This window comes from Pseudomonas sp. NBB, from assembly GCF_032701105.1.
Taxonomy (GTDB): domain Bacteria; phylum Pseudomonadota; class Gammaproteobacteria; order Pseudomonadales; family Pseudomonadaceae; genus Aquipseudomonas; species Aquipseudomonas asiatica.
This window is the reverse complement of sequence record NZ_CP103994.1, coordinates 4,375,884-4,433,554: the sequence shown is the minus strand read 5'-3', so window position 1 is coordinate 4,433,554 and position 57,671 is coordinate 4,375,884. Positions and strand designations below refer to the sequence as shown.

Annotated in this window: 35 protein-coding genes (1 of these 35 only partly in view); 19 read left to right on the top strand and 16 right to left on the bottom strand. The window is 64.3% G+C overall.

Translation table 11 applies throughout. From position 1 onward, the window contains the following. Together NY023_RS20565 and NY023_RS20560 are read left to right on the top strand one after the other, a co-directional pair. Positions 1-11,166: the 3' portion of a non-ribosomal peptide synthase/polyketide synthase gene (locus NY023_RS20565; protein WP_316927862.1), read on the top strand. It extends 1,161 nt beyond the left edge of the window; 11,166 of the gene's 12,327 nt are visible here — the last part of the coding sequence; its start codon lies beyond the left edge, outside the window; the stop codon is at positions 11,164-11,166. 28 nt (positions 11,167-11,194) lie between these two features. Next, on the top strand, positions 11,195-19,744 hold the full coding sequence (locus NY023_RS20560) for an amino acid adenylation domain-containing protein (protein ID WP_410479892.1): 8,550 nt from the start codon (positions 11,195-11,197) through the stop codon (positions 19,742-19,744). A gap of 209 nt (positions 19,745-19,953) precedes the next feature. Here NY023_RS20560 and NY023_RS20555 read toward each other — a convergent pair whose 3' ends face one another. Beyond that, positions 19,954-22,413 (bottom strand): TonB-dependent siderophore receptor, encoded by a 2,460-nt coding sequence (locus NY023_RS20555; RefSeq protein ID WP_013973735.1) that lies wholly within the window; start codon positions 22,411-22,413, stop codon positions 19,954-19,956. Positions 22,414-22,538: 125 nt separating this feature from the next. Beyond that, the gene (locus NY023_RS20550) at positions 22,539-23,399 is read right to left on the bottom strand and encodes a formylglycine-generating enzyme family protein (RefSeq protein ID WP_013973734.1); all 861 of its coding nucleotides are present in this window, start codon (positions 23,397-23,399) and stop codon (positions 22,539-22,541) included. Positions 23,400-23,708: 309 nt separating this feature from the next. Here NY023_RS20550 and NY023_RS20545 point away from each other — a divergent pair, with 309 nt between their 5' ends. After that, complete coding sequence (locus tag NY023_RS20545) at positions 23,709-23,870, top strand: hypothetical protein (RefSeq protein WP_238531253.1); 162 nt, start codon at positions 23,709-23,711, stop codon at positions 23,868-23,870. Between the two features lie 116 nt (positions 23,871-23,986). Continuing rightward, complete coding sequence (locus tag NY023_RS20540) at positions 23,987-24,868, top strand: DMT family transporter (RefSeq protein WP_024087564.1); 882 nt, start codon at positions 23,987-23,989, stop codon at positions 24,866-24,868. 3 nt (positions 24,869-24,871) lie between these two features. Here the strand turns inward: NY023_RS20540 and NY023_RS20535 are convergent, their stop codons facing one another. Then, on the bottom strand, positions 24,872-25,330 hold the full coding sequence (locus NY023_RS20535; protein ID WP_024087563.1) for a DUF4265 domain-containing protein: 459 nt from the start codon (positions 25,328-25,330) through the stop codon (positions 24,872-24,874). A 13-nt stretch (positions 25,331-25,343) separates the two neighbouring features. After that, a complete protein-coding gene (locus NY023_RS20530) occupies positions 25,344-26,219 on the bottom strand; it encodes a DMT family transporter (protein ID WP_013973731.1) in 876 nt (291 codons plus the stop codon). A gap of 248 nt (positions 26,220-26,467) precedes the next feature. Between NY023_RS20530 and aceK the strand changes: the two genes are divergently transcribed. Continuing rightward, entirely contained in the window at positions 26,468-28,183 is a 1,716-nt protein-coding gene (aceK, locus tag NY023_RS20525) for a bifunctional isocitrate dehydrogenase kinase/phosphatase (RefSeq protein ID WP_013973730.1), read from the top strand. A 129-nt stretch (positions 28,184-28,312) separates the two neighbouring features. On the opposite strand, the gene NY023_RS20520 is transcribed toward aceK, so the two are convergent. Continuing rightward, positions 28,313-29,173 (bottom strand): DUF6279 family lipoprotein, encoded by an 861-nt coding sequence (locus NY023_RS20520; RefSeq protein WP_013973729.1) that lies wholly within the window; start codon positions 29,171-29,173, stop codon positions 28,313-28,315. Between the two features lie 131 nt (positions 29,174-29,304). Here NY023_RS20520 and NY023_RS20515 point away from each other — a divergent pair, with 131 nt between their 5' ends. Then, positions 29,305-30,141, top strand: coding sequence for a S1 RNA-binding domain-containing protein (locus tag NY023_RS20515; protein ID WP_013973728.1), 837 nt, complete (start codon positions 29,305-29,307; stop codon positions 30,139-30,141). Here the strand turns inward: NY023_RS20515 and NY023_RS20510 are convergent, their stop codons facing one another. Next, complete coding sequence (locus NY023_RS20510; protein ID WP_013973727.1) at positions 30,142-30,522, bottom strand: hypothetical protein; 381 nt, start codon at positions 30,520-30,522, stop codon at positions 30,142-30,144. It lies immediately after the preceding gene. A gap of 187 nt (positions 30,523-30,709) precedes the next feature. Here NY023_RS20510 and NY023_RS20505 point away from each other — a divergent pair, with 187 nt between their 5' ends. The 3 genes from NY023_RS20505 to def all read left to right on the top strand — a co-directional run bounded on the left by NY023_RS20505 (position 30,710) and on the right by def (position 32,603). Continuing rightward, complete coding sequence (locus NY023_RS20505; RefSeq protein WP_013973726.1) at positions 30,710-30,889, top strand: CsbD family protein; 180 nt, start codon at positions 30,710-30,712, stop codon at positions 30,887-30,889. Between the two features lie 221 nt (positions 30,890-31,110). Then, on the top strand, positions 31,111-32,070 hold the full coding sequence (locus NY023_RS20500) for a YihY/virulence factor BrkB family protein (RefSeq protein ID WP_013973725.1): 960 nt from the start codon (positions 31,111-31,113) through the stop codon (positions 32,068-32,070). Further along, positions 32,067-32,603, top strand: coding sequence for a peptide deformylase (gene def, locus NY023_RS20495; protein ID WP_013973724.1), 537 nt, complete (start codon positions 32,067-32,069; stop codon positions 32,601-32,603). Before NY023_RS20500 ends, def begins: the two co-directional genes overlap by 4 nt. Here the strand turns inward: def and NY023_RS20490 are convergent. Then, the gene (locus NY023_RS20490) at positions 32,558-32,926 is read right to left on the bottom strand and encodes a GNAT family N-acetyltransferase (protein ID WP_015271317.1); all 369 of its coding nucleotides are present in this window, start codon (positions 32,924-32,926) and stop codon (positions 32,558-32,560) included. The genes def and NY023_RS20490 overlap by 46 nt on opposite strands. A gap of 354 nt (positions 32,927-33,280) precedes the next feature. On the opposite strand from NY023_RS20490, the gene NY023_RS20485 reads away from it, so the two are divergent. The 5 genes from NY023_RS20485 to NY023_RS20465 all read left to right on the top strand — a co-directional run bounded on the left by NY023_RS20485 (position 33,281) and on the right by NY023_RS20465 (position 36,358). Beyond that, entirely contained in the window at positions 33,281-33,538 is a 258-nt protein-coding gene (locus NY023_RS20485; RefSeq protein WP_004375752.1) for a DUF2790 domain-containing protein, read from the top strand. Between the two features lie 260 nt (positions 33,539-33,798). Then, a complete protein-coding gene (locus NY023_RS20480) occupies positions 33,799-34,224 on the top strand; it encodes a YybH family protein (RefSeq protein ID WP_013973722.1) in 426 nt (141 codons plus the stop codon). A 44-nt stretch (positions 34,225-34,268) separates the two neighbouring features. Continuing rightward, positions 34,269-34,613, top strand: a complete 345-nt coding sequence (locus NY023_RS20475) for a YciI family protein (RefSeq protein ID WP_013973721.1) — start codon at positions 34,269-34,271, stop codon at positions 34,611-34,613. A 21-nt stretch (positions 34,614-34,634) separates the two neighbouring features. Beyond that, positions 34,635-35,120, top strand: a complete 486-nt coding sequence (locus NY023_RS20470; protein WP_013973720.1) for an SRPBCC family protein — start codon at positions 34,635-34,637, stop codon at positions 35,118-35,120. Then, positions 35,120-36,358: an RNA polymerase sigma factor gene (locus NY023_RS20465; protein WP_013973719.1), complete on the top strand. Its 1,239-nt coding sequence runs from the start codon at positions 35,120-35,122 to the stop codon at positions 36,356-36,358. The genes NY023_RS20470 and NY023_RS20465 overlap by 1 nt, the downstream gene beginning before the upstream one ends. A 126-nt stretch (positions 36,359-36,484) precedes the next feature. On the opposite strand, the gene NY023_RS20460 is transcribed toward NY023_RS20465, so the two are convergent. Both NY023_RS20460 and NY023_RS20455 read right to left on the bottom strand, forming a co-directional pair. Continuing rightward, complete coding sequence (locus tag NY023_RS20460) at positions 36,485-36,955, bottom strand: MaoC family dehydratase (protein ID WP_012273633.1); 471 nt, start codon at positions 36,953-36,955, stop codon at positions 36,485-36,487. Positions 36,956-36,989: 34 nt separating this feature from the next. Continuing rightward, positions 36,990-37,934, bottom strand: coding sequence for an alpha/beta hydrolase (locus NY023_RS20455; protein ID WP_013973718.1), 945 nt, complete (start codon positions 37,932-37,934; stop codon positions 36,990-36,992). Positions 37,935-38,153: 219 nt separating this feature from the next. On the opposite strand from NY023_RS20455, the gene fadD2 reads away from it, so the two are divergent. Then, positions 38,154-39,842, top strand: a complete 1,689-nt coding sequence (fadD2, locus tag NY023_RS20450) for a long-chain-fatty-acid--CoA ligase FadD2 (protein ID WP_013973717.1) — start codon at positions 38,154-38,156, stop codon at positions 39,840-39,842. A 332-nt stretch (positions 39,843-40,174) separates the two neighbouring features. Then, positions 40,175-41,872, top strand: a complete 1,698-nt coding sequence (gene fadD1, locus NY023_RS20445) for a long-chain-fatty-acid--CoA ligase FadD1 (protein ID WP_023663600.1) — start codon at positions 40,175-40,177, stop codon at positions 41,870-41,872. 127 nt (positions 41,873-41,999) lie between these two features. Here fadD1 and NY023_RS20440 read toward each other — a convergent pair whose 3' ends face one another. Both NY023_RS20440 and NY023_RS20435 read right to left on the bottom strand, forming a co-directional pair. Beyond that, positions 42,000-43,307, bottom strand: a complete 1,308-nt coding sequence (locus NY023_RS20440) for an NAD(P)/FAD-dependent oxidoreductase (protein ID WP_013973715.1) — start codon at positions 43,305-43,307, stop codon at positions 42,000-42,002. A gap of 23 nt (positions 43,308-43,330) precedes the next feature. Further along, complete coding sequence (locus NY023_RS20435) at positions 43,331-44,695, bottom strand: glutamine synthetase family protein (protein WP_024087557.1); 1,365 nt, start codon at positions 44,693-44,695, stop codon at positions 43,331-43,333. A 534-nt stretch (positions 44,696-45,229) separates the two neighbouring features. Between NY023_RS20435 and hrpA the strand changes: the two genes are divergently transcribed. Further along, positions 45,230-49,135 carry an ATP-dependent RNA helicase HrpA gene (gene hrpA, locus NY023_RS20430; RefSeq protein WP_013973713.1) on the top strand — a complete coding sequence of 1,302 codons (3,906 nt, stop codon included), beginning with the start codon at positions 45,230-45,232 and terminating at the stop codon, positions 49,133-49,135. A gap of 237 nt (positions 49,136-49,372) precedes the next feature. Then, positions 49,373-50,494, top strand: a complete 1,122-nt coding sequence (locus tag NY023_RS20425; RefSeq protein ID WP_044047142.1) for a beta-ketoacyl-ACP synthase III — start codon at positions 49,373-49,375, stop codon at positions 50,492-50,494. A 194-nt stretch (positions 50,495-50,688) separates the two neighbouring features. Here NY023_RS20425 and NY023_RS20420 read toward each other — a convergent pair whose 3' ends face one another. Continuing rightward, complete coding sequence (locus tag NY023_RS20420) at positions 50,689-51,933, bottom strand: putative porin (protein WP_023660852.1); 1,245 nt, start codon at positions 51,931-51,933, stop codon at positions 50,689-50,691. Between the two features lie 262 nt (positions 51,934-52,195). Between NY023_RS20420 and NY023_RS20415 the strand changes: the two genes are divergently transcribed. Next, the gene (locus NY023_RS20415) at positions 52,196-53,323 is read left to right on the top strand and encodes a GNAT family N-acetyltransferase (protein WP_013973710.1); all 1,128 of its coding nucleotides are present in this window, start codon (positions 52,196-52,198) and stop codon (positions 53,321-53,323) included. A 125-nt stretch (positions 53,324-53,448) separates the two neighbouring features. Here NY023_RS20415 and NY023_RS20410 read toward each other — a convergent pair whose 3' ends face one another. The 4 genes from NY023_RS20410 to NY023_RS20395 form a co-directional block, all read right to left on the bottom strand. Beyond that, positions 53,449-55,281, bottom strand: coding sequence for an ABC transporter ATP-binding protein (locus tag NY023_RS20410; protein ID WP_013973709.1), 1,833 nt, complete (start codon positions 55,279-55,281; stop codon positions 53,449-53,451). 63 nt (positions 55,282-55,344) lie between these two features. Continuing rightward, positions 55,345-55,902 carry a peptidylprolyl isomerase A gene (locus NY023_RS20405; protein ID WP_013973708.1) on the bottom strand — a complete coding sequence of 186 codons (558 nt, stop codon included), beginning with the start codon at positions 55,900-55,902 and terminating at the stop codon, positions 55,345-55,347. Then, positions 55,896-56,708 carry an alpha/beta fold hydrolase gene (locus NY023_RS20400; RefSeq protein ID WP_013973707.1) on the bottom strand — a complete coding sequence of 271 codons (813 nt, stop codon included), beginning with the start codon at positions 56,706-56,708 and terminating at the stop codon, positions 55,896-55,898. Before NY023_RS20400 ends, NY023_RS20405 begins: the two co-directional genes overlap by 7 nt. A gap of 13 nt (positions 56,709-56,721) precedes the next feature. Continuing rightward, a complete protein-coding gene (locus NY023_RS20395; RefSeq protein WP_009683100.1) occupies positions 56,722-57,645 on the bottom strand; it encodes a LysR family transcriptional regulator in 924 nt (307 codons plus the stop codon). Positions 57,646-57,671 lie beyond the last annotated feature (26 nt).

The window sequence follows — 57,671 nt, the reverse complement described above, 5'->3', positions numbered from 1 at the left end:
CACAACCCGCTGTTCCAGTTCAAGATCAACCAGCACGTGGCCGCCAGCGATGCAGGGCGCAAGCGCCTGGGCGCGCTGGAGGTAGAAGGCTTTGCCCGTGACGGCAGCGATGCCCGCTTCGACCTGGCGTTCGACTTCTCCGACAAGGCCGACGGCATCGAAGGCTATTTCACCTACGCCACCGACCTGTTCGAGCAGGCCACTATCGAACGCATGGCCGCTTCGCTGCGCCAGGTGCTGGATGCGCTGATCCGTGACCCGCAGCAGGCGATCGTCGACAGCCCGCAAGTGGCGACGCTGCTGCCGGCGGCCACGCAGGCCTACCCGCACGGCAACTTCCTCGCCTTGTGGCGCCAGGCAATGGCGCAAGGCCAGGCCCACGGCGGTGTGCGTGCCGGTGACCGGTTCATGACCCAGGCCGGGCTGGAGGCGGCGTCCAACCGCTTGGCCGACTACCTGCGCCAGCACGGCGTCGGTGCCGGCAGCATCGTCGCCCTGTGCCTGCCGCGCTCCATCGAGTGGGTCGGCGCCTTGCTCGCGGTGCTCAAGACCGGCGCCGCCTACCTGCCGCTGGACACCCAGCAACCGCAGGAGCGCCTGCAACAACTGATTGCCGACAGTGGCGCCGCCATACTGCTGCATGAGCCGGGCGACCAGCGCTTCGCCGGCCTGGACGGCGTGCAGCTGATTGCCTGCGATCATACCGCCTGGGCAACCTGCAGCGACAGCCCGGTCGAGGTGGCCATCGCCGCCGAACAACCGGCCTATCTGATCTACACCTCGGGCTCGACCGGCCAGCCGAAAGGCGTGGTGGTCAGCCACGGGGCGCTGGCCAGCTACACCCAGGCGGTGCTGGAGCGCCTGCAACTGCCGGCCGCGGCGAGCATGGCGATGGTGTCCACCACCGCGGCCGACCTGGGCCACACCGTGCTGTTCGGTGCCTTGGCTTCGGGCCGCCTGCTGCACCTGCTGCCACAGGAACTGGCGTTCGACCCGGATGGCTTCGCCAGCTACATGGCGCAGCACCAGGTCGGCGTGCTCAAGCTGGTGCCGAGCCACTTGCAAGGCTTGCTGCAAGCGGCCCGCGCCGCCGATGTGCTGCCCGCCGAGGCACTGATCCTGGGGGGGGAGGCATGCAGCTGGGGTCTGTTGGAAAAAATCCGCGAACTGCGCCCGGCCTGCCGGGTCATCAACCACTACGGCCCGACCGAAACCACTGTCGGCGTGCTCACCTTCGAGCCGGGGCAGCCGCTGCCAGGTTGCCGCACGGTGCCGGTCGGGCGCCCGCTGGGCAACGCCTGCGCCCAGGTGCTGGATGGCTACCTCAACCCGTTGGCGGCGCAGGTGCCCGGTGAGCTTTACCTGGGCGGGCAAGGCGTCGCCCAGGGCTACCTGGGCCAGCCCGCATTGACCGCCGAACGCTTCGTGCCGACCGAGGGTGGTGCCCGCCTGTACCGCACCGGCGACCGCGCGCGGCTGACCGCCGATGGCCTGGTCGAGTTCATCGGCCGTGCCGACGACCAGGTGAAGATCCGCGGCTATCGCGTGGAGCCAGGTGAAGTCGGCCGGGTGCTGGCCGGCCTGCCTGGTGTCAACGAGGCCGTGGTACTGGCCTTGCCATTGGAGGGCGATGCCGAGCGCTTGCAGCTGGTGGCCTACGGGGTGGCCGACGCAGGCGTGACCGTGCAGCAACTGCAGGCGCAATTGCAGGCACGCCTGCCGGACTACATGGTGCCGGCGCAGATACTGCTGCTGGAGCGCCTGCCACTGACCGCCAATGGCAAGCTCGACAAGCGCGCCTTGCCGGCACCGGGCGCGGTCAGCCGTGGCTATGTGGCGCCACAAGGCGATATCGAGGAGAAACTGGCCGCAGTGTGGGCCGATGTGCTCAAGCTGGAGCAGGTCGGCAGCACCGACAACTTCTTCGAACTGGGCGGCGACTCGATCCTCAGCCTGCAGATCATCGCCCGGGCCAAACGCCAGGGCATCCGGATCACCCCCAAGCAGCTGTTCGAACAACAAACCATCGCCCAGCTGGCCCAGGTAGCCAAGCGCATCGAGGCCAAGCAAGCGGTTGCGGCCGCAGCCGTGGACACTGCCACCAGCGGCGAGGTGGCATTGCTGCCGGCCCAGGCGCGTTTCTTCGAGATGGAGGTCGCGCAGCCGGCGCATTGGAACCAGTCGGTGCTGCTCAAGCCGGCCGGCCCGGTGCAGGTGCAACACCTGGAGGCAGCCCTGCGCGCAGTGGTCGAGCAGCACGATGCTCTGCGCCTGCGCTTCAGCCGTGGCGAAAGCCAGTGGCAGGCGGGCTTCCAGCCGCTGGACAATGCACCACTGCTGCGCCAGCGCAACCTGGCAGTACTGAGTGAACTGGACGCCGCCGGCAACCAGGTGCAGGCCAGCCTGAACCTGCAGCACGGGCCACTGCTGCGTGCCGAACTGTTCGACTTCGCCGATGGGCAGCAGCGCCTGCTGCTGGTGGTCCATCACCTGGTGGTCGACGGTGTGTCGTGGCGGGTGTTGCTGGAAGACCTGCAAGCGGCCTACCGGCAATTGCTGAACGGCCAGGCCGTGAGCCTGCCCGCCAAGACCACCTCGGTGAAGGCCTGGGCCGAGCGCCTGGCCAGCCATGCCGGCAGCCCCGCATTGCAAGCACAGCGCGACTACTGGCTGCAGGCGCTGGCCGGCGACCACGCCGAACTGCCGCGTGACAACCCGCTGGGCAGCCTGGCCAACACCCATGCCCGTACCGCCGCCACACGGCTGGATGCCGAGCGCACCGCCAAGCTGCTGAAACAGGCCCCGGCGGCCTACCGCACGCAGATCAACGACCTGCTGCTGACCGCGCTGGCGCGCACCTTGTGCCAGTGGAGCGCGCAGGGCAACGTGCAGGTACTGCTGGAGGGCCATGGCCGCGAAGACCTGTTCGACGACCTCGACCTCAGCCGCACCGTAGGCTGGTTCACCAGCCTGTTCCCGGTGCGTCTCACACCCGGCCAAGACCTTGGCCAGTCGATCAAGGCAATCAAGGAGCAACTGCGCGGCGTGCCGGACAAAGGCCTCGGCTACGGCCTGCTGCGCTACTTCGGCGATGCTGAAGTGCGTGAACAGCTCGAGCGTGCCGCCCAGGCCCGTGTCACCTTCAACTACCTGGGTCAGTTCGATGCCAGCTTCGATGCCGAGGCCGGCGCCCTGTTCACCCCGAGCGGGGAAAGCGCAGGCCGTACCCAATGTGCCGGCGCGCAGCTGGGCAACTGGCTGAGCATCACCGGCCAGGTGTACGGCGGCGAGCTGTTCCTGGAGTGGACCTACAGCGCCGACGTTCATCACCCGGCCACCATCGAGAAGCTGGCCCAGGCCTACGGGCAGGCCTTGGCAGAGCTGGTCGAGCACTGCTGCGATGCGCGGCACCATGGCGTGACGCCGTCGGACTTCCCGCTGGCCGCGCTGACCCAGGCGCAACTGGACAGCCTGCCGCTGGAGGCCGGGCAGATCGCCGATGTGTACCCGCTGTCACCCATGCAGCAGGGCATGTTGTTCCACACCCTTTACGACCAGCAGGCCGGTAACTACATCAACCAGCTGCGCGTGGATGTGGAGGGGCTGGATGTGCAGCGGTTCCGCCAGGCGTGGCAGGCCACGCTCGATGCTCACGACATCCTGCGCAGCGGTTTCATCCTGCACGGCGAACTGGAGCAAGCCGTACAGGTGGTTCGCAAGGCCGTCGAACTGCCATGCAGCGAGCATGACTGGCGTGGCCAGCCGGCGTTGGAGCAGGCATTGCAGGCCGTGGCCGAGGGTGAACGCCAGCGCGGTTTCGACCTTGCTGCCGCGCCGCTGCTGCGCCTGGTACTGGTACGCACGGGCGATACCCGCCACCACCTGATCTACACCAACCACCACATCCTGATGGACGGCTGGAGCACCTCGCGCCTGTTGGGCGAAGTGCTCCAGCGCTATGCCGGCCTGGCTCCGCAGGCCCAGGCCACGCACTACCGCGACTACATCGCCTGGCTGCAGGGCCAGGACGCGGCCGTTGCCGAAGCCTTCTGGAAAGCCCAGCTTGCCGCCCTGGACGAGCCAACCCGCCTGGCCCAGGCTATCGCCGGCAGTGCTGGCGCAAGCGGTAGCGGCCATGGCGACCACCGCCTGGCCTTCGACCCAGAGCACACCGCGCGCATCGAAGCCTTCGCCCGGGCCAACCGGGTCACGGTCAACACCCTGGTGCAATCGGCCTGGCTGCTGCTGTTGCAGCGCTGCACCGGCCAGGCCAGCGTGTGCTTCGGCGCCACTGTCGCCGGCCGCCCGGCGGACCTGCCGGGGGTGGAGGAACAGATCGGCCTGTTCATCAACACCTTGCCGGTGATCGGCGCCCCGCGTGCCGAGCAGACCGTGGCCGAGTGGATCGGCCAGGTGCAGGCCGGCAACCTGGCCGTGCGCGAGTTCGAGCACACCCCGCTGTACGACGTGCAGCGCTGGGCGGGGCAGGGCGGTGACGCCTTGTTCGACAGCATCCTGGTGTTCGAGAACTACCCGGTGGCCGAGGCGCTGCAACAGGGCGCGCCCGGTGGCCTGCGCTTCGGCGACGTGGCCGTGCACGAGCAGACCAACTACCCGCTGACCCTGGTGGTGGAACTGGGCACCACGCTGTCGATGCAGTACAGCCACGACCGTGCGCTGTGGAGCGACGAGAGCATTGGCCGCCTGGCTGGTTACTTTGCCAACCTGCTGCAGGCGCTGACGGAGAATGCTGACGCGGTGGTTGGCGAGTTGCCAATGCTGGGCCTGCCAGAACAGCGACAGATGGTCGAAGGCTGGAACGAAACCCAGGCGACGTACCCGGACGAGCGCAGCATTCACCACCTGATCGAAGCCCAGGTGTTCGCCACCCCGGATGCCCCGGCGCTGGTCTTTGGCGAGCAGACCCTCAGCTATGCCGAGCTCAACCGCCGTAGCAACCAGCTGGCGCACAAGCTGCGCGAGCAGGGCGTGGGCCCGGATGTGCTGGTGGGCATCGCCATGGAGCGCAGCCTGGAGATGGTCGTCGGCCTGCTGGGCATCGTGAAGGCCGGTGGCGCTTATGTGCCGCTGGACCCGGAATACCCCCAGGACCGCCTGAGCTACATGTTCGAGGACAGCGGCATCGCCTTGCTGCTGACCCAGTCGCACCTGCACGAAGCCCTGCCGATCCCGGCCGGCCTGCGCAGCCTGGACCTGGACACCGAGAACTTCGACGGCTACAGCGATGCCAACCCGAATGTCGACGTGGCCCCGCTGAACCTCGCCTACGTGATCTACACCTCCGGCTCCACCGGCCGCCCGAAAGGTGCTGGCAACAGCCATCAGGCGCTGGTCAACCGCCTGTGGTGGATGCAGAAGGCCTACGGCCTGGACGCCAGCGACAGCGTGCTGCAGAAAACCCCGTTCAGCTTCGACGTGTCGGTGTGGGAATTCTTCTGGCCGCTGATGACCGGCGCGCGCCTGGTCATGGCCCAGCCCGGCGCGCACCGCGACCCGCAGCTGCTGGTCGAAACCATCAACCACCACGGCATCAGCACGCTGCACTTCGTGCCGTCGATGCTGCAGGCGTTCATGACCCACGAAGCGGTCGAAAGCTGCGTCAGCCTCAAGCGCGTGGTGTGCAGCGGTGAAGCGTTGCCGGCCGAGTTGGCCCGCCAGACCCTGCAACGCCTGCCGGCGGCAGGCCTGTACAACCTGTACGGCCCGACCGAAGCGGCGATCGACGTGACCCACTGGACCTGCCAGCCGGACGAAAGCATCAGCGTGCCGATCGGCCAGCCGATCGACAACCTCAAGACCCATATCCTCGAAGGCAGCCTGCAACCGGCGGTGCGCGACAGTGCCGGCGAGCTGTACCTCGGCGGGGTAGGCCTGGCCCGTGGTTATCACCAACGCCCGGCGCTGACCGCCGAACGCTTCGTGCCGGACCCGTTCAGCGACAACGGCGGGCGCCTGTACCGCACCGGCGACCTGGCGCGCTACCGCGCCGATGGCGTGATCGACTACGCCGGGCGCATCGACCACCAGGTGAAGATCCGCGGCCTGCGCATCGAACTGGGCGAGATCGAGGCGCGACTATTGGAGCTGCCGAGTGTGCAGGAAGCCGTGGTGCTGGTCCAGGACGGGCCAAGCGGCAAGCAGCTGGTGGGCTATGTGGTGCCTGCCGACAGCACGCAGGACGAAGGCGCGTTGCGCGACAACCTGCGCAAGGCGCTGAAGGCCGGCCTGCCGGACTACATGGTGCCGGCGCACCTGCTGCTGCTCGGCAAGCTGCCGGTGACGCCGAACGGCAAGCTGGACCGCAAGGCCCTGCCGCTGGCGGATGCCAGCCAGTTGCAGGGCGAGTACGTTGCGCCGCGGAGCGATCTGGAACAGCGGATCGCGGCGATCTGGGCGGATGTGCTGAAGCTGGAGAAGGTCGGCCTGACCGATAACTTCTTCGAACTGGGCGGCGATTCGATCATCTCGTTGCAGGTGGTCAGCCGTGCGCGCCAGGTGGATATCCAGTTCACGCCCAAGGACCTGTTCGAGGCCCAGACGGTGCAGGCACTGGCCCGGCTCGCCAACCGCGGCGGCAGTGTATCGATCGATCAGGGTGCGGTAACGGGCGTGACGCCGCTCACGCCGATCCAGCACTGGTTCTTCGAGCAGCCCGTTGTCGTGCGCCATCACTGGAACCAGTCGGTGCTGCTCACGCCCGGTGAAACACTGGCCCCGGCGACGCTCGATGCGGCATTGCAGGCATTGCTCGAACATCACGACGCCCTGCGTTTGCGCGTGTTCGGCCATGGGGTGGGCTGGCAGGCTGAATTTGCCGATGCGGGCTACTCCCAGTTGCTGTGGCATCGCGATTTCGCCAGCGTCGAGCAGTTGCAGCAAGCCGCCACTGAAGCCCAGCGCAGCCTTGACCTCGAGCACGGGCCGTTGATGCGTGCCATGCTCGCTGCGCTGCCTGACGGTAGCCAGCGACTGCTTTTGGTCATCCATCACCTGGCGGTAGACGGTGTGTCGTGGCGTGTGCTGCTGGAAGACCTGCAGCAGGCCTACCAGACCCTGGCTGCCGGGCAGCCACTGCAGCTTCCGGCCAAGACCACTTCGTACAAAGCCTGGGCCGAGCGTTTGCAAACCTATGCCGCCGCGCCCGTATTGCAACAGCAACTGGGCTACTGGCAGGCGCAGTTGCAAGGGGCCAGCGAAATGCTGCCCTGCGACAACCCGCAAGGCAGCCGGCAACTGAAGCATGCGGCTTCGGTCAGCACGCGCCTCGACGTGGCAAGCACCCGACGGCTGTTGCAGGATTGCTCGGTGGCTTATCGCACGCAGATCATGGACCTGCTGCTGACGGCCCTGGCGCAAGCAGTTGGCCGCTGGAGCGGCCAGCCCGAAGTGCTGGTGCGCCTGGAAGGGCATGGCCGTGAAGACCTGTTCGCGGGTATCGACCTGACGCGTACGGTGGGCTGGTTCACCAGCCTGTATCCGGTAAAGCTGAGCCCGCAAGCAGACCTGGCAAGTTCGATCAAGACCATCAAGGAACAGCTGCGCGCCGTGCCTGACAAAGGCCTGGGCTATGGCGTGCTGCGCTACCTCGGTGATGTCGCGAGCCGCGAGGCCCTTGCAGCATTGCCTGAAGGCCAGATCGTCTTCAACTACCTCGGGCAGTTCGACGGCAGCTTCGATGGCGAAGCAGGTCTGTTCACCCCCGCCAAAGAGAACGATGGCGCCAGGCAGGATGCCGAAGCACCGTTGGCCAGCCTGTTGACCGTCAACGGTCAGGTATATGGCGGCGAGCTACGCCTGGAGTGGACCTTCAGCCAGGACATTCATCGCCGCGAAACCATCGAGCTGCTGGCGCAGGCTTACCAGCAGGCCTTGGCTGAAATAATCGAGCATTGCTGTGAGGGTGGACATCGCGGCCTGACCCCGTCCGACTTCCCGTTGGCCGACCTGACCCAGGCGCAGCTCGACCAGCTGCCGGTTGCCGTGGCGCAGATCGCCGACGTCTACCCGCTGTCGCCGATGCAGCAGGGCATGCTGTTCCACAGCATCTACGAGCAAGGCAGCGGCAACTACATCAACCAGATGCGCGTGGATGTGGATGGCCTGGATGTACAAGCCTTCCGGCAGGCCTGGGATGCTGCCTTGCAGGCCCACGACATCCTGCGCAGCAGCTTCATCTGGCAGGGGGACCTGGGCCAGGCGGTGCAGGTCGTGCGCAAGCAGGTGACACTGCCGTTCAGCGAATATGACTGGCGTACCGAGGATGAGCTGGCGCGGGCGCTGGACAGCCTGGCGGATGCCGACCGGCAGCGTGGCTTCGACCTGGTCGAGGCACCCTTGTTGCGCCTGGTGCTGGTGCGTACGGCGCAGGCACGTCACCACCTGATCTTCACCTGCCATCACATCCTGATGGATGGCTGGAGCACCTCGCAGTTGCTGGGTGAGGTGTTGCAGCGTAATGCCGGTAAACCTGTGGTGGCAGCGGCGGGCAGCTACCGTGACTACATCGCCTGGTTGCAGCGCCAGGATGGGGCGGCGGCAGAGCGGTTCTGGCAGGGCCAGATGGCCAGCTTCAACGAGCCGACGCGCCTGGCCCAGGCCGTGCGCAATGGTGAGCCTGATGGTCATGGCCATCACGTTCATCACCAGGCATTCGATGCAGGGCGTACCGAGCGGGTTGAAGCCTTTGCCCGTGCCCAGCGTGTCACCGTCAACACCTTGGTACAGGCTACCTGGCTGTTGCTGTTGCAGCGCTATACCGGGCAGTCGTCGGTCTGCTTCGGGGCCACGGTCGCCGGCCGGCCAGCGGAGCTGGCGGGCGTGGAGGCGCAGATTGGCTTGTTCATCAACACCCTGCCGGTGGTTGGTACACCGCAAGGCGAACAGAGCGTCGCGCAATGGATCGGACAGGTGCAGGCCAGCAACCTGGCCATGCGTGAATACGAACATACGCCGCTGTACGATGTGCAGCGCTGGGCCGGGCTTGGTGGTGAAGCCCTGTTCGACAGCCTGGTGGTGTTCGAAAGTTACCCGGTGTCCGAGGCCCTTCGGCAGGGTGCACCGAGTGGCTTGCAGTTTGGCCCAGTGCAGGTGCGCGAGCAGACCAACTATCCGCTGACCGTGCTGGTGAGCCTTGGCGACAGCCTGGCTATCCAGTACCGGCATGACCGTGCGCACTGGAGCAGCGAGGCGATCGAGCAGTTGGCCCATCACTTCGGTACGCTGCTTGACGCCCTGGTGAGTGACCCGTGTGCTGCACTCGGCGACCTGCCGCTGCTCGATACCGCGCAGCATCAGCGTATCGTGCAGGACTGGAACCGCACGGCGGCCAGTTACCCGGCCGACCGCTGTATCCATCAGCTGTTCGAGGCGCAGGTGGTTGCTGCGCCAGGTGCAGTGGCACTTATCCACGGCGAGCAGACGCTCACGTATGCCGCGCTCAATGTACGGGCCAACCAGCTGGCCCACAAACTGCGCGAGGCTGGCGTGGGCCCGGAGGTGCTGGTAGGTGTCGCCATGGAGCGTGGCCTGGACATGGTGGTCGCGCTGATGGCCATTCTCAAGGCGGGCGGCGCCTACGTGCCGCTCGACCCTGGCTACCCGCAGGACCGCCTGGTGTACATGCTCGAAGACAGCCAGTCGATCCTGCTGCTGTCGCAGTCGCACCTGCTGGAGCGTGTGCCGACCAGCTTCCAGGCGCGCACGCTGCTGGTGGACCAATTGCTGCTCGACGGCTACGAAGCGGCCGACCCGGTGTGCGTGAGCACGCCGGACAACCTGGCGTACTGCATCTACACCTCAGGCTCCACTGGCAAACCCAAGGGCGTCCAGATCGAGCATCGCAATGCCGTGGCAATGATCGGCTGGGCGCAGTCGGTGTACAGCCAGCAGGACCTGTGCGGCGTGTTGGCGTCCACATCGATCTGTTTCGACCTGTCGGTCTGGGAGCTGTTCGTGACCCTGGGCTCGGGTGGCTATGCGGTACTGGCGGCCAATGCCCTGGAGCTGCCGCACCTGCCGGCCAAAGACCAGGTACGCCTGGTCAACACGGTGCCATCGGCCATCAAGGTGCTGCATGAAACCGGCCAGCTGCCGTCCGGTGTGCGCATCATCAACCTGGCGGGGGAGGCCCTCAAGCAGGGGCTGGTCGACGCGCTGTACGGCACTGGCCATGTGCTCAAGGTGTACGACCTGTACGGGCCTTCGGAGGACACCACCTACTCGACCTTCACCCTGCGCACCCAAGGTGGCCAGGCCAATATCGGCCGGCCGCTTTCCAACAGTGCCGTGTACCTGTTGAGCGAGGCCGGAACGCCGCTGCCGGTAGGGGTGGTGGGGGAGCTGTACATGGCGGGTGCGGGCCTGGCGCGTGGTTATCTGGCGCGCCCTGGGCTTACCGCCGAACGCTTCATCCCCGACCCGTTCGGTGGGCAGGGTGGCCGGCTGTATCGCACCGGCGACCTGGCGCGCTATGACGCCGACGGGGTCATCGAATATGCCGGGCGTATCGACCATCAGGTGAAGATTCGCGGCTTCCGTATCGAACTCGGTGAGATCGAGGCGCGCCTGCAACAACAGGACGCAGTCCGCGAAGCCGTGGTACTGGCACTGGATGCGCCGGGCGGCAAGCAACTGCTGGGCTACGTGGTGCCAGCCGATGCAGCGTCGGTTGCCAGCGAGGAAGCCCGGGCGGCGTTGCTTGACACCCTGCGCGCCAGACTGAAGGCCAGCCTGCCGGACTACATGGTGCCCGCGCACCTGTTGCTGTTGGAACGCCTGCCACTGACACCGAACGGCAAGCTGGACCGCAAGGCCTTGCCACAGCCTGACGGCAACCCGCGCCGGGCGGCCCATGTGGCGCCGGAAACGGAGCTGGAGCGGCGGATCGCAGCGGTATGGGCTGAAGTTCTTGGCCTGGAAAACGTATCTCTTACCGACAACTTCTTCGAGCTGGGGGGCCACTCCTTGCTGGCAACCCAGGCGGTAGCACGACTGCAGATCGAACTGGGTACGAACCTGCCACTCGCGTTGTTGTTCCAGACAGAGAACCTGCAGGCCTTTGCACAAGAGGTCGGCAGTCTCGGTACCCGAAACGACGGAGACCTGGATGAGCTCCAGGACTTCATGGCAGAGCTCGAGGCGGTTTGAGATGCACACGGACAACAGAAACGCAGACCTGGTTTATCGCTTTATCCGTCTGCCCCTGGCGCAGCAGAAGCTGTTTCTCGAAAAACTGGCGTCCAAGGGCGTCACGCTCGCGCAACTGCCCATCCCGGTGGCCAGGCACGATGTCGAACGCCCTGTGCTGTCCTATGCCCAGCAACGCCAGTGGTTTCTCTGGCAGCTGGAGCCCACCGGCTCGGCCTACAACATTCCGACCGCGCTCAGGTTCAGGGGGCAGCTCGACCTGGCAGCCCTGCAGCGCAGCTTCGCGACGCTGATCCAGCGTCATGAAGCCCTGCGCACGACCATTGCCGAGGAAGATGGCCAGCTGATGCAGGTCATCCACCCGAACCAGCCTTTCCAGCTGGCCCGCCAGGCCTTGGGGGCCGTGGAGGAGCAGGTTTTGCAGGCGCAGGTCGCGCTTGAGGTCCAGCAGCCGTTCGATCTGGTCCATGGGCCGCTGCTGCGGGTAAAACTGCTGGAACTGACGCAGGACGAGCACGTGCTGGTGCTCACCTTGCACCATATCGTCGCCGATGGCTGGTCGATGCCCTTGCTCATCGATGAGTTGGTGCAGCTTTATGAGGGCTATAGCCAAGGTCGGGAGGTGGCGCTGGCCGAACTGCCGATCCAGTACGCCGATTATGCGATCTGGCAGCGTGCCTGGATGGACGCCGGCGAGCGTGAGCGTCAGCTGGCGTACTGGATGGCGCAGCTGGGCGACGACCACCCGGTGCTGGAACTGACCACCGACAGGCCACGCCCGGCGCTGCAAAGCTACCGCGGTGAGCGGATCGACGTTGACCTGGGCGAAGCGTTGAGCCAGTCACTCAAACAGCTGGCGCAGCACCAGGGGGCGACACCCTTCATGCTGCTGCTGGCGAGTTTCCAGGTATTGTTGCACCGCTACTCCGGGCAGGCCGATGTGCGCGTGGGCGTGCCCATCGCCAACCGTAACCGCGTAGAGACCGAGCGGCTGATCGGCTTTTTCGTCAATACCCAGGTGATGCGTGCCGAGTTCGATACGCAGCTGACCTTCACCGAGCTGTTGGCGCAAGTGCGGCAACGAGCCTTGGGCGCGCAGGTGCATCAGGACCTGCCATTCGAACAGCTGGTCGATGCCTTGCAGCCTGAACGCAGCCTGAGCCACAGCCCGTTGTTCCAGGTGATGTACAACCACCAGACCCGGGGCAAGGGCGAGCGCCGCAGCTTGCCCGGCCTGGAGGTGGAGAGCCTGCAATGGAACGTGCACGCGGCGCAGTTCGACCTCACGCTGGACAGCTTCGAACATGAGCTGGGCATCAGCGCCACGCTGACCTTTGCAACCGACCTGTTCGATGCCTCGACCATACAGCAGATGGCGCGGCACTGGCTGAACCTGCTACAGGGCATCGTCGGCAACCCAGGCCAGCGAGTGGCTGAGCTGCCATTGCTGGATGACGGGGAGCGGCAGCAGATCGTGCATGGCTGGAATGCCACGCAAACCGATTACCCAGGCGAAGCCAGCATCCACCAGCTGGTCGAAGCCCAGGTACTCGCCACCCCGGATGCCCCGGCGCTGGCCTTTGGCGAGCAGACCCTGAGCTATGCCGAGCTCAACCGCCGTAGCAACCAGCTGGCGCACAAGCTGCGCGAGCAGGGCGTGGGCCCGGACGTGCTGGTGGGCATCGCCATGGAGCGCAGCCTGGAGATGGTCATCGGCCTGCTGGGCATCGTGAAGGCCGGTGGCGCCTATGTGCCCCTGGATCCTGAGTATCCCCAGGACCGCCTGAGCTACATGTTCGAGGACAGCGGCATCGCTTTGCTGCTGACCCAGTCGCACTTGCGCGAGACCCTGCCGATCCCGGCCGGCCTGCGCAGCCTGGACCTGGACACTGAGAACTTCGACGGCTACAGCGATGCCAACCCGAATGTCGACGTGGCCCCGTTGAACCTCGCCTACGTGATCTACACCTCCGGCTCCACCGGTCGCCCGAAGGGCGCTGGCAACAGCCATCAGGCGCTGGTCAACCGCCTGTGGTGGATGCAGAAGGCCTACGGGCTGGACGCCAGCGACAGCGTGCTGCAGAAAACCCCGTTCAGCTTCGACGTGTCGGTGTGGGAGTTCTTCTGGCCGCTGATGACCGGCGCGCGCCTGGTCATGGCCCAGCCCGGCGCGCACCGCGACCCGCAGTTGCTGGTCGAAACCATCAACCACCACGGCATCAGCACGCTGCACTTCGTGCCGTCGATGCTGCAGGCGTTCATGACCCACGAAGCGGTCGAAAGCTGCGTCAGCCTCAAGCGCGTGGTGTGCAGCGGTGAAGCGTTGCCGGCCGAGTTGGCCCGCCAGACGCTGCAACGCCTGCCGGCGGCAGGCCTGTACAACCTGTACGGCCCGACCGAAGCGGCGATCGACGTGACCCACTGGACCTGCCAGCCGGACGAAAGCATCAGCGTGCCGATTGGCCAGCCGATCGACAACCTCAAGACCCATATCCTCGAAGGCAGCCTGCAACCGGCGGTGCGCGGCAGTGCCGGCGAGCTGTACCTCGGTGGTGTCGGCCTGGCCCGTGGTTACCACCAACGCCCGGCGCTGACCGCCGAACGCTTCGTGCCGGACCCGTTCAGCGACAACGGCGGGCGCCTGTACCGCACCGGCGACCTGGCGCGCTACCGCGCCGATGGGGTGATCGACTACGCCGGGCGCATCGACCATCAGGTGAAGATCCGCGGCCTGCGCATCGAGCTGGGCGAGATCGAGGCGCGCCTATTGGAGCTGCCGAGTGTGCAGGAAGCCGTGGTGCTGGCCCAGGAAGGGCCAAGCGGCAAGCAGCTGGTGGGCTATGTGGTGCCTGCCGACAGCACGCAGGACGAAGGCGCGTTGCGCGACAGCCTGCGCGAGGCGCTCAAGGCCGGTTTGCCGGACTACATGGTGCCGGCGCACCTGCTGCTGCTCGGCAAGCTGCCGGTGACGCCGAACGGCAAGCTGGACCGCAAGGCCCTGCCGCAGCCTGATGCCAGCCAGTCGCAGGGCGAGTACATCGCGCCGCAGAGTGATCTGGAGCAGCAGATCGCGGCGATCTGGGCGGATGTGCTGAAGCTGGAGAAGGTCGGCCTGACCGATAACTTCTTCGAACTGGGCGGCGATTCGATCATCTCGTTGCAGGTGGTCAGCCGTGCGCGCCAGGTGGATATCCAGTTCACGCCCAAGGAGTTGCTGCAGCATCAGACCGTGCAGGGGCTGGCCTCGGTTGCCCGGCGCAGCGAAGCACAAGCGCTGGAGCAGGGCGTGGTCACCGGGCCTCTGCCACTTGTTCCGGTGCAGCACTGGTTCTTCGAGCAAGCGCTTGTAGCACGTGACCACTGGAACCAGTCGGTGTTGCTCGAGCCCGGTGAGGCCCTGGATGCGCAGCTGTTGAGCATGGCGCTGGGCAACCTGCATGCCCATCACGACCTGCTGCGGCTCAATGCCTGGCAGAGTGCCGGGCGCTGGCAGGCCACGATCGGCGCGCCGGTATCGACCGAGCTGCTGTGGGTACGCGAATGCGTTGATGCCGAGGCGCTGGAACGCTTGGCCGATCAGGCCCAGCGCAGCCTGAACCTGGCTCAGGGGCCATTGTTGCGCGCCGTGCTGGCAACGCTGGCAGACGGCAGCCAGCGGCTGCTGCTGGTCATTCACCATCTGGTGGTCGATGGCGTGTCATGGCGGATCCTGCTGGAAGACCTGCAACAGGCCTACCAGGCGCTTGCCCTCGGCCAGCCGTTGAAGTTGCCGGCCAAGACCAGCGCGTTCAAGGTCTGGGCCGAACAGCTGCAGGCCTATGCCAGCAGCCAGGCACTGCAACATGAACTGCACTACTGGCGTGATCAACTGCAAGGCGCCAGCGATGCTTTGCCTTGCGATCATCCCCAGGGTGAAAACCTGCAGAAGCATGCAACGTCGGTCAGCACTCGCCTGGACCCGCTCTGGACCCGCAAGCTGTTGCAGCAGGCACCGGCAGCCTATCGCACGCAGATCAACGACCTGTTGTTGACGGCATTGGCCCGTGTGGTCAGCCGTTGGACCGCGCAGCCGCAGGTACTGGTGCGCCTGGAAGGCCATGGCCGCGAGGAACTGTTCGACGGTATCGACCTGAGCCGCACGGTGGGTTGGTTCACCAGCATGTACCCGGTCAACCTCAGCCCTCAGCCCGAGCTGGCCAGTTCGATCAAGACCATCAAGGAGCAACTGCGCGCGGTGCCCCACAAGGGTCTTGGCTATGGTGTGCTGCGTTACCTGGGGGCTGGTGAAGCTCGGCAGACGTTGGCGGCGCTGGCCCAGGGGGCGATCATCTTCAACTACCTGGGGCAGTTCGATGGCAGCTTCGACCAGCAGGCGAGCCTGTTCAGACCGGCCAGCGAGAATGCCGGGCTGAACCAGGATGAGGATGCGCCATTGAGCAGCCTGCTGGCGCTCAATGGCCAGGTGTACGGCGGCGAGCTGACACTGGGCTGGACGTTCAGCCGTGAAGTCTTCGATACCTCGACCATCCAGCAACTGGCCGATGCCTATGCAGAAGAACTCAAGGCCTTGATCAACCATTGCTGCCAGGATGACACCCAAGGCCTCACGCCATCGGACTTCCCCTTGGCCCGTCTGAACCAGGCGCAACTGGACGACCTGCCGGTACCTGCTGCTCAGATTGCCGATATCTACCCGCTGTCGCCGATGCAACAGGGCATGCTGTTCCATACCCTGCAGGAGAGCGACGCCGCGCTGTACATCAACCAGACTGCGGTCGATGTGCACGGCCTGGACGTAGACCGCTTCGTCGCGGCCTGGAACCAGGTGATCGCCAGCCACGACATCCTGCGCACGGTCTTCCTGTCATCGGCCCGGTGGGCGGAGCCCTTGCAGGTGGTTCAGCGTCAGGCCAGCCTGCCGCTGCGCGTGCTCGACTGGCGTGGGCGTGAGGTGACCAGCGACGCCTTGCAGGCGCTGGCCGCCGAAGAGGCCGCCGAAGGCTTCGACCTGGCGTGTGCCTCCCTGATGCGCCTGACACTGGTTCGAGTGGATGAGCAACGCCTGCACCTGATCTGGTCGCGCCACCACATCCTCATGGATGGCTGGAGCAATTCACGGTTGCTGGGCGAGGTGTTGCAGGTTTATCACGGCCGGCCCGCCAGCCATGCGGGGGGGCGCTTCGGTGACTACATCCGTTGGCTCGCCGAGCAGCCGATGGGCAAGCTGGAGCAGTTCTGGAGCGAGAAGCTGCGTGCCCTGGAGGGGCCGACGCTGTTGGCCGACAGTGTTGCACCGCAGGCGGACGGCAAGCTTGTCGGGCACCATGCGCTGTACCTGCATTGGGATGCGCAGCGCACGCAACACCTGCGTGACCAGGCCCGGCGCCTGAGGGTTACGGCCAATACCCTGGTCCAGGCCACCTGGCTGTTGCTGCTGCAACGCTACACCGGCCAGGCCAGCGTGTGCTTCGGCGCCACAGTGGCCGGGCGCCCCAGCAGCCTGGCCGGTGCAGGCGAGATGCTGGGGCTGTTCATCAACACGCTACCGGTGGTGCAGGCGCCGCAACCCCAGCACATTGTCAGCGACTGGCTGCACCAGCTGCAGCACTACAACCTGGAACTGCGCGACCACGAGCATGCAGCGCTGGCCGATGTGCAACGCTGGGCCGGGCGGCCAGGGCAGGCGCTGTTCGACAGCATTGTGGTGTTCGAGAACTACCCGGTTGACGACCGCCTGCGCGAGGGCGGCGGCGGAACGTTGCGCTTTGGCGAAGTACGTAACCGCGATGTCACCAACTATGCCATGGACCTGGCCGTGCAATTGGGCGAAACCTTTTCGGTAGAGTTCCTGTACCTGCGCAACCGCTTTACCGAAGCCGCTGTCGAGTGCCTGCGCGGCAGTTTCGAAAGCCTGCTGAGCGCCATGCTGGACAATCCCCAGGCCACGCTGGGCAGCCTGGGCATGCTGACGCCGGCGCAGGCAAGGCACGCCGACCTGCGCAACCAGCTTGCGGCACCTGGGCGCGAGCAGCCGCTGCTCGCCGAGCTTATCGCCGGGCATGCCCGTGAGCGTGGCGAGGCCATGGCGGTAGTCTGCGGCGGCCAACAGTTGACCTATGCCCAGCTGGATGCGCGCGCCAACCGCCTTGCCCACCACCTGATCGCGCAGGGCGTGCGCCCGGAAAGCTGCGTGGGTATTGCCCTGGAGCGGTCGGTGGAGGTGATCGTGGCCTTCCTGGCGGTGATGAAGACCGGCGCAGCTTATGTGCCACTGGATATCGATTACCCACAAGAGCGCCTGCAGTGGATCGTCGAGGACTCGGCAATGCACCTGCTGGTCACCAGCAGTGGCTTGCGCCAGCGCTTTACCCAGGTAGCGCGGTGCATCGAGCTCGACCAGCAAGCGCTGGACCATCTGCCTGCTACTGCACCTGAACAGCGCGCGTGCGCGGATAACCTGGCTTATCTGATCTACACGTCTGGTTCTACCGGCAAGCCCAAAGGTGTGGCGGTGAGCCACGGCCAGATTCGCATGCACTGCCAGGCCATCGCCGGGCTGTACGAGATGGACCTGCAGACCCGCGAGCTGCTGTTCATGTCGTTCGCCTTCGACGGGGCCCAGGAGCGCTGGCTGTCGACGTTGTCCTCGGGTGGTTGCCTGGTGGTGCGTGACAACCGGCTATGGACGGCAGAAGAAACCTGGCAGACCTTGCATGCCCAGCGTATCGACATCGCCTGCTTCCCGCCGGCCTACCTGCAACAGTTGGCCGAATTCGCCGATAGCCAGCAGCAGCCCGCGCCAGCAGTGCGGGTGTACTGCTTTGGCGGCGATGCGGTACCGGACGCCCTGTTCGAGCACGTCAAGCGCACGCTGCGTCCGCGCTGGTTGACCAACGGCTATGGGCCGACGGAAACCGTGGTTACGCCTTTGCTGTGGAAAGTGCCGGTGCAACGAACCTGTGAGGCTGTGTACGCGCCGATTGGCGACCGCGTGGGCGAGCGCACGCTGCACGTACTGGACCCGCACCTCAACCCGCTGCCCGATGGTGTGGCCGGTGAGCTTTACATCGGCGGAGAGGGCGTGGCGCGTGGCTATCACCAGCGGGCCGCACTCACGGCCGAGCGCTTCGTGGCCGACCCGTTTGCCCCGGGTGGCCGCCTGTACCGCACCGGTGACCGGGTGCGTCGCCGCGCCGATGGCGTCATCGACTTCCTCGGGCGCCTGGACAACCAGCTGAAGATTCGAGGGTTCCGCATCGAGCCGGGAGAAATCGAGGCACGCCTGCGCAACCTGGCTGGCGTGCGCGATGCCGTGGTGGTGGCGCGTGACATCAGCACGGGCAAGCAACTGATCGGCTACGTGGTAACGGACAATGCCGATACCCGCGCCGAGCAATTACGTGATGCCCTGCGCGCCGACCTGCCGGATCACATGGTGCCGGCACAGCTTGTACTGATGCCGGCGCTGCCGCTCACACCCAATGGCAAGATCGACCGCAATGGCCTGCCGGCACCCGAGTTTGCAGGCCGGGCATGGGTTGCCCCGCGTAATGCAATCGAGCAGGCGCTGGCAGCGATCTGGCAGGAAGTGCTGCAAGTCGAGCAGGTCGGTGTTGATGACAACTTCTTCGAACTGGGTGGTGACTCGCTGCGCGTGCTGAAGATGCTGTCCAAGGTCCGTGCCCGTGAGGATTTGCCGATCGAACTGAAACTGCGTGATGTGATTGCCCGGCCGACCATCGCCGAGTTGTCGGGTTATGCCTCCGACGATGCCAGCCTGGACCCGCTGTTGTTGCTGAACAGCCGAGTGAGCGCGAGTACACCGCTGTTCTGCCTGCATGCCGGGTTTGGCACGGTGTTCGATTACGAGCCATTGGCGCGCCGGCTGGAAGGCCGTTGCACGGTTTATGGCCTGCAATGCCGGATGCTGCTGGATCACGCCTGGGTGGATGATTCGCTGGAAACGATGGCTATCGATTACGCACAGTACATTCGCCAGAAGCAACCCGAAGGCCCTTATCAGCTGGCAGGTTGGTCGCTGGGCGGCACCCTGGCGGTGTTGGTGGCCAAGGAGTTGGAAAGCCAGGGGCAGCGGGTTGCGGTGCTGGCCTTGGTGGACAGCTTCGTGCCCTCGGCCAGGCAAGCCGTGCAGGAAAGTGACTGGAGCGCCGACCTGCGTGGCTTCCTGGCGGTGATTCTCGGGGTTTCGGCCGATGCACTGGTGCTGCCGGTCGTGCCGGTCGGCAGTACTCAGGATGCCCTGGAGCGCGTGATCGAAACGGCACGGGCCGCACAGGTTGCACAGTCGGCCTATGCCGAAATCGGCAACGCTGATCTGGCGCAGACCTTTGTCGTGGCCATGAAACTCAAGGCGCTTTCGCGTCAATTGCGCCAGCTACCGTCTACCGAGGCAGCGGCAAGTTGCTGGTGGGCGGGGGGGGGCGCGCACGTGGGTGGCATCTCGGGTAGCTGCCAGGACATTGCTGTTGACGCCGGGCACTATGACATCCTTGAGCAGGTGGATGTCCTTGAGGGGGTGATTGCCAGGCTGTTGCTGGCAGATACGATCAGCCAGTAAACCTGCTCACTCTTTGCAGGAGCGGCCTTGTGTCGCGAAAGGGCCGCAACGCGGCCCCAGGGGCTCAGCAGTGATGCAGGAATTGCCGGGGCTGCCTTGCAGCCCTTTCGCGACACAAGGCAGCTCCTACAACGGACCGCCTACCGAAGCGAACACCATGCAGGCATGAAAAAGGCGACCTCCAGGGTCGCCTTTTTTCGTTCTGCTGCTCAGAAATCGTAGCGCAGGTTCAGCGTCGCGTTCCTCGGCGCGCCATAGTGGCCATAGTTGCCGGCCAGGCCTGCGTAGTACTTCTTGTCGAACAGGTTGTCCACGTTCAGCGTGGCGGCCAGGTGCTCGCTGATCTTGTAGCGGGCCATCAGGCTGGCCACGGCGTAGTCTTCCTGGGTGATGCGCGTGTTGTAGCGGGTGGCCAGGGATTGCTGGGAGTTCCAGTTGACCCCACCACCAACAGTCAGGTGCTCCCATTCGCCGGGCAGGCGGTAGGTAGTCCACAGGCGGAATGTATCCAGCGGCAGTTGAGACGTCAGCCGAGCGCCATTGGCATCTTCCGTGCGGGAGTGGCTGTAACCGGTATGAACCTCAAGCCCGCGAGCCACTTCGCCGGACAGTTCAAGATCAATGCCCTTGGTTTCGGCGCCGCTGACCGCGCGGTAAGCGGTGGAGTTAGGCACGCCCGGTACGCTGAAACCGGTGTCTTCCTCTGCAAGGTTGTCGCGCTTGATGAGGTAGATCGCCGCGTTGGCGTTCAGGCGACCATCGTAGAACTCACCTTTCCAGCCCATTTCATAGTTCTGCCCGATCACAGGGTCCAGCACCTTGCCGGTACGGTCGCGGCTGGTCTGGGGCTTGAAGATATCGGTGTAGCTGGCGTACACCGATTGCTCATCGGTCAGGTCATAGATCAGGCCGGCGTACGGTGTTACCTCTCCGTGCTCCTTAAGTTGCGTGGGGTTGCCAGTGCCAGTGGTCAATACCACCTGGTTCGAGTCCGAACGGTAGTTGGTTGTACGGGCACCGAGAATCATGTGCAGGTCGTCGGTGAAGTTGAGCCGGGTGGCAATGAAGTAACCGGTCTGGCGGATGGTCAGGTCGTAGTCCAGCAGTGGCGAATAGTTGCCAGGTTGCGGTATGCGGTTGCCCCAGGTGTAGAAGTTGAATGTGGCTTCCCCAGCTCTGCCGGTGAAGTGGTTGTTCTCGTAATCCATGTAGTCGAAGCCGGTAACCAGTTCGTGGGTCTGGCCAAACAGCTCGAAAGGCCCCTGCAGCGTGATGTTCATGCCCCGCTGAACCTGGTGGGCATCGACTTGCAGCAGGTCGGACTTGGCGTTGCCGGTGGCTTGATCGAGGGTAGAGACCCCGGCACCGGTGCGATAGAACGCCGACAGCGAGTCGCGATCGACATCCATGTAGTTGCCGGCCATTTTCAACTGCCAACCATTGCCAAGCTCCTGATCCAGGCCGAAGGAGTAGTTCTTGGTGGTGTAGTCTTCATACATCCAGCGCGGCCCGGAACTGGTCGAGCGGGAGAAGTTGGTGGGCTGGCCATTGCTGAAGAACAGCGGCACACCTGGCGCGCCATTGGCGTCGTAGGTCTGGTAGTCCATGCCGAAGCGCACGGTGGTGGTATCGGTCAGGTCTGCTTCGAGCACGCCGTAGACCAGGTCACGGTCCTGGCTGTACCAGTCCATGTAGCTCTGGTTGCTCTGCTTGGCGGCCACCAGGCGGCCGCGCAGCTTGCCGCTTTCGATCAGTGGGCCGGACACGTCGGCCTCGGTGCGATAGTAGTCCCACGAGCCCACACCGGCCTGCACATACGACTGGAATTCTCGCGTGGGGCGCTTGCGTACCATGTTGACCACACCGTTGGGCTCGCCCGCACCGGTCATCAGGCCAGTGGCACCGCGGACGATCTCGATGCGGTCGAACATGGCCATGTCCATCAGGGTGTTGGGCATGTTGCGCGTCAGGTAGTCTTGCGTGGTGTTCACGCCATCGAGCTGGTAGGTACTGATTTCCGAGCCGCGCGAATAGATGTGAAAGCGCTCGCCACCGTCCTGGGACATGGTGATGCCCGGGTTCTGCTTCAGTACGTCAGTAATGGTCGCCAGGTGCTGGTCGTCCATTTGCTGGCGGGTGATGACGCTGATGCTTTGCGGTGTTTCGCGTATCGACAGGTTCATGCGGGTGGCCGTGCTGGTCACGCCGGTGGTGTAGGAACCCGTGCCTTCGGTAGTGGCCCCCAGGCCCACGCTATTGACGTTGGTCGCCGAAAGCTCGACCTGGCCGTCCTTTGCGGCTGAACCCGCTGTTACCGTCACGGTGTTGCCGTCGATTTGATAACGCAGCCCGCTGCCGCCCAGCAGGATGCGCAGGGACGAAGCGAGATCGTGGCGCCCTTTGAGTGCGGAGGAGCGCAGGCCACCGATATCTTCCGGGCTGTACAGCAACTGGGTATCGGTCTGCCTGGCCAGTGCCTGCAACGCCGAGTTCATCGACTGCGCGGGAATATCCAGTGTCCACTCCTGCGCCTGCACCTGGGCAACCATCGCAGCGGATATCGCCAGGCCCAGGCCGATGCGTGTGAACGCGCGCTGGGGACGAAGGGAATGACGGATCAGTAGTGCTTTGGCAAGCGGGTTGAGCGAGCCGGGGAGGGACTTGGACATCTATTGCGGTCTCGTTGGCAGAGGGATTTTTCTTTGTCAGCTATAGGACGCAGCACCTGCGAAAAACCGGAACGATTCTTATTGGCGATTTTTTTGGCCGATGCTGCGTTAACCGCGTCACAACTTCACAGTTCGCGTGCTACGCGAAAGCCGAGGAAGTCACCGCGGGTGGTCTTGAGGCGGTCGTTGCGGTTGGCCGAGCGGGAGAAGATCGGCGGCTCGCCCCAGTCGTTGCCGCGCATGTGCGCGCGGATGCACTTGGGGTCCTGGATCCAGGCACTGCCGTCGGTGGGGGCGCCTTCGTAGCTGTCGTGGTAGCAGTCGGCGACCCATTCGTAGACGTTGCCGTGCATGTCGTACATGCCGAAGGCATTGGGCGGGTAGCTGCCCACCGGGGCGGTGAAGGTATGCCCGTCCTTGGGGCCATAGGTGTTGGCGTGCTTGCTGATCTCGTACTTGCCAGGTTCGTCGAAGGGGAAGGGGAACGGGCCGCTGGAGCCAGCACGGGCGGCATATTCGCGTTCGGCTTCGCTGACCATGCGGTACGGCTTGCCGGTGGTTTCAGCCAGCCATCGGGTGTAGGCCTGCACTTCGTCGTAGTCGATACACACCGCCGGCTGGCGGGGACCTTGCTTGTAGCTGGGCTTGCTGGCTTCGCACCAGCGGCCGGGGCGGTCGTCGCCGCTCTTGATGACGGTGCCGGTGGCCTTGATATAGGCGTCCAGTTCGTCGGCGGTGACCTGATAGCGGCTCATCGCGAAGGGCTTGGCGAAGGTCACGGTGTGCAGCGGGCCCTCGTCGGGCTGGCGGCCGACTTCGTCGTCAGGGGCCCCCATCACGTAGCTGCCGGCGGGCAGCACGACCATTTCGGGGCAGTTCTTGCAATCCTTGAACACGTCGCCGGGCTTGGCTGCATGGGCGTAGGCGCTGACCAGCAGCAGGCAGGTGATCTGGGCTGGCCGGTAGAGCCAGGCGGATACGTTCATCGGTGGTCCTCGAAACGGGTGAATGCGGGCTGCGTTTCGCATTCAGACGAATCGGGGTGGTGAGAAATTAACCAACATCCAAGGTAGCGCGGTCTTCTTGTGGGAGCGGCCTTGTGTCGCGAAAGGGGCGCGCAGCGGCCCCACACTCTCAGCTTCGCCGCAGATATTGCTGGGGCCGCTCTGCGGCCCTTTCGCGACACAAGGCCGCTCCCACAAAAGCTGTTCCCGCGAGTACCGTAGGCACTGGTTGCAAGGCATGGGGCACCGGGCTATAGTCCAGCCCACTGCATTCTTCCCGAAGACCTGTTCATGCCAGCCAGCCCATCCACTACAAGCTTTGCCATCGCGCCAGTCGCGGGCATGGTCGTGCGTGGCTGCCAGCAGCCGGCGATGATCAGTCACTATCCACCACCTGTCAGTGGCGTCGTAGGCGGCGTAGCTCCGCCTCCTTGCGTGGTCGTGCTGGGCTGATCGGCTTCTGGCCGCATCCCTTCGCACACGCAACCTACTGAACACGGTCGGCGACTTCCCACGCTGAAGCGCACGCCGTCCGTCTGGCTTATTCGCCTTGAATCAGGTGGCAATACATGTCTGTCTTTAGCAAAGCATCCGTGGCCTCGGCGGCCACTACCAGCCTGTTCGTCCTGCTGTGGAGCAGCGGGGCGATCGTCTCCAAGCTCGGCCTGGCGCATGCCAGCCCGTTTGCCTTCCTGCTGTTGCGCTCGGCGCTGGCCCTGGCCGGGCTGCTGTTGATCGGCCCCTTGCTGGGGCTGCGCTGGCCGCGCAGTCGCGGGGCCATCCTGCGGGCCCTGGGCACTGGCTGTGTGCTGCTCGGCGCTTACCAGATCTTCTACCTGCTGGCGCTCGATACCCATGTCACCCCCGGCATCATGGCCACGGTGATGGGGGTACAACCGATCCTGACCGTGGTGCTGATGGAGCGCCAGCGCTCCTGGAGCCGCTTGTTCGGCCTCGGGTTGGGGCTTGGCGGGTTGATCATGGTGGTCTACCAAGGCATCAACCTGGGCGGGGTATCGCTGGCGGGGATGTTGTTCGCCTTGCTGGCGCTGGGCAGCATGACCTTCGGCTCGATCCTGCAGAAGCGCATCACCGACAACCCCATGGGCACGCTGCCGCTGCAGTACCTGGCCGGCTTTGCCATGTGCGCGCTGTTCGCGCCGCTGCAGCCGCTGCATGTGGAGTGGACTGGCGGTTTCGTCGGCGCGCTGCTGTGGATGGGGCTGGTGGTCTCGCTGCTGGCGACCCTGCTGCTTTACCGGCTGATTGCCAAGGGTAACCTGGTCAATGTCACCAGCCTGTTCTACCTGGTGCCGGCAGTGACCGCAGTGATGGACCTGCTGATCTTCGGCAACCGCCTGGCGCCGCTCAGCCTGCTGGGCATGGGGCTGATCGTGGTGGGCTTGCTGTTCGTGTTCCGCAAGCCCGTCGCGCGCCTGGCCGAGGCGTAGGCCCTAGCGGAATTCTTCGGGGATGGCGTGGCGCAGTACGCCTTCCTCGAAGTCCAGCAGGCCGGCTTCGCGCTGGGTGAGCAGGTAGTAGAGCAAGGTGTCGAGCGAGCGCTGCGGCGGGACCTCGACCGCCAGCATCTTCACCGCCTGCTCGGTTTCGCAGTTGCAGCCGAAGTCGTGCAAGGCCGCGCATACCTGGTCCAGGGGTTCCGGGGGCTTGACGATCACCCGGAACACCGAGCTGCCGCTGCTGCGGCGTAGTTCGGCGAACCAGGTTTCGCCGGCTTCCTCACGGGTGCCGATCACGTCGCCCGGGGCGATGCCGTAGACATGGAAGGGAATGTTGTCGACGGCATAGCCGCCTTCCACGGCCTTGGCCCACAGGCCCTCGACCGAGGCGGGCGGGTAGCCGTTTTCGTCCTGCTCCAGGCGGAACAGGACCTTCTTGTACGCGTCGTTCATCATGTACCCCGCTTCAGCTGCGGGCCGGACGCAGCACCAGCCACAATGCCACGCCAATCAGCAGACCACCGTACAGGTGCGCCATCGACAGCGGCTCGTCCAGCAGCCATGCCCCCCACAATACGCCGAATACCGGGATCAGGAAGGTCACGGTACTGGCCTTGACCGGGCCGATCTCCTCCAGCAGGCGGAAGTACAGGATGTAGGCGAACGCTGTGCACAGCAGGCCCAGGCCGAGCAGCGACAGCCACACCTGCCAGCCGCCCCAGCTGGCGGGTGGCTGGCTCAGCGCGCTCCAGGCGAACAGCGGGCTAAGCATCAGGGTGGCGCCGAGCATGCTGCCCAGTGCCGACAGGCGGCTGTCCAGGCCGCTGACCCAGCGGCGGGCGAGGAAGCCGGCAAAGCCATAGCAGCTGGTGGCCGCCAGGCAGGCGAGGGCGCCTTGCAGCAAGGCCAGGTCCAGGGCCACCGGGCCGGCACCGCTGAGGATGCCGACGCCGAACAGGCCGAGGAAGATGCCGCAGAGCTTGGCCAGGGTCATCGGTTCGCGGAAGAACAGCACGCCGACCAGCACACCCATCAGCGGTGTGGTGGCGTTGAAGATTGCCGAGTAGCCGGCGGGCAGCACCTGGGCGGCCACGGAGTAGAACGTGGCGGGGATACCGGAATTGATCATGCCCAGCACCAGGCAGGCCCCGAGCTTGCCCTGGAAGTCCCAGCGCACGCGGGCGGCAGCGAGCAGTGCAACCAGGCCCAGGCAGGCGATGGACACTCGGAAGAACGCCGTCGGCACCGTGCCCAGTTCGGGGGCGATGATGCGCATGAACAGGAAGCTCGCCCCCCAGACGGCGGCAAGGGTCAGCAGGCGGGCTAGGGCGATGGGGCTCACAACGGTCTCCGGAGGCAGGGCAGGGGCGCGAGTGTACGCCAGGGGGGCTGGGGATTCTTGTGCTTTCTTGCGGTGTAAACCTGTGCCGGCCTCTTCGCGGGTAAACCCGCTCCCACAGGATTTCCACAGGGCCGAGCACTGCACAGAACCTGTGGGAGCGGGTTTACCCGCGAAGAGGCCGGTACAGGCGCCGTATTCCGGACAGGCAGACTAAGCTCTGTATCTCACCCCTGCACCGAGGTCCTCGCATGCCCCAGCCCTGGCCCGCTGTCGAAATCGCCCGGACGATCCTTGCCGGCTTCGACGACTACCGCGACCACTTCCAGCGCATCACCCTCGGTGCCCGCCAGCGCTTCGAGCAGGCGCGCTGGCAGGATATCCAGCGTGCCGCCGCCGCCCGTATCAATCTCTATGAAGAGAAGGTCGCCGAGGTCAACGGCTGGCTGCGCCAGAGCTTTGCCGAGGACGTGCTGCTGGATGTGGAGCAATGGCCGTTGGTGAAGAACGCCTATATCCACCTGATCGACCCAAGGCTGGACGACGAGCTGTCCGAGACCTGGTACAACTCGCTGTTCTGCAGCCTGTTCAGCCACGACCTGATCAGCGACGGCTGCATGTTCATCCACACCACCCGACCGTCCATGCGCAGCCGTGAGCGCGCCGCGCAAACCCGTACCTATCGGCCTGACGGTGGGCTCAAGGGCCTGCTGCGAGCGGTGTTCAGCGATTACCCGTTCGATGTGCCGTACGGCGACCTGGAGGGCGACCTGGTGCGCCTGGAGGATCAACTGCGCGACTGCCTGCCGGACTGGGTATGCAAGGACCCGACCTTGGCGTTGGAGCTGTTTGTGCCGGTGCTTTACCGCAACAAGGGTGCCTACCTGGTCGGCCGTCTGTTCAACAGCGATGAGCAATGGCCGCTGGTAATCCCGCTGCTGCACCGCGAAGGGCACGGTATCGAGGCCGATGCGCTGATCACCGACGAGGCCGAGGTGTCGATCATCTTTTCCTTCACCCGCTCGTACTTCATGGTCGATGTGCCGGTGCCGGCGGAGTTCGTCAACTTCCTCAAACGCATCTTGCCGGGCAAGCACATTGCCGAGCTGTATACCTCCATCGGTTTCTACAAGCATGGCAAGTCGGAGTTCTACCGGGCGCTGATCAACCACCTGGCCAGCAGCGACGACCGCTTCGTCATGGCGCCCGGGGTGCGCGGCATGGTCATGAGCGTGTTCACCCTGCCGGGCTTCAACACCGTGTTCAAGATCATCAAGGACCGTTTTTCACCGTCGAAGACGGTCGACCGTGCCACGGTGATAGACAAGTACCGGCTGGTGAAAAGCGTCGACCGCGTCGGGCGCATGGCCGATACCCAGGAGTTCGCCGATTTTCGATTCCCGCGCAGCAAGTTCGAGCCGGAATGCCTGGCCGAACTGCTGGAGGTGGCGCCATCGACCGTGGCGCTCGAGGGTGACACGGTGCTGATCCGCCACTGCTGGACCGAGCGGCGCATGACGCCGCTGAACCTGTACCTGGAACACGCCAGCGAGGGCCAGGTGCTGGAGGCCCTGGAGGATTACGGCCTGGCCATCAAGCAGTTGGCGGCGGCGAATATCTTCCCTGGCGACATGCTGCTGAAGAACTTTGGCGTAACCCGCCATGGCCGGGTGGTGTTCTATGACTATGACGAGATCAGCTTCCTGACCGAGGTGAACTTCCGCCATATCCCGCCGCCGCGTTACCCGGAGGACGAGATGTCGGGCGAGCCGTGGTACTCGATCGGGCCGCACGACGTGTTCCCCGAGGAGTTTCCGCCGTTCCTGTTTGCCGATATCGGCCAGCGGCGCTTGTTCAGCCGCCTGCATGGGGAGTTGTACGACGCGGATTACTGGAAGGGGCTGCAGGCGGCGATTCGTGACGGGAAGGTGATCGATGTGTTTCCGTATCGGCGCAAGGGGCGGTGACTGTGCTTTAACAGGCCTGGCCCCTTCGCGGGTAAACCCGCTCCCACAGGTACGGCACAGGATTCGAAACCAGTGAGGTCCCTGTGGGAGCGGGTTTACCCGCGAAAAGGCCAGGCCTGCTTTTCACCGTCACCCTTTCAAACACTTCAATTCACTGAAATCGGTACGCACCTTGCCCAACCGTTCCTGCAGGTACCGCCGCTGCTGCGGGGTACTCTGGTGCACCAGGTCCACCAGCAAGCTGCGCGCCTGCTGCTCGGTATTCTGATACGCCGCCCGGTATTCCGGCGTCCACAAACTCTCCTTGCGCTGCAACAACGTTGCCAGGCGCGGCTCGAAGCTGGCGTCGTTGCGCTGGTTCATCGCCAGCAGCAATTGCTGCTGCCAGTGCGCGCGGTTGGCGATCCATTCGCGGTTCTGGTCGCCCAGCGCCTGGGACCAGGCCTGCACGCGCTGCTTCTGTACCGCGGTCAGCTCGCCAAACCACGGCGTCAGGCGTTTCTCCATGCGTTCGGTACGGCGGGCTATCTGCTTGTCCAACGGCGTATCCACATACTTCTTCTGCCGTTCGCTGATGTCTTCGCGGAACGCCTCGCGCATCTCCGCCACCTGGGCATCGCTCATGCCGCGCAGCAGCTCGGTGGCCGAAGGGGTGATTTCCTCGGCTACCCGGCCAATCGCCTCGCGGGCTTCGCGGGTACGCTGCTGCAGGGATTGGTCGGTCACCTGGTCGTCGGCGACCATGCCGCGTACCCGGTCCAGCCAGTCGAGGTAACCAGGCAGTTGGGTCTTGCAATGCCAGGCCAGGTGCTCCCGCAGGCGGTCGTCAAGCATGGCCTTCTGCTCGCTGTTCATGGCCAGGTAGTCGCCTAGCGACCACGGCACCAGGCGGTCGAGGTTGCGGTAGGCCAGGTCGATACGGCTGCAGGCGGCCAAGGCCAGTGCGCAGCCGATGGCGACGAGCAGGGCTTTGGACAGGCGTAGCGGCATGGGCTGCTCCTTGCGGGTGCTTGCCCGTCGGTAGACGCAAGAGGGACGCTGACGGTTCCACTGCATCAGCGGTCGGGCGGCGCGCTGGCTTCAGGTGTAGAATAGCCGCCTTGTCTTGAGGAACATCGGAAATGGCTCTGCTTGGGCGTTACAACAGTTTGCAAATCGTGAAACACGTGGACTTCGGCCTGTACCTGGACGGCGGCGCCGACGGCGAGATCCTGCTGCCCGGGCGCTACATCCCGAAAAACGCCGAAACCGAAGTGGATGACTGGCTGAACGTGTTCATCTACCTGGACAGCGAAGACCAGTTGATCGCCACCACCGAGAAGCCCAAGGTGCAGGTTGGCGAGTTCGCCAGCCTCAAGGTCAAGGATATCAACGGTGCCGGCATCTTCCTCGACTGGGGCCTGTCCAAGGACCTGCTGATGCCGTACTCGGAAGAGGCGCGGCCGCTGAAGATCGGCGACTACTGCGTGGTGCACGTGTACCTCGACAAGCGCACCCGCCGCATCACCGCCACCTCACGCCTGGACCGTTATCTTGACCGCACCCCGGCGGACTACCAGGTGGGCCAGCCGGTCGAGCTGCTGGTGGCCGGCGAGACACCGATGGGCTTCAAGGCGATCATCAACAACCGCCACTGGGGCCTGATCCACAAGAACGAGGTGTTCAAGTTCCTGCGCTCGGGAATGCACGAGAAGGGCTTCATCAAGGAAGTGCGCGCGGACGGCAAGATCGCCTTGAGCTTGCAACCGGTGGGTGCTGCCCTGGCCGACAGCCTGCAGGAGCAGATCATGGCGCGCCTGGAGGCCGAAGGCGGGGTGCTGGGGGTGTGCGACAAGAGCGACCCGGCTCTGATCAGCAAGTTGTTCAACGTCAGCAAGGGCAACTTCAAGAAGGCCATTGGCGGGTTGTTCAAGCAGGGCCGCATCGTCATCCATGACGATCGCATCGAAAAGGCCTGATCAGGCCTGCACGAAGGTACGGAAGTCCAGCTGCTCGCCACCCGGGCGGGTGTCGCGCAGCAGCGAGTCGCGGTCGGCGCTGAGGGCCAGGCTGATGGTCGAGCGGCGCTTGCCGGGGTTGCGCACTTCCATCTGTTCCTGGTGAGCGCGCAGGAAGTTGGTCGGCACCTTCAGGTGCTGCAGCTCGTCGCTTTCCGGGGTGTGCAGCAGCAGGTTGACCCAGTCGGGCTGGCCCTTGCGCAGCAGCGCCACCGGCACCTCGAACCACCACAGGTTGCGCTTGCGGTCGAGGATGGCGAACAGGGTGTTGCTGCTGGTCAGCACCGGGCGGGCCAGTGCTTCGTTACGCCGGGCGATGGCGGCGGGTTTGTCGAGTTTCATGCAGGTTCCTGCGGGTTGACGCTATGAAGGCCTGCATTGTGAGGGGTGGCGGGTAGCGGGGGCAAGGTTTGCCAACCGCCTTGCCGCTCGGTTCGAAGGCGAAAAAACTGTTGGAACGCTTGGCGAAGGCGTCGGGTCCACCGACTGTCGGCACGGTCCACGTGCCCCCAATTGCAGGAGTTTTGCCATGAGCGGTACCAAAGACAAAGCGAAAGGCCTGGCCAACGAAGCGATCGGCAACGTCAAGCAGGGTGTCGGCAAAGTGACCGACAACGAGCGGCTGCGGGCCGAGGGCGAGGCGCAGGAGCTCAAGGGCGAGGGGCAACAGATCAAGGGCAACGTGAAGGACGCGGTGAAAAAGTCTTGATGTGAGTGGCCTGTCCCGGCCTTTTCGCGGGCATGCCCGCTCCCACAGGTACTGAACAGATTTCAAGCACTGTGCGGTACCTGTGGGAGCGGGCGTGCCCGCGAATAGGCCGCTACTGGCGTAAGCAAATTCTTGCAGCATGGCCGGGATCAGCACAGCAGCGGCATGGTCTATTAGACTTACCCGTGGTACCCACGAATCAAGCGGCGAAAGGAGACGCTATGATTTTCCCCGACCTGCGCGGCCTGCCCCTGCACCGCGTGCTGGTACGCACCGTCAAGGAATTCCTCGACGACGAGATGTCGACCTACGCTTCTGCACTGGCCTACCAGATGCTGTTCTCGTTGTTCCCGTTCCTGCTGTTCCTGATCGCCCTGATCGGTTTCCTGCACCTGCCGGACTTCTTCTCTTGGCTGCGCCTGCAATCGGAACTGGTGCTGCCACCCCAGGCGCTGGAGCAGGTCAACCCGGTGATCGACCAGTTGCAGCAGTCCAAGGGCGGGCTGCTGTCAGTAGGTATCGTGATTGCCTTGTGGACCGCATCGGCCGGTGTGCGCCTGATGATGAGCGCGATGAACGCCGCCTACGATGTGCCCGAGGGCCGCCCGGTGTGGAAGCGCATTCCGTTGTCGATCATCTATACCGTGGGCATTGCCGGCATGTTGCTTGTGGCAGCGGCGCTGATGGTGCTGGGCCCGCAGGTGATGGAGTGGATTGCCGCCCAGGTAGGCATGCAGGAGGTGATCGTCACGGTGTGGACCATCCTGCGCTGGCCGGCGATCATCATCCTGATGATGGTGGCGGTGGCGCTGATCTACTACGTGATGCCCGATGTCAAGCAGCAGTTCCGCTTCATCACCCCGGGTTCGGTGCTGGCGGTGGTGGTGTGGATCTTGGCGTCGCTGGGCTTTGCCTACTACGTGAAGACTTTTGCCGACTACAACGCCATGTACGGCAGTATCGGTGCAATCATCGTGCTATTGCTGTATTTCTATATCTCCGCTGCCGTTTTGCTGCTGGGCGCGGAGATGAACGCAGTGATCGAGCACATGTCGAGCGAGGGCAAGAACCCTGGCGAAAAGGACGTCGATGAGCACAAGCCCCGCGAAACCATTACCGTGCTGGGCCATGAGCACCCCGTTCCGAGCGAGCACCAATCTTCAGAGCCGAACCCCAGATGATCCGTGACATTCTCAAGATGGGCGACGAACGCCTGCTGCGCATCGCCCCGCCAGTGCCCGAGCACATGCTCGGCAGCGCCGAACTGCAGCAACTGATCGACGACATGTTCGAAACCATGCGCCATGTGGGCGGTGTCGGCCTGGCCGCACCGCAGATCGGCATCGACCTGCAACTGGTGATCTTCGGCTTCGAGCGCAGCGAGCGTTACCCGGATGCCGAACCGGTGCCGCAGACTATCCTGCTCAACCCGGTCATCACGCCCACATCCAGCGAGATCGAGGACGGTTGGGAAGGCTGCCTGTCGGTGCCCGGCCTGCGCGGCGTGGTGCCGCGTTTCAAGCACATCTGCTATGAAGGCATCGACCCCCAGGGCAACCCGATCAACCGTTTTGCCGACGGCTTCCATGCGCGGGTGGTGCAGCATGAATGCGACCACTTGATCGGCCGGCTTTACCCGTCACGCATCCAGGACTTTTCCCGGTTCGGCTACACCGAGGTGCTGTTCCCCGGGCTCGACGCCAGCGACGACTGACCCCGTTGCAGTGCCACCAGGCGTTTGCTGCGCTGGTAGCGCTGCAGGCGGCCAGCCAGGGTTTCCGGCAGTTGCAGAGCCATGTCGAAGCCCAGGCGCTGGTAGAAGGGCGCAAGGTCCGGGTGGCAGAACAGCCAAGTGGGCCCGCCAGCCTGCGCCAGCGCCGCCTCGACCAACCGCCCGGCCACGCCCTGGCTGCGCCGCTGCGGGTCGACGAACAACCCGGTCAGCCACAAGCCATCGCCCACCGGGCTCAGGCTCAGGCCCGCGATGATGCCGGGACCCCGCGCCACCCATAGCTCAGCGTCGCCCGCAGCACGCATGCGTGAGCCGTGCTGGCGGTAAAAGTGGTCCAGCAGCCGGCGTTCCGGGGCCGAAAGTTTCGAACAGTACAAATTTTCAGAAATTGCGCGCCCTGCCCTGAAAGGTGGCCAGAGGCTCTGGCCCGATGTTTTGCGGTGAACTTGTCGCAGATTGTTGCATATCTGGCAAGGGTGAATGTCCGAGTTCGGGGTTCAACTATTCCAGGCCGGGAGTAGACTTTTAGCCATCCCCACTGGCAGTACGAAGCGGGATCGGTACTTCGTGCCATCTTCACCGTAGATGGCAACTTCTCCGCGCCGGGCACGGCAATAGAAGTCAATCGATCAGCTTGAATGCTCAAAAGGCAAACTCACATGAAACCATTACTGATTCTTGCATTGGTCGGTATGTCCTCGTTCGCCCTCGCCGATGAGGCCAGACCCGTCTCCAGCGAGCCCGTCGCCCAGCAGTACGACTACTCCATGAACCTGGACATCAAGCGGGTGATCAACCTGTCGACCATCCCCAACGTCTGCGAAGTGGTACCTGCGACCATGACCTACGAAGACCACCAGGGCCAGGTGCACACCATCCAGTACCGGGCCATGGGTGAGGGGTGCCAGCAGGGTTGAGCCCGCCAAGGGCCTGCCACAGCATTTTCAGCGCCTGTGAGACCGAGCGCCGCCCGCGCGGCGCGCGGTCTCACAGGCGCCACATCACCCAAGGCATGCACCTTGTCGCCCCGACGCAATCCCCCCATATGCATTTCAAACCACAACCAACCCAGAATAATTTCCTCGACCTGTCGATTCCTCCGTCCCTCGTTCGACCATAGGTGAGAGCACGTTGCACCCCGTGCCCAATCACCCATGACCTGTCGGAGGAACCCCCGATGAGCACCGCAGCCGAAACCGAGATCCGCCAATTGATCGAGCGCTGGATGCAGGCCGTGCGCGATCGCGACATCCCCAACATCATCGCTCCCTATGCCGACGACATCGTCGCCTTCGATGCCATCCAGGCCCTGCAGTTCAAGGGCAAGGCAACCTACCAGGCGCACTGGGAAATGTGCATGGGCATGTGCCCCGGCCCCATGGTTTTCGAATACGCCGAACTCACCGTGCATGCCGCTGGCGACCTGGCCCTGGCGCACTGGCTGAACCGCTGTGGCCCCGCGGACAACGAAAGCCAGTGCGGCTTCATGCGCGCCACCGTGGGCTATCGTCGTCAAGGTGGCCAGTGGCAGGTAATCCACGAACACTGGTCGGCGCCATTCGACATGCAAACCCAGAAAGCCCTGTTCGATCTCAAGCCCTGAGCCGTTATCGCCAAACGCACTTTGCCAATGCCCTGGAGGCGACCATGAAATACCTGTGCCTGGTCTATTGTGACGAGGGGCTGTTGCACAGCCTGCCCGACAGCCCGGAAGACGCCGAATGCATGGCGTATGCCGAATCCATCCAAGGCTCTGGGCGAATGCTGGCGGCCGAGGCGCTGAAGCCGGTGCAGACCGCCACCACAGTGCGCATGCGCAACGGGCACATGAGCCTGACCGACGGCCCGTTCGCCGAGACCAAGGAGCAGTTGGCGGGCTTCTACCTGGTGGAAGCCCGCGACCTGAACGAGGCGCTGAACATCGCCAAGGGCATCCCCGCCGCGCGGGTCGGCAGTGTCGAGGTGCGACCGGTGCGCGAACTGCAACCCTGACAGCAATGGAGACTTCCCAGCATGAGCCTGGCACACCCCGCGCAAGTGCAACACGAGTTGTCCATCAGTCGCCTGATCGACGCACCGCCGTCCAAGGTGTTCCGCGCCTGGACCGACCCTCAGTGGCTGATGCAATGGTGGGGGCCGCACGGCATGACCACCCCGGAATGTGAGATGCAGTTGTGGATCGGTGGCCTGTTCCGCACCGTGATGCGGGCGCCGGATGGCAGCGATTACCCGAACCAGGGCGTATTCCTGGAGATTGCTGCGCCGCGACGGCTGGTGTTCACCGATGCCTTCGGCCCAGGCTGGGTGCCTTCGGACAAGGCGTTCATGACTGCCGTGATCAGTTTTGACGAGGAACAAGGCAAAACCCGCTACACCGCCCGCGCCTGGCACTGGAATGCCGCCGACTGCCGCGCCCATGAGGAAATGGGCTTCCACCAGGGTTGGGGAGAGAGCCTGGACCGCCTGGTGGAGGTGGTGACCCAGCGGATGCCCGACTGATGACGGCACTGGCGCAGGTGCGCGCCGAGGTCGAGGCGGTCTACCGGAGCGAGTCACGGCGCATCCTGGCGACGCTGATCCGCCTGCTGGGTGATTTCGACCTGGCCGAGGAGGCCATGCACGATGCCTTCTTCATCGCCGTCGAGCGCTGGCAGCGCGACGGTATCCCCGATAACCCGCGGGCGTGGCTGGTGTCCACCGGCCGCTTCAAGGCCATCGATGCGCTGCGCCGGCGCGCCCGGTTCGACCGTTCCCAGGCGGACCTGAGCATGCTGCTCGACGGCCAGGCGCAGGACCCCAGCGAAGAAGAGCTGCTGGCCGACGACCGCTTGCCGCTGATCTTCACCTGCTGCCACCCGGCCTTGTCCGCCGATGCCCAGGTGCCGCTGACCCTGCGTGAAGTCTGCGACCTGACCACCGAGCAGATCGCCCGTGCTTTCCTGCAGAGCCCGGCCACCATCGCCCAGCGTATCGTGCGCGCCAAGGCCAAGATCCGCGATGCCGGCATCCCTTATCAGGTGCCGGAGCTGAACGAACTGCCCGAGCGCCTGGAGAGCGTGCTGCGGGTGATCTACCTGGTGTTCAACGAGGGCTATTCGGCGTCGTCGGGCGAGGCGCTGTTGCAGCAGGAGCTGAGCGATGAAGCCATTCGCCTGGCGCGCCTGCTGGTGCAGTTGCTGCCCGACCCGGAGGCGGTCGGCCTGCTGGCCTTGATGTTGCTGCAGGCATCCCGGCAGCGGGCGCGTACCGATGGCCGGGGTAACCTGGTATTGCTCGAGCAGCAGGATCGTAGCCTGTGGGACCGGCAACGCATTGCCGAAGGTTGCGAACTGGTGCGCCAGGCCCTGCAAAGCCGGGCGTTCGGTGCCTATACCTTGCAGGCGGCGATTGCGGCGGTGCATGCCGAAGCGGCGACAGCCGAAGCGACCGACTGGGCGGAGATCGTCGGGCTGTATGACGTGCTGCAGCGGCATTGGCCGTCAGCTGTGGTTGAACTGAACAGGGCCGTGGCGCTGGCGAAGCGGGATGGGCCGGAGGTTGGCCTGCGGGAGGTCGAAGGGATTCTGGCGCGGGGAGAGTTGCTGGACTATCACCTGGCGCATGCGACGCGGGGTGAGCTGCATTACCAGCTGGGGCATATGGAAGAGGCCCGGGCGGCCTGGCGGCAGGCGCTGGCGTTGACCCGGCAGGAACCGGAGCGCAGGCATATCGAGCGGCGGTTGCAGGCTATCGAATGATGTTGGCTGCGCCGGCCTCTTCGCGGGTAAACCCGCTCCCACAGGATTGCGTCACGGCTTGATGCTGTGAGGTCCATGTGGGAGCGGGTTTACCCGCGAAAGGGCCGGTACTGCCTGCATCAATCTTCAGCTAGCCACAAAGTTCGGCGGCGACACCAGCTCGACGGTCTGCTGCTTGCGCGGTGCCAGGATCTCGGCCTCACCCTGGACCACCAGCTCATCGTTCTGGTTGTACACATTGGTGGCGATGCGCACCTTGAACTTGGGCAGCTTCTCCAGGATTTCCAGGCGCACGGTCAGGGTATCGCCAATTTTCACCGGCTTCTGGAAGCTCATTTGCTGGCCCAGGTAGATGGTGCCAGGGCCAGGCAGGGTGCAGGCCACTGCAGCACTGATCAGCGCGCCGCTGAACATGCCGTGGGCGATGCGCTCGCGGAACATGCTCTTGGCAGCGAACTCGGCGTCCAGGTGTACCGGGTTGTGGTCACCGGACATCGCGGCGAACAACTGGATGTCGCGTTCTTCGACGGACTTCTTGTACTCGGCCTTCTGGCCGACTTCGAGGGCTTCGTAAGGCGTGTTGGTGACCTGGGACATCGGGGCTTCCTTAAGCGGTAGGCGAGGGCGGCTATCATTCACTGCGCACAGGGCGGCCAAGAGCCAGCGCCTGTTCAAGCCAGCCGAGAATATCGGCGGTGACCTCGTTACGGTTGGTTTCGTTGAGTACTTCGTGCCGCGCCTCAGGATAGACGCGCAGCTGTACATGTCGATTGCCGGTCGCGCGCAAAGCGTCGGCCAGGTGGGTGAGACGCTTGCCGGCGCTGACCGGATCACATTCACCACCTATCACCAGCAGCGGCAGGTTAGGATCGATCTGCGCGAGATTACTCGGCTGGCTGATCTGCGCCAAGCCTTGCAGCAGGTCAAGCCACAACTGGTTGCTGCAGCGAAAGCCGCAGAGCGGGTCGTTGACGTACAGGTCGACCTGCGCCGGGTCGCGGCTGAGCCAGTCGAACGCCGTGCGGTTGGGCTTGAAGGCCTTGTTGAACGAGCCGAACGACAACCACTCTATGAGCGCGCTCTTTCCCAGCGGCCCTTGGCGCCAGGCCTCCAGCCGGGCAATCAGGCGCGCCACACAGTAGAGCGCTGCCGGCTGGTAGTTGGAACCACTAAGGATCGCCCCGTGCAGGCTGCCACTGTGGTGCAGCAGGTAGGCCTGGGCGATGTAGCTGCCCATGCTGTGGCCGAACAGGAACAGCGGCGTGCACGGGTATTGCTGGCCGATGTGCTGGGCCAGCAGCCCGATGTCGTTGACCACGGCATTCCAGCCATGATGGCGGGCGAACAGGCCGAGGCTGCCCAGCTCGGCCGTGCGTCCATGGCCGCGCTGGTCGGGGGCGAACAGGGCGAAGCCGGCCTCGCTCAAGGCATGGCCCAGGTGCTGGTAGCGCCCGGCGTGCTCGGCCATGCCATGGGCCAGCAGCACCACGGCTTTTACCGGTGTGGCCGGCAACCATTGGTGCACATACAGGCTGCAGTGCTCGCTGGCGGGTAGCCAGAAGGCGTCGTGAGGCATGGCGGGTCCTTGTGCGCACAGGTACCCGAACAGTGTATGCACAACCGACCGGATTGCAGGAAGGGCACAAATAAGATTCACAATGTTAATGGCGGCACTTGGCGTATATGCCACCTTGGTCTTACCTGCTAACGTCGGATCAACGCCTTTTCGCTTTCGGGCGGGCAGGTGAAAGGATTACAGGACTCACAGCAGGTCCAGGCAGAGGAACAATAATAAATGCAAGCCGACTTCTGGAATGACAAGCGCCCGGCGGGCGTGCCTTCCACCATCGACATCAATGCCTACACCTCGGTCGTCGAGGTGTTCGAGCGCTCCTGCAAACGCTTCGCCGACCGCCCGGCCTTCAGCAATTTGGGCGTGACCCTGACCTACGCGGACCTGGAACGCCATTCGGCGGCCTTCGCCGCCTGGCTGCAGCAGCACACCGACCTCAAGCCGGGCGACCGCATCGCGGTGCAGATGCCCAATGTGCTGCAATACCCCATCGCTGTGTTCGGTGCCCTGCGCGCTGGCCTGATCGTGGTCAACACCAACCCGCTGTATACCGAGCGCGAGATGCGCCACCAGTTCAAGGACAGCGGCGCGCGTGCGCTGGTGTACCTGAACATGTTCGGCAAGCGCGTGCAGGAGGTGTTGCCCGATACCGGCATCGAGTACCTGATCGAGGCGAGGATGGGCGACCTGCTACCCACCGCCAAGGGCTGGCTGGTCAACACCGTGGTCGACAAGGTCAAGAAGATGGTGCCGGCCTACCAGCTGCCCCAGGCTGTGTCGTTCAAGCAGGTGCTGCGCCAGGGCCGCGAGCTGTCGCACAAGCCGGTGCCGCTCAGCCTGGACGACACTGCCGTGCTGCAATACACCGGTGGCACCACCGGCCTGGCCAAGGGCGCCATGCTCACCCACGGCAACCTGGTGGCCAACATGCTGCAGGTGCTGGCCTGCTTCTCGCAGCACGGGCCGGACGGGCAGAAGCTGATCAAGGACGGCCAGGAGGTGATGATCGCGCCGTTGCCGCTTTACCACATCTATGCGTTTACCGCGAATTGCATGTGCATGATGGTCACCGGCAACCACAACGTGCTGATCACCAACCCGCGTGATATTTCCGGCTTCATCAAGGAGCTGGGCAAATGGCGTTTCTCCGCCTTGCTGGGCCTGAACACGCTGTTCGTCGCACTGATGGACCACCCGGGCTTCCGCCAGCTCGACTTTTCGGCGCTGAAGGTCACCAACTCCGGCGGCACCGCACTGGTCAAGGCCACCGCCGAACGCTGGGAGGCGCTTACCGGTTGCCGCATCGTCGAAGGCTACGGCCTGACCGAAACCTCGCCGGTGGCCAGCACCAACCCCTATGGCCAGCTGGCGCGTCTGGGTACGGTGGGCATCCCGGTGGCGGGCACCGCCTTCAAGGTGATCGACGATGGCGGCAACGAGCTGCCGCTGGGCGAGCGGGGCGAGCTGTGCATCAAGGGCCCGCAGGTGATGAAAGGCTACTGGCAGCAGCCCGAGGCCACGGCCCAGGCCCTGGATGCGGAGGGCTGGTTCAAGACCGGCGACATCGCGGTGATCGACCCGGACGGCTTCACCCGCATTGTCGACCGCAAGAAGGACATGATCATCGTCTCGGGTTTCAACGTGTACCCCAACGAGATCGAGGATGTGGTGATGGGCCATCCCAAGGTCGCCAACTGCGCGGCCATCGGCGTACCGGACGAGCGCTCCGGCGAGGCGGTGAAGCTGTTCGTTGTGCCGCGCGAGGGCGGGCTGAGCGTGGATGAGCTGAAGGCCTACTGCAAGGCCAACTTCACCGGCTACAAGGTGCCCAAGCACATCGTGCTGCGCGAGTCGTTGCCGATGACGCCGGTGGGCAAGATCCTGCGGCGGGAGCTGCGCGACATAGCTTGATACCGGGTTGGCTTCTTCGCGGGTGAACCCGCTCCTACACCGTCCAGTGTAGGAGCGGGTTCACCCGCGAATGCCTTAAAGCCGCTCTAACAGGCTGATCACAGCCCGATCTGCGACATTTTGGATAATTACTCTAAAAATGACCTGTATTGTTCATTGAGTCATTTTTATGACCGTGAGGCCTATTTTGGCCTCTAGGCGACCCCAGGCAAAGCTGTTACTCTCGGCCCGCTTTCAGATGATCCGGTTTGCAACGAGCCGTCATCCCATATCAATAATAAGCGCATCGACGCGTGAATCGAACTTCGCTGTTGCTGAAGGAGTGGGCTTCCATGATCGAAAATTTTTGGAAGGATAAGTACCCAGCCGGGATTACGGCGGAAATCAATCCTGACGAATTCCCCAATATCCAGGCGGTACTCAAGCAATCCTGCCAACGCTTTGCCGACAAACCGGCCTTTAGCAACCTGGGCAAGACTATCACTTATGGCGAGCTGTATGCGCTGTCGGGAGCGTTTGCCGCCTGGTTGCAGCAGCATACCGACCTCAAGCCGGGTGACCGCATTGCCGTGCAGCTGCCTAACGTACTGCAATACCCGGTAGCGGTATTCGGTGCCATGCGTGCCGGGCTGATCGTGGTCAACACCAACCCGCTGTACACCGCACGGGAAATGGAACACCAGTTCAACGACTCCGGCGCCAAGGCCTTGGTGTGCCTGGCCAACATGGCCCACCTGGCCGAGAAGGTAGTGCCCAAGACCCAGGTCAGGCACGTCATCGTCACCGAAGTGGCCGACCTGCTGCCGCCGCTCAAGCGCCTGCTGATCAACAGCGTGATCAAGTACGTGAAGAAGATGGTGCCGGCCTACAACCTGCCGCGTGCCGTACGCTTCAACGACGCTCTGGCGCAGGGCAAGGGCCAGCCGGTGACCGAGGCCAACCCGCAGGCCAACGACGTGGCGGTGCTGCAGTACACCGGTGGCACCACCGGCGTGGCCAAGGGCGCGATGCTTACCCACCGCAACCTTGTGGCCAACATGCTGCAGTGCCGGGCGCTGATGGGCTCCAACCTGCATGAAGGCTGCGAAATCCTCATCACCCCGCTGCCGCTGTACCACATCTACGCCTTTACCTTCCATTGCATGGCAATGATGCTGATCGGCAACCACAACGTGCTGATCAGCAACCCGCGTGACCTGCCAGCCATGGTCAAGGAACTGGGCAAGTGGAAGTTCAGCGGCTTCGTCGGCCTCAACACCCTGTTCGTTGCCTTGTGCAACAACGAGGCGTTCCGTGCCCTGGACTTTTCGGCGCTGAAGATCACCCTTTCTGGCGGCATGGCCCTGCAACTGAGCGTGGCCGAGCGCTGGAAGGCCGTGACCGGCTGCGCCATCTGCGAAGGCTATGGCATGACCGAGACCAGCCCGGTGGCTGCGGTGAACCCGGCTGAGGCCAACCAGGTCGGCACCATCGGTATTCCGGTGCCGTCCACCCTGTGCAAGGTCATCGACGACAACGGCAACGAGCTGCCGCTGGGCGAGGTGGGCGAGTTGTGCGTCAAGGGCCCGCAGGTGATGAAGGGCTACTGGCAGCGTGAGGAGGCCACTGCCGAGATCCTCGACAGCGATGGCTGGCTGAAGACCGGCGACATCGCCGTGATCCAGCCGGATGGTTACATGCGCATCGTCGACCGCAAGAAGGACATGATCCTGGTCTCGGGCTTCAACGTTTACCCCAACGAGCTGGAGGATGTGCTGGCGGCCCTGCCGGGCGTGCTTCAGTGCGCGGCCATCGGCGTGCCGGACGAGAAGTCCGGTGAAGTGATCAAGGTGTTCATCGTGGTCAAGCCGGGCATGACCCTGACCAAGGAACAGGTAATGGAGCACATGCGCGCCAACGTTACCGGCTACAAGGTACCGCGCCAGATCGAGTTCCGCGACGCGCTGCCGACCACCAACGTGGGCAAGATCCTGCGCCGTGAGCTGCGTGATGAAGAGCTGAAGAAGCAGGGCCTGAAGAAGATCGCCTGATCTTCTGAATCTCTGCTGGCTTTACCGACCTCTTCGCGGGTAAACCCGCTCCCACAGGTTCTGTGCAACTCTCAAGGGTTGTGCAATACCTGTGGGAGCGGGTTTACCCGCGAAGAGGCCGGTAAAATCAGCGCAATTTCTCCAGCATCTGGTAATACCACATCCCTGCCGCCAACAGCGGGTTCCCCAGCAGTTCCCCCATTGGCACCCGCACATGCTTGCACTGGGCAAAGGTGTCGAACTTCTCCAGCGTCCCGGTCAACGCCTCGGCCATGATCTCGCCCATGATGTGGCTGGTGGCAATGCCGTGCCCCGAATAACCCTGGCAATACCAAACGTTGTCCGACAGCTTGCCCAGCTGCGGGATGCGGTTGACCACGATGCCCATGGCGCAGCTCCACTGGAACTCGATCGGCACGCCTTTCAACGCCGGGAAGGTGCGCTCGATGCACGGGCGCAGTTCGCCTTCGATATCCCGTGAATCACGGCCGGAATAGTTGGCGCCACCGCCAAACAGCAGACGCTTGTCGGCGGTCAGCCGGTAGTAGTCGAGGACGAAGCGGCAGTCGTACACCGCCAGGTCCTGCGGGTTGATCTGTTCGGCCAGTTCCCCCAGCGGTGCGGTAGTGACGATGCCGCCCATGGCCGGGAAGATCTTGCCCTTGAGCTGGCGCTTTTCCAGTTTGTGGTACACATCGCCGGCCAGCATCACCTGGCGCGCCTCGACCCGCCCGTGGGCAGTGACTACCGCCGGGCGCGGGCCGTGGACGATGTCCAGCACTTCGGAGTTTTCGAAAATCAGCGCCCCCAGGCCATGGGCGGCACGGGCCTCGCCCAGGCACAGGTTGAGCGGGTGCAGGTGCAGGTTGCGCAGGTTTTTCAGCGCGCCCAGGTACAGCGGGCTTTGCAGGTGCTCGGCCACGCCATCGCGGTCCAGCAGTTGCACCTGCTCGCCCATGCCGCGCCGCCGGGCCTCGGCTTCGAATGCGCGCAGCTCGTCCATGTGCGAGGGCTTCATGGCCGCGTGCAGGTGGCCGCGCTTGAGGTCGCAGTCGATGTTGTAGCGTGCCACGCGCTGCTCGATCACCTGGTGCCCGCGCCAGCGCAAGTGCCAGATGAAGTCATCGACCTCGGCACCCAGGCGGTTGCGCATCTGCGTGCGCATGGCTTCGTCGCCCGACAGGCTGCCGGTGACCTGGCCGCCGTTGCGCCCGCTGGCACCCCAGCCGATGCGGTTGGTTTCGACGATGGCCACCTTCAGGCCACGCTCGGCCAGCTCCACCGCCGTGGCCACGCCGGTGAAACCGCCGCCGATGATCGCCACATCCACTTGTACCGTGCCCTTGAGCTGCGGGTACTCGGTGTGGTCGTTGAGGGTGGCGCTGTAGTAGGACGGCGCGCGTTGCGCCGGCCCTTTGTTCAATGCTGCATTCATGGGTGTTCCTTGTTATCCGGGGATCAGGCCTGGTGCAGGTACCAGCGCCAGTCCTGCTCACTGACTTCGGCCATGAACTGGCGGTACTCGGCGCGCTTGACCTTCAGGTATACGCCAAGGAAGTCCTCGCCCAGTGCTTCGCGAGCCCAGCTCGAATGCTGCAGGGCGTCGAGGGCAGTCAGCCAGTCGGTGGGCAGGTGTTCGGTGGCCTGGGCATAGCCATTGCCTTCCACCGGTGCCCCCGGGTCCAGCTGTTGGCGAATGCCCCAGTGGCTGGCGGCAAGGATCGCCGCAGCGGCCAGGTAGGGGTTGGCATCGGCGCCGCAGATGCGGTGCTCCACGTGCCGGCTGTTGGCCGGACCGCCCGGTATGCGCAGGCTCACGGTGCGGTTGTCGACGCCCCAGGTTGGCGCCAGCGGGGCATAGCTGTTGGCCTGGAAGCGGCGGAACGAGTTGGCGTTGGGGCAGAACAGCAGCAGCGAGTCGCGCAGGTGTCGCAGCATGCCTGCCACGGCCTGGCGCAGCAGCGGGGTACCGGCTTTGTCTTCACTGGCGAACAGGTTGTTGCCGGCGCTGTCGGCCAGGCTCAGGTGCATGTGCATGCCGGTGCCGGCCAGTTGCGCGAACGGCTTGGCCATGAAGCAGGCCTGCATGCCATGGGCATGGGCAATGCCTTTGACCAGGCGCTTGTAGCGCACGGCCTGGTCCATCGCCTGCAGAGCGTCGCCGTGCTCGAGGGTGATTTCCACCTGGCCGGGGGCGTATTCCGAAATCGCCGTGCGCGCCGGGATGCCCTGGGCCTTGCAGGCGGCGTAGAGGTCGGCAAGGAACGGCTCGATCTGCTCCAGTTCGCGCAGGCCATACACCTGGGTGGTGCGTGGGCGGCCGCCGTCATTGTCCAGTGCCGGTTGCGGGCGGCCCTGGGCATCAGGTTGCTGGTCCAGCAGGTAGAACTCCAGCTCGCAGGCCATCACCGGATGGTAGCCGTCGGCCTTCAACGCCTCGATGGTACGCAGCAGCACATGGCGCGGGTCGGCGATGCTGGCTGGCAGGCCCTCGTTCGGGTGCATGCTCACCTGCACCGCGGCGGTCGGCACCCGGCGCCAGGGCAGGCGCACCAGGCTGCCTTCAAGCGGGTAGGCGCGGCAGTCGATATCGCCCACGTCCCACACCAGGCCGGAGTTTTCCACGTCGTCGCCGTTCAGGGTCAGGCCGAGAATGGTGCTGGGCAGCGGCCGGCCGGTCTGGTACACGGCCAACAGTTCGTCGCGGTGCAGCAGCTTGCCGCGCGGCACGCCATTGGCGTCGAGGATGAACAGTTCGAACAGTTCGATATCGGGGTTGTCGGCCAGAAAACGGCTGGCCTGCTCTACAGGTGCAAAGTGCATGATGGATTCGCTCACGGGCGCACGGGCCACCGCGCATGCTGGCGGCCCGGCTGAGTCAAACGGCCGGAAGACGGCCGGGTCTGGTCACAACGGCGTGAGCGAGAAATCCGGTGGGCGTGCGTGACGGCAGTGCCACAGGGCCCAGAAGGCGAGGATGATGTGGACCAGCGGATTCTCACCGGCACGGCGCCGGGCCTTCGCTTGCGAAGGGCGGGACGACGGTGGGGCGATGGGCTGGACGGGAGTCATGCCTTTGATACTCACATGCGGCGTAAGGTTGATTAAAGCAGTGAATGGCAACCTTTACATCGCACCTGGCTAAACATTTGTGCCGTTGCACCTGGCCTCTTCGCGGGTAAACCCGCTCCTACAGGATTGCATCAAGGCTGGGTGTTGTGCGGTCCCTGTAGGAGCGGGTTTACCCGCGAAGAGGCCGTCACAGGCAGCAGAGAACCGGCAAATCTGCGACAATCGCCCAACTTTCCGAATGCCGATCATGAAAAAGCAGGCCCACCTGCATCACTAAAAAGCCCCATGACTGACCACGCCATCGACAAACTGCTGCAAAACCTCGACCACGCCATGATCGCCGACCGCCATCGCCTGCGCCGGCAATTGCACGAACTGCGCAAGCGCCCCGACGAGGCGAAGCTGGCGCAGTGGGTGGAAAAGGTTCAGGCGTCCTGCGCCCAGGTCACCGCGCGCCAGCAGAGCGTGCCGACCGTGCGCTACGACGACAGCCTGCCAATCGCTGCCAAGCGTGACGAAATCAAGAAGGCCCTGGCCGAGCACCAGGTGCTGGTTATCGCCGGCGAAACCGGCTCGGGCAAGACCACCCAGTTGCCGAAGATCTGTCTCGAACTGGGCCGTGGCAGCCATGGCCTGATCGCCCACACCCAGCCACGCCGGATCGCCGCCCGCAGCGTTGCCGCGCGGGTCGCCGAAGAACTGGGCACGCCGCTGGGCGGGCTGGTCGGCTACCAGGTGCGTTTCGAAGACCAGAGCGACGCCAACACCCTGGTCAAGCTGATGACCGACGGCATCCTGCTGGCCGAAACCCAACACGACCGTTTCCTCGAGCGCTACGACACGATCATCGTCGACGAGGCCCACGAGCGCAGCCTCAACATCGACTTCCTGCTCGGCTACCTGAAGACCCTGCTGCACCGGCGCCCGGACCTGAAGCTGATCATCACCTCGGCGACCATCGACCTGGAGCGCTTCTCCAAACACTTCGACGGCGCGCCGATCATCGAGGTGTCCGGGCGTACTTTCCCGGTGGAAACCTGGTACCGCCCGCTAACCAGCGAGCAGGACGAGGAGGGCAACCAGATCGAGGACGACCTCACCGTCGACCAGGCCATCCTCGCCACGCTGGACGAGTTGGCGCACCACGAGCGGAGTGAGGGCAAGGGCCCCGGCGATGTGCTGATCTTCCTGCCGGGCGAGCGCGAGATCCGTGATGCCGCCGAGATCTTGCGCAAGGCGCAACTGCGCCACACCGAGATCCTGCCGTTGTACGCGCGCCTGTCGCCGGCCGAGCAGCAGCGCATCTTCCAGCCACACACCGGGCGCCGTGTGGTGCTGGCCACCAACGTTGCGGAAACCTCGCTGACCGTGCCGGGCATCCGCTACGTGATCGATACCGGTACCGCACGCATCAGCCGCTACAGCTACCGCGCCAAGGTGCAGCGCCTGCCCATCGAGGCCGTGTCGCAGGCCAGTGCCAACCAGCGCAAGGGCCGCTGCGGCCGGGTCGAGCCGGGTATCTGCGTGCGCCTGTACAGCGAAGAGGATTTCAACAGCCGGCCGGCGTTCACCGACCCGGAGATCCTGCGCACCAACCTGGCGGCAGTGATCCTGCAGATGCTGCACCTGCGCCTGGGCGCAATCGACGCCTTCCCGTTCATCGAGCCGCCGGATGGCAAGGCCATCAGCGATGGTTTCAACCTGCTGCAGGAGCTGTCGGCGGTCAATCGCGAAAACCAGCTGACGCCGATCGGTCGCCAACTGGCGCGCCTGCCGATCGACCCGCGGCTGGGCCGCATGCTGCTCGAAGGCGCCCGCCTGGGCAGCCTGCAGGAAGTGCTGATCGTCACCAGTGCGCTGTCGGTGCAAGACCCGCGCGAACGCCCGCCGGAGCGCCAGCAGGCCGCCGACCAGGCGCACGCGCAATGGAAGGACGTGGATTCCGACTTCGCCGCGCTGGTCAACCTGTGGCGTGGCTTCGAGGAACAGCGCCAGGCGTTGACCGCCAACCCGCTGCGCAACTGGTGCCGCAAGAACTTCCTGAACTACCTGCGCCTGCGCGAATGGCGCGATGCCCATCGCCAGCTGGCACTGATCTGCCGTGACCTGCAGCTGACAGTGAACAAGGACCCGTCCGACTACCCGAAAATGCACAAGGCCATTCTCAGTGGCCTGCTCAGCCAGATCGGCCAGAAGACCGAAGAGGGCGACTACCAGGGCGCCCGCCAGCGGCGCTTCTGGGTGCACCCGTCGTCGGGCCTGGGGCGCAAGCGCCCACAGTGGGTGATGGCGGCCGAACTGGTCGAAACCACCAAGCTGTACGCCCGCATGGTGGCCAGGATCGAGCCGGACTGGATCGAGCCGCTGGCCGGCCACCTGGTCAAGAAGAACCACTTCGAACCGCATTGGGAGAAGAAGCGCGGGCAGGTCGTGGCCTACGAGCAGATCACTCTGTACGGGCTGATCCTGGTCGGCCGTCGGCCGGTGCATTTCGGCCCGATCGACCCGGTCACCTCGCGCGAGCTGTTCATCCGCGAAGGCCTGGTGGGTGGCGAAATCCAGTCGCGGGCCAAGTGCCTGGCGGCCAATAAGCGCTTGCTGGAAGAGCTCGACGAGCTGGAGGCCAAGGCCCGTCGCCGTGACATCCTGGCCGACGAAGAGACGCTATATGCCTTCTACGAAGCGCGTCTGCCGGCGGAAATCCACCAGACGGCGACCTTCGACAGCTGGTACCGCATGGGCAGCCAGAAGGACGCCAACCTGCTGATCATGCGCGAGGAAGACGTGCTGGCCCGTGAGGCCAGCGAGGTCACCGCCGCGCAGTACCCCGACAGCCTGCAGGTGGGCGAACTGCGCCTGCCGCTGAGTTACCACTTCGAGCCCGGGCACCCCCGCGATGGCGTGACCGTGCGGGTACCGGCGCCGCTGCTGCCGAGCTTGCCGGGTGAGCGCCTGGAATGGCTTGTGCCCGGCCTGCTGGAAGCCAAGTGCGTGGCGCTGGTGCGCAACCTGCCCAAGGCGCTGCGCAAGAACTTTGTGCCGGTGCCGGACTTCGTCAAGGCCTCGCTGGCGCGCATGACCTTCGGCCAGGGCGCATTGCCGCAGGCCCTGGGCCAGGAACTGCTGCGCATGACCGGCGCCCGTGTGCCCGACGAGGCATGGGACGAGTCGGTCAACCTGGTCGAAGGCCACCTGCGCATGAACATCGAAGTGGTCGATGGCCAGGGCAAGTTTCTGGGTGAAGGTCGCGACCTGGCCGAGCTGACCGCGCGCTTTGCAGCAGCCAGCCAGGCAGCGTTGGCCGTGCCGCGTGACGCCAAGAGCGAGCAGCCGGTGCAGGCCAAGGCTTTCAGCGAGGTGAAGCAGACCGCGCAGCAGAAGATCGCCGGCCTGTCGATGACTGTGTACCCGGCACTGGTGGAAGAGGGCGGCACCGTGCGCGAAGGGCGCTTCTCGACCCAGGCCGAGGCCGAATTCCAGCACCGCCGCGCCTTGCAGCGCCTGTTGCTGCAGCAGCTGGCCGAGCCGGCCAAGTACCTGCGCGGCAAGCTGCCGGGGCTGACCGAGCTGGGCCTGCTGTACCGTGAAATGGGCCGGGTCGAGGCGCTGGTCGAGGACATTTTGCTGGCCAGCCTGGACAGCTGCATCCTTGAAGGCGAACAGCCGCTGCCACGCGATGGGGCGGCCCTGGCTGGCCTGGCCGAGCGCAAGCGCGGCAGCTGGGCCGAGCATGCCGAGCGCCTGGCACGGCAGACCCTGGAAGTGCTGAAGCTGTGGCATGGGCTGCAGAAGCGCTTCAAGGGCAAGATCGACCTGAGCCAGGCAGTGGCGCTTAACGATATCAAGCAACAGCTCGGCAACCTGGTGTACTCAGGCTTCGTGCGTGAAACCCCCGGGGCCTGGTTCAAGGAGCTGCCGCGTTACCTCAAGGCGGTGGAACTGCGCCTGGAGAAGCTGGGTTCGCAGGTGCAGAAGGACCGGGTGTGGAGCGGTGAGCTGGCCAACCTGTGGGCGCAGTACAAGGCACGTGCCGACAAGCATGCCCAGGAAGGCAAGCGTGATGAGCAACTGACGGTGTACCGCTGGTGGCTGGAGGAATATCGGGTTTCGCTGTTTGCCCAGCAATTGGGGACCAAGGTGCCGATTTCCGACAAGCGATTGAGCAAGCAATGGAGCCAGGTGGAGGGCTAAACTTCCGCAGTTGTGGCAATATTGATGCAATTTGGGGCCACCTGGCGGCCCCTTCGCGGGTAAACCCGCTCCCACAGGTACAGCAGTGTCCTCGGGAGCGGCGCAACCCCTGTGGGAGCGGGCGTGCCCGCGAACGAGGGCGCAGCCCTCGCCTATAAATTGGTACTAAAGTGCCATTAACCTGTCATGTTTCCAGCCAGCGCCCCGTGGCGATGGCCTTTGACCAGAGGAACGACCGTGCATAACGTCGTGATCAGCGGCACCGGCCTGTACACCCCGGCCCAGAGCATTTCCAACGAAGAACTGGTGGCGTCCTTCAACACCTGGTCGCAGCAGTTCAACGAGGACAACGCCGCCGCCATCGAGCGCGGTGAAGTCGAGGCGGCGCCGCTGTCCGATGCGGCGTTCATCGAAAAGGCCTCGGGCATCAAGAGCCGCTTCGTCATGGACAAGGCCGGCATTCTCGACCCGCAGCGCATGAAACCGCGTCTGCCCGAGCGCTCCAACGACGAACCGTCGGTGCTCTGCGAAATGGCCGTGGCCGCCGCCCGCCAGGCCCTGGAGCGCGCCGGTCGCACGGCGGCCGATGTCGACGGGGTGATCGTCGCCTGCTCCAACCTGCAGCGCCCGTACCCGGCCATCGCCATCGAAGTGCAGCAGGCGCTGGGCATCCAGGGCTTTGCCTTCGACATGAACGTGGCCTGCTCGTCGGCCACTTTCGGCATCCAGACCGCCGCCAACAGCGTGGCCCTGGGCCAGGCGCGCGCGGTGCTGATGGTCAACCCGGAGGTGTGCACCGGCCACCTGAACTTCCGTGACCGCGACAGCCACTTCATCTTTGGTGATGCTGCCACTGCGGTGTTGCTCGAACGTGCCGACAAGGCCACCTCGGCGCACCAGTTCGACATCGTCAGCAGCAAGCTGTGGACCGAGTTTTCCAACAACATCCGTAACAACTTCGGCTTCCTCAACCGCGCGGCGGAAGAGGGCGAGGGCGCGGCGGACAAGTTGTTCATCCAGGAAGGCCGCAAGGTGTTCCGCGAGGTGTGCCCGAAGGTGGCCGAGCTGATCGGTGAGCACCTGCAGGAAAACGGGCTGCAACCCAGCGATGTGAAACGCTTCTGGCTGCACCAGGCCAACCTCAGCATGAACCACCTGATCGTCAAGAAGCTGCTGGGGCGTGAAGTGGCCGAAGAAGATGCACCGGTGATTCTCGACCGTTATGCCAACACCAGTTCGGCGGGGTCGGTGATTGCCTTCCACCTTTACCAGGACGACCTGGCCAAGGGCTCGCTGGGCGTGTTGAGCTCGTTTGGTGCGGGGTATTCGATAGGTAGCGTGGTTCTGCGCAAGCGCTGATTGAGCGCAAGCCAGTATCGGCCTCTTCGCGGGTGAACCCGCTCCCACAGGTACTCCACAGGCCCTGAGATCTGTGGGGGCCCTGTGGGGTTTACCCGCGAAGAGGCCGGTGCATTTTTCACAGGCAAAAAAAGCGGGAAATGCCGGATGGGGTCGGCATTTCCCGCTTCAGGTGAAGCAGTGCAGGGTTTTGCTTAGAACTTGGCTTCCAAGTCTACCTGCAGGGTATCTACATCGGCATCGCTGTTGGGCAACTGCGACAGGTCGGTCTTGGCCATCAGGTAGGCAGCGCCCAGGGAGAAGTTCTTGTCGATTTCATATCCGACCTTGAACTTGTGCCCGCGCGAACCGGTAAAGCCGTTGCCGAAGTCAGAGTCGGTGAACAGGCTGACCACGGCGTTACGCTGCACGTCGCGGTAGTTGTAGTCCAGGCTCCAGGCGCCGACCTTGGTTTTCAGGCCTGCCAACCAGGCCTGGTCTTCGCCATCGGTGCTCTCGGTGTTTTTCACATACTGACCGTAAGCAGAGAGCGGGATGGCAAAGCCGGTGAAGTCCAGCTGGCCGAAGCCTTCCACGAGGTTGAACTCGTTGGTGGTGTTGCCGAACGACTGCAGGATGGTGGCTTCCTTGTCGTTGTCGTAGCCATAGATACTGGCACCTACGGTCAGCTTGAGCACGTCTGCCGGGGCGAATTTGGCGCCCAACTGGCCGTGATAGACCTGTGCGTCATGCTTGTATTGCACGCCGTCGCCATCGACGTTGTCCTTGAGGGTGTACTGACCGGCGCTGGCGAACACTTCGGCCCCGCCCAGGTCGGTCTTGTAGGTGGCTGCCACGCCTTCCGGGTTGATGTCGCTGTCCCAGATGATGTCGCCCATGCTCACCCATGGCTGCGCCATCTTGCCGCCAATCAGGTGCAGGTTGGGAACTGCAGTCGGGTGCCAGTCGAGGTAGGCCTGGTCGACCCACAGCGACTTCTTGTCGAAGTAGTTGTCGAAGCTCTGGTTGGTCGAACGGCGGTCGGCACTGCTGCCGGTGGCGATACGGATGCCCGCGTCGACCTGCGGGTTGATTTCGCTGTAGAAGCCGACACGGGCACGCACGCGCTGGCGGTCCTGGTTGCCGCTGCTGCTGTTCGGGTCGTCGACGTTGACGTCTTCGTAACGCAGGCGCAAATCACCCTTGACCTGGGTCTTGGCGGCCCATGCCACTTTCTGTTCAAAGGAGCTCATCCGTTCGGACTGAGCTTTCTGAGCGGCCTTTTCCTTGGTTTCTTGAGCCAGGTCCGCCTGCAGTTCGTTGTACTGCGCCTGGTTGATCGAGCCATTGGCGCGGAGCATTTCGAGCAGCTTGGCGTCGACAGCTGCACTGGCCGGAGTACTCAGAGCCAGCATCATGCCGGTGAGGCTCACTCCGGTAAGTGTAGAAACAAGACGCATAAGGTTCTCCCTGTTGAATAAGATGGGGAGGCTCAAGCGCCCGCCCCTGTGTTGGCATGTCTTCGGAAAGGGCCTGAATAGACAGGTTCTGGGGTTCCGGAAAACAGGCGCAAGTATTGCGGGGGCGAATGACAGATTAATGTCGAATTGGTGGCACTGCGGTTAAGTAATTGAGAATAAAAGGATCTGTCCCGGCTATCGTGATTTGAGTGGTGGGCCTTCCTTGGGGATACTGGGTACCTTGAAACAGCGAGCCGAAACCGTGACCAGCCTGTACAGCCTTGCTCATTTGCGTGATCTTCCGGCGGCCACCTGGGATGCCCTGGTGCCCGCTGGCCAACCGTTTCTACGCCATGCGTTTCTAAGCGCCATGGAGGACAGCGGCAGCGTCGCGCGCAACACCGGCTGGGCCGCCGAACACCTGGTGCTGGAACGTGACGGGCGGGTACGGGCGCTGCTGCCGGCGTACCGCAAATGGCACTCGTTTGGCGAGTACGTGTTCGACCATGGCTGGGCCGATGCCTGTGAGCGGGCCGGCATTGCCTACTACCCCAAGCTGCTCGGTGCCGTGCCGTTCAGCCCGGTCAGCGGCCCACGCCTGCTCGCCGCCGACCCAGCCGATGGCCTGCTGGTGCTGCAGGCGTTGCCGGAGTACCTGGCCAAGGGCGGGCTGTCTGGCGCGCACATCAATTTCACCGAGCCGGCGCTGGACGAACAGCTGGCCGGCCAGCCGGGCTGGATGGAGCGCCTGGGCTGCCAGTTTCATTGGCGCAACCACGGCTACCGTGACTTCCAGGATTTTCTCGACAGTCTGAGTTCGCGCAAGCGCAAGCAGATGCGCAAGGAGCGTGAACAGGTGGCCGGGCACGGTATTGAATTCCGCTGGTACCGTGGGGCTGAACTGGATGAGGCGCAGTGGGATTTCGTCTACCGCTGCTACGCCAATACCTACGCGGTGCGCCGCCGTGCGCCTTACCTGACACGCGAGTTCTTCAGCCTGCTTGCCGAGCGCATGCCCGAAGCGTTGCGCGTGGTGATGGCGCGGCAGGGTGGCCGTGATGTGGCCATGGCCCTGAGCCTGGTGGGGGGCGACAGCCTGTTTGGCCGTTATTGGGGGTGCCTGGACGAATTCGACCGGCTGCATTTCGAAACCTGTTTCTACCAGGGCATGGACTTTGCCATTGCCGAAGGGCTGCAGCGTTTCGATGCCGGGGCACAGGGGGAGCACAAGCTGATTCGCGGCTTCGAGCCGGTGCTGACGCGGTCGTGGCACTACCTGCTGCACCCGGGGCTGCGGCGGGCGGTAGAGGATTTTCTGGCGCAGGAGCGGGAAGGGGTGCGGGCGTATGCCGAGGAGGCCAGGGGAATGTTGCCCTATCGCCGGGACTGATCCATTCATATTGCCTGTGCCGGCCCTTTCGCGGGTGAACCCGCTCCCACAGGTACTGCACAGACCGTGAAATTTGTGCGGTCCCTGTGGGAGCGGGTTCACCCGCGAAGAGGCCAGTACAGGAATCAGTCGACCCCGACAAACCCCCCGGTCTGGTGATGCCACAACCGGGCATACAAGCCTTGCTGCTCCAGCAGTTCACTGTGGCTGCCACTCTCGACAATCCGCCCCTTGTCCAGCACTACCAGCCGGTCCATCCGGGCGATGGTGGAAAGCCGGTGGGCAATGGCGATCACCGTCTTGCCCTGCATCAGCGTCTCCAGGCTTTCCTGGATTGCTGCCTCTACCTCCGAGTCCAGCGCCGAAGTGGCCTCGTCCATGATCAGGATCGGTGCATTCTTCAGCAGCACCCGGGCAATGGCGATGCGCTGGCGCTGGCCACCCGACAGCTTGACCCCGCGCTCGCCCACATGGGCATCGAAACCGGTGCGCCCCTGAGCGTCCGACAGCTGCGGGATGAACTCGTCGGCGCGGGCCCGGCGCACCGCTTCATGAAGCGCGGCCTCGCTGGCATCGGGGCGGCCATACAGCAGGTTGTCACGGATCGAGCGGTGCAGCAGCGAGGTGTCCTGGGTGATCATGCCGATCTGCGCGCGCAGGCTGGCCTGGCTTACCTCGGCAATGTCCTGGCCGTCGATGAGAATGCGCCCGCCCTGCACGTCATACAGCCGCAGCAGCAGGTTGACCAGGGTCGACTTGCCTGCCCCCGAGGGGCCGATCAGGCCGATCTTCTCGCCCGGGCGTATGTCCAGGCTGAGCCCTTCGATCACGTTGGCGGCCTTGCCGTAATGGAAGTCCACATCATCGAAACGCACCGCACCGCGGCTGACCTTGAGCGCCGGTGCGTTGGGCCGGTCGGTGACGGTGACCGGCTGGGCGATGGTCTGCAGGCCGTCCTGGACCATGCCGATGTTCTCGAAGATGCCGTTGACCACCCACATGATCCAGCCCGACATGTTGACGATGCGGATCACCAGGCCGGTGGCCAGGGCGATGGCGCCGACGGTGATCAGCGACTGGCTCCACAGCCACAGCGCCAGGCCTGTGGTGGCGACCACCAGCAAGCCATTGAGGGTGGTGATGACCACGTCCATGCTGGTGACCACGCGTGCGGCCAGCTGGGTTTTCTCTGTCTGTTCGCGGATCGCTTCGCGCGCGTACTGCTGTTCGAAGTCGGTGTGGGCGAACAGCTTGAGGGTGGCGATGTTGGTGTAGCCGTCGACTATGCGGCCCATCAGCTTGGAGCGGGCGTCGGAGGAAATCACCGAACGCTCCTTCACCCGGGGGACGAAGTAGAACAGCGCGGCGATGTAGCCTGCGATCCATAGCAGCAGCGGCAGCATCAGGCGCCAGTCGGCCTCGGCGAACAGCACCAGCGAGGTAATGGCGTAGATCAGCACGTGCCATAGCGCATCCACCGCCTGCACCGCAGAGTCTCGCAGTGAGTTGCCGGTCTGCATGATGCGCTGGGCGATGCGCCCGGCGAAGTCGCTCTGGAAGAAGTTCAGGCTCTGCTTGAGTACATAGGTGTGGTTTTGCCAGCGGATCAGGCTGGTCATGCCGGGGTTGATGGTCTGGTGCACCAGCAGGTCGTGCAGGCCGAAGAATATCGGGCGCAACAGCAGGATCACCACCAGCATCCAGATCAGTTCGCCGCTGTGTTCGCTGAAGAAACTGGCATTGGGCGTGCCCTGTGCCAGGTCGATGATGCGGCTGAGGTAGCTGAACATCGCCACCTCGATCAGCGAGGCGAACAGGCCCACCACCAGCAGGGCGAGAAAGCTCGGCCACACCTGGCGCAGGTAGTACAGGTAGAACGGCCACACCTGGCCAGGTGGCGACTCGCTGGGCGCGTCGCGGAAGATGTCGATCAGTTGCTCGAAACGGCGGTACAGCATGGGTGACAAGACTCCTGTGCTACCCGACCCCGGAAGGTTTTCACGTCCCTGTGAAACCTGCGGTCAGTCGATGCGTTTGGCGGACTTGATGTAGACCGGATCGGCTGGCACATCGCGCATGCCTTTCTTGACGGTGGTCGGTGAATTGACGATCTGGTCTACCACCTCCATGCCCTTGGTCACTTTGCCGAATACGGCGTAACCGGCGTCGCGGCCCGGATTGAGAAAATCGTTGTCGGCGACGTTGATGAAGAACTGGCTGGTGGCCGAGTTCGGGTTGGATGTGCGCGCCATCGACAGCGTGCCACGGGTGTTCTGCAGGCCGTTGCCGGCCTCGTTCTTGATCGGGTCCTGGGTTTCTTTCTGCACCATCTGCTCGGTGAAACCGCCACCCTGGACCATGAAGCCCGGGATCACGCGGTGGAAGATGGTGTTGTTGTAAAAGCCGCTGTCGACGTACTGCAGGAAGTTCTTGGTACTGATCGGTGCCTTCTCGGCGTTGAGCTCGATCTCGACCTGGCCGAAGCTGGTGTCCAGCAGTACGTGCGGGGTCTTGTCGGAGGCCATGACGCTGGTGGCGAAGGCGACCGAGCAGGCGGTGAGCAGGAGTTTTTTCAGCATGGGCTCAAAGATCCTTGAGAGGTGGAAGCGGCTGCAAGGAACTGCAGCAGGGTCTGGTTGAAGACCTCGGGTTGGTCGAGGGGTGTAGCGTGCCGGGAATCGTCGATGACCACCAGCCTGGCGTGAGGCATCAGGGCAACGTAGCGTTCTTTCAGTTGTATCGGGGTGTAATCCTGGTCGGCTGCGATCACCAGGGTAGGACAGTGAACCTGGCCGATGCGTTCCTGCACACCCCAGTCGACGATGGCGTCGAAACTCTTGAGGTAGGCGCGCTTGTCGTTGCGTGCCCAGCGCTGGGCCATCTTGTGCCGCAGTTCGGCCTGCTGCGGTTTGGGGAACAGCCGCTCGGCCAGGCCCTTGCCGACGGTTTCGACACTGAGCAGGCGCGCCAGGCCCCAGCGCTTGAGCCACCACACCCAGTCACTGCGGGTGCGACGCTTGACCTCGGGGGCGCTGTTGACGATGCACAGGCTGCGCAGCCACTGCGGGTGGTCGACAGCGAACTGGAAGGCGACCATGCCACCCATGGACAGGCCGACGATGTGCACGGGGCCGGTGTGCAGGTGTTCGAGCAGGGCCAGCAGGTCGGCACTGAAGGTGGCGATCTGGTAACCGTCGCGTGGCTTGTCGGAGCGGCCGTGGCCGCGGATGTCCATGAGGATTACCCGGTAATGGCGGCTGAGCACCGGCACCTGCAGCTCCCAGTCCTGGCAGCTGGAGCCCAGGCCATGCAGCAATACCAGGGGTTCGCCCTGGCCGTATTCCTCGTAATGCAGTGTGCATCCTTCGTGTTCGAAATAGGCCATGGGCGCGGTCCTCTCAGGCTTGCGGGGGGGCTGCGAAGGGCACGTCCAATGGCGCGGTGTCGAAATTGCGCAGCAGGTCGATGAGAATCTGCGTAGCCGGGCCCAAGGTCTTCTCTTTGCTCGAATAAAGGTAGAACAGTGGGTGGCGGCTGCCACCCTGATCCAGCGGCAACGGCTTGAGCACGCCTTCGCGTAGCTCGCGCTCGATCATGTGGCGGGGCAGCCAGGCAAAGCCCAGGCCACTGCTGACAAAGGTAGCGGCGGTGCCCAGGCTGCCGACGGTCCAGCGTTGCTCGGCACCCAGCCAGCCGACATCGCGCGGCTGGGCGCGGCCCGAGTCGCGGATTACCACCTGCAACTGGCTCTCCAGGTCCTGGAAGGTCAGTTCGCGGCCCAGGCGGTGCAGGCTGTGTTCGGGGTGGGCGACGGCGACGAACTCCACCGCGCTCAGTTCGGCGCCCAGGTAGCCGCCGATGCTGTAGCTGCTGATGGCCAGGTCGGCGATGCCTTCGTGCATCACTTCCTCGACGCCAGACAGCACTTCTTCACGCAGGCGCACCCGGCAGCCACGGCTCTGCGGCATGAACGCGGCCAGGGCGCGGACCAGGCGGGCACTGGGGTAGGCGGCATCCACCACCAGGCGTACCTCGGCCTCCCAGCCCTGTTCCATGTGGTGGGCAAGGTCTTCGAGCTGGCTGGCCTGCTTGACCAGGTGGCGCGAACGGCGCAGCAGCACACTGCCGGCCTCGGTGAGCACCGCCTTGCGGCCGTCGATGCGCAGCAGCGGCACGCCCAGTTGCTCCTGCATGCGGGCCACGGTGTAGCTGACCGATGACTGCGAGCGGTGCAGTGCCTCGGCGGCCTGGGCAAACCCACCGTGATCGACCACTGCCTGCAGGGTTCGCCACTGGTCAAGGGTTACGCGCGGCGCTTTCATCTTTCGCTCCTGTTGTCCTAAGCTGC

Bases quoted from the DNA above. Each gene is read 5' to 3' on its own strand.
- NY023_RS20555 (WP_013973735.1), bottom strand. From the start codon at position 22,413: ATGTCCAAGTCCCTCCCCGGCTCGCTCAACCCGCTTGCCAAAGCACTA.
- NY023_RS20550 (WP_013973734.1), bottom strand. From the start codon at position 23,399: ATGAACGTATCCGCCTGGCTCTACCGGCCAGCCCAGATCACCTGCCTG.
- NY023_RS20545 (WP_238531253.1), top strand. From the start codon at position 23,709: ATGCCAGCCAGCCCATCCACTACAAGCTTTGCCATCGCGCCAGTCGCG.
- NY023_RS20540 (WP_024087564.1), top strand. From the start codon at position 23,987: ATGTCTGTCTTTAGCAAAGCATCCGTGGCCTCGGCGGCCACTACCAGC.
- NY023_RS20535 (WP_024087563.1), bottom strand. From the start codon at position 25,330: ATGAACGACGCGTACAAGAAGGTCCTGTTCCGCCTGGAGCAGGACGAA.
- aceK (WP_013973730.1), top strand. From the start codon at position 26,468: ATGCCCCAGCCCTGGCCCGCTGTCGAAATCGCCCGGACGATCCTTGCC.
- NY023_RS20520 (WP_013973729.1), bottom strand. From the start codon at position 29,173: ATGCCGCTACGCCTGTCCAAAGCCCTGCTCGTCGCCATCGGCTGCGCA.
- NY023_RS20515 (WP_013973728.1), top strand. From the start codon at position 29,305: ATGGCTCTGCTTGGGCGTTACAACAGTTTGCAAATCGTGAAACACGTG.
- NY023_RS20510 (WP_013973727.1), bottom strand. From the start codon at position 30,522: ATGAAACTCGACAAACCCGCCGCCATCGCCCGGCGTAACGAAGCACTG.
- NY023_RS20505 (WP_013973726.1), top strand. From the start codon at position 30,710: ATGAGCGGTACCAAAGACAAAGCGAAAGGCCTGGCCAACGAAGCGATC.
- NY023_RS20500 (WP_013973725.1), top strand. From the start codon at position 31,111: ATGATTTTCCCCGACCTGCGCGGCCTGCCCCTGCACCGCGTGCTGGTA.
- def (WP_013973724.1), top strand. From the start codon at position 32,067: ATGATCCGTGACATTCTCAAGATGGGCGACGAACGCCTGCTGCGCATC.
- NY023_RS20490 (WP_015271317.1), bottom strand. From the start codon at position 32,926: ATGCGTGCTGCGGGCGACGCTGAGCTATGGGTGGCGCGGGGTCCCGGC.
- NY023_RS20485 (WP_004375752.1), top strand. From the start codon at position 33,281: ATGAAACCATTACTGATTCTTGCATTGGTCGGTATGTCCTCGTTCGCC.
- NY023_RS20480 (WP_013973722.1), top strand. From the start codon at position 33,799: ATGAGCACCGCAGCCGAAACCGAGATCCGCCAATTGATCGAGCGCTGG.
- NY023_RS20475 (WP_013973721.1), top strand. From the start codon at position 34,269: ATGAAATACCTGTGCCTGGTCTATTGTGACGAGGGGCTGTTGCACAGC.
- NY023_RS20470 (WP_013973720.1), top strand. From the start codon at position 34,635: ATGAGCCTGGCACACCCCGCGCAAGTGCAACACGAGTTGTCCATCAGT.
- NY023_RS20465 (WP_013973719.1), top strand. From the start codon at position 35,120: ATGACGGCACTGGCGCAGGTGCGCGCCGAGGTCGAGGCGGTCTACCGG.
- NY023_RS20460 (WP_012273633.1), bottom strand. From the start codon at position 36,955: ATGTCCCAGGTCACCAACACGCCTTACGAAGCCCTCGAAGTCGGCCAG.
- NY023_RS20455 (WP_013973718.1), bottom strand. From the start codon at position 37,934: ATGCCTCACGACGCCTTCTGGCTACCCGCCAGCGAGCACTGCAGCCTG.
- fadD2 (WP_013973717.1), top strand. From the start codon at position 38,154: ATGCAAGCCGACTTCTGGAATGACAAGCGCCCGGCGGGCGTGCCTTCC.
- fadD1 (WP_023663600.1), top strand. From the start codon at position 40,175: ATGATCGAAAATTTTTGGAAGGATAAGTACCCAGCCGGGATTACGGCG.
- NY023_RS20440 (WP_013973715.1), bottom strand. From the start codon at position 43,307: ATGAATGCAGCATTGAACAAAGGGCCGGCGCAACGCGCGCCGTCCTAC.
- NY023_RS20435 (WP_024087557.1), bottom strand. From the start codon at position 44,695: ATGCACTTTGCACCTGTAGAGCAGGCCAGCCGTTTTCTGGCCGACAAC.
- hrpA (WP_013973713.1), top strand. From the start codon at position 45,230: ATGACTGACCACGCCATCGACAAACTGCTGCAAAACCTCGACCACGCC.
- NY023_RS20420 (WP_023660852.1), bottom strand. From the start codon at position 51,933: ATGCGTCTTGTTTCTACACTTACCGGAGTGAGCCTCACCGGCATGATG.
- NY023_RS20410 (WP_013973709.1), bottom strand. From the start codon at position 55,281: ATGCTGTACCGCCGTTTCGAGCAACTGATCGACATCTTCCGCGACGCG.
- NY023_RS20405 (WP_013973708.1), bottom strand. From the start codon at position 55,902: ATGCTGAAAAAACTCCTGCTCACCGCCTGCTCGGTCGCCTTCGCCACC.
- NY023_RS20400 (WP_013973707.1), bottom strand. From the start codon at position 56,708: ATGGCCTATTTCGAACACGAAGGATGCACACTGCATTACGAGGAATAC.
- NY023_RS20395 (WP_009683100.1), bottom strand. From the start codon at position 57,645: ATGAAAGCGCCGCGCGTAACCCTTGACCAGTGGCGAACCCTGCAGGCA.